General features: G+C 65.3%; 45 protein-coding genes and 1 tRNA gene. 14 read left to right on the top strand and 32 right to left on the bottom strand.

Annotated features, from left to right (window positions below):
- Positions 1-241: 241 nt before the first annotated feature.
- From Q8P38_03350 to ftsH, 17 genes are all read right to left on the bottom strand, one after another.
- On the bottom strand, positions 242-1,000 hold the full coding sequence (locus Q8P38_03350; protein ID MDP4013648.1) for a type III pantothenate kinase: 759 nt from the start codon (positions 998-1,000) through the stop codon (positions 242-244).
- On the bottom strand, positions 1,000-1,938 hold the full coding sequence (gene nadC, locus Q8P38_03345) for a carboxylating nicotinate-nucleotide diphosphorylase (GenBank protein MDP4013647.1): 939 nt from the start codon (positions 1,936-1,938) through the stop codon (positions 1,000-1,002). Before nadC ends, Q8P38_03350 begins: the two co-directional genes overlap by 1 nt.
- Positions 1,935-3,593 (bottom strand): L-aspartate oxidase, encoded by a 1,659-nt coding sequence (locus Q8P38_03340; GenBank protein ID MDP4013646.1) that lies wholly within the window; start codon positions 3,591-3,593, stop codon positions 1,935-1,937. The genes nadC and Q8P38_03340 overlap by 4 nt, the downstream gene beginning before the upstream one ends.
- Positions 3,590-4,444, bottom strand: a complete 855-nt coding sequence (gene panC, locus Q8P38_03335) for a pantoate--beta-alanine ligase (protein ID MDP4013645.1) — start codon at positions 4,442-4,444, stop codon at positions 3,590-3,592. Before panC ends, Q8P38_03340 begins: the two co-directional genes overlap by 4 nt.
- Positions 4,441-5,337, bottom strand: coding sequence for a DUF2520 domain-containing protein (locus tag Q8P38_03330; GenBank protein ID MDP4013644.1), 897 nt, complete (start codon positions 5,335-5,337; stop codon positions 4,441-4,443). The genes panC and Q8P38_03330 overlap by 4 nt, the downstream gene beginning before the upstream one ends.
- A gap of 49 nt (positions 5,338-5,386) precedes the next feature.
- Positions 5,387-6,700, bottom strand: coding sequence for a PH domain-containing protein (locus tag Q8P38_03325; GenBank protein ID MDP4013643.1), 1,314 nt, complete (start codon positions 6,698-6,700; stop codon positions 5,387-5,389).
- Positions 6,701-6,765: 65 nt separating this feature from the next.
- Complete coding sequence (locus tag Q8P38_03320; protein MDP4013642.1) at positions 6,766-7,266, bottom strand: PH domain-containing protein; 501 nt, start codon at positions 7,264-7,266, stop codon at positions 6,766-6,768.
- A gap of 405 nt (positions 7,267-7,671) precedes the next feature.
- Positions 7,672-9,195, bottom strand: a complete 1,524-nt coding sequence (locus Q8P38_03315) for an MFS transporter (protein ID MDP4013641.1) — start codon at positions 9,193-9,195, stop codon at positions 7,672-7,674.
- A gap of 804 nt (positions 9,196-9,999) precedes the next feature.
- Complete coding sequence (gene lanM / locus Q8P38_03310) at positions 10,000-13,221, bottom strand: type 2 lanthipeptide synthetase LanM (protein MDP4013640.1); 3,222 nt, start codon at positions 13,219-13,221, stop codon at positions 10,000-10,002.
- Positions 13,222-13,333: 112 nt separating this feature from the next.
- Positions 13,334-14,314: a glycine betaine ABC transporter substrate-binding protein gene (locus Q8P38_03305; protein MDP4013639.1), complete on the bottom strand. Its 981-nt coding sequence runs from the start codon at positions 14,312-14,314 to the stop codon at positions 13,334-13,336.
- On the bottom strand, positions 14,301-14,585 hold the full coding sequence (locus Q8P38_03300; GenBank protein MDP4013638.1) for a hypothetical protein: 285 nt from the start codon (positions 14,583-14,585) through the stop codon (positions 14,301-14,303). Before Q8P38_03300 ends, Q8P38_03305 begins: the two co-directional genes overlap by 14 nt.
- 22 nt (positions 14,586-14,607) lie before the next feature.
- The gene (locus Q8P38_03295; GenBank protein MDP4013637.1) at positions 14,608-15,183 is read right to left on the bottom strand and encodes a DUF3180 domain-containing protein; all 576 of its coding nucleotides are present in this window, start codon (positions 15,181-15,183) and stop codon (positions 14,608-14,610) included.
- 230 nt (positions 15,184-15,413) lie between these two features.
- Positions 15,414-15,974 (bottom strand): 2-amino-4-hydroxy-6-hydroxymethyldihydropteridine diphosphokinase, encoded by a 561-nt coding sequence (gene folK / locus Q8P38_03290; GenBank protein ID MDP4013636.1) that lies wholly within the window; start codon positions 15,972-15,974, stop codon positions 15,414-15,416.
- Complete coding sequence (gene folB / locus Q8P38_03285) at positions 15,971-16,327, bottom strand: dihydroneopterin aldolase (protein ID MDP4013635.1); 357 nt, start codon at positions 16,325-16,327, stop codon at positions 15,971-15,973. Before folB ends, folK begins: the two co-directional genes overlap by 4 nt.
- Before the next feature lie 7 nt (positions 16,328-16,334).
- Positions 16,335-17,237: a dihydropteroate synthase gene (gene folP / locus Q8P38_03280; GenBank protein ID MDP4013634.1), complete on the bottom strand. Its 903-nt coding sequence runs from the start codon at positions 17,235-17,237 to the stop codon at positions 16,335-16,337.
- Positions 17,238-17,246: 9 nt separating this feature from the next.
- Positions 17,247-17,828: a GTP cyclohydrolase I FolE gene (gene folE / locus Q8P38_03275; protein MDP4013633.1), complete on the bottom strand. Its 582-nt coding sequence runs from the start codon at positions 17,826-17,828 to the stop codon at positions 17,247-17,249.
- A 10-nt stretch (positions 17,829-17,838) separates the two neighbouring features.
- On the bottom strand, positions 17,839-19,887 hold the full coding sequence (gene ftsH, locus Q8P38_03270; protein ID MDP4013632.1) for an ATP-dependent zinc metalloprotease FtsH: 2,049 nt from the start codon (positions 19,885-19,887) through the stop codon (positions 17,839-17,841).
- Between the two features lie 236 nt (positions 19,888-20,123).
- Between ftsH and Q8P38_03265 the strand changes: the two genes are divergently transcribed.
- From Q8P38_03265 to Q8P38_03255, 3 genes are all read left to right on the top strand, one after another.
- A complete protein-coding gene (locus tag Q8P38_03265; GenBank protein ID MDP4013631.1) occupies positions 20,124-21,161 on the top strand; it encodes a zinc-binding alcohol dehydrogenase family protein in 1,038 nt (345 codons plus the stop codon).
- A gap of 68 nt (positions 21,162-21,229) precedes the next feature.
- Positions 21,230-22,174 carry an oxidoreductase gene (locus Q8P38_03260; protein MDP4013630.1) on the top strand — a complete coding sequence of 315 codons (945 nt, stop codon included), beginning with the start codon at positions 21,230-21,232 and terminating at the stop codon, positions 22,172-22,174.
- A 251-nt stretch (positions 22,175-22,425) separates the two neighbouring features.
- Positions 22,426-23,385: a hypothetical protein gene (locus tag Q8P38_03255; GenBank protein MDP4013629.1), complete on the top strand. Its 960-nt coding sequence runs from the start codon at positions 22,426-22,428 to the stop codon at positions 23,383-23,385.
- A gap of 1 nt (position 23,386) precedes the next feature.
- On the opposite strand, the gene Q8P38_03250 is transcribed toward Q8P38_03255, so the two are convergent.
- The 4 genes from Q8P38_03250 to Q8P38_03235 form a co-directional block, all read right to left on the bottom strand.
- Positions 23,387-25,279, bottom strand: a complete 1,893-nt coding sequence (locus tag Q8P38_03250) for an ABC transporter ATP-binding protein (protein ID MDP4013628.1) — start codon at positions 25,277-25,279, stop codon at positions 23,387-23,389.
- The gene (locus Q8P38_03245) at positions 25,276-27,039 is read right to left on the bottom strand and encodes an ABC transporter ATP-binding protein (GenBank protein MDP4013627.1); all 1,764 of its coding nucleotides are present in this window, start codon (positions 27,037-27,039) and stop codon (positions 25,276-25,278) included. The genes Q8P38_03250 and Q8P38_03245 overlap by 4 nt, the downstream gene beginning before the upstream one ends.
- A gap of 381 nt (positions 27,040-27,420) precedes the next feature.
- Positions 27,421-28,092 carry a hypothetical protein gene (locus Q8P38_03240; protein MDP4013626.1) on the bottom strand — a complete coding sequence of 224 codons (672 nt, stop codon included), beginning with the start codon at positions 28,090-28,092 and terminating at the stop codon, positions 27,421-27,423.
- Positions 28,093-28,162: 70 nt separating this feature from the next.
- The gene (locus Q8P38_03235; protein MDP4013625.1) at positions 28,163-28,453 is read right to left on the bottom strand and encodes a DUF4333 domain-containing protein; all 291 of its coding nucleotides are present in this window, start codon (positions 28,451-28,453) and stop codon (positions 28,163-28,165) included.
- A 378-nt stretch (positions 28,454-28,831) separates the two neighbouring features.
- Between Q8P38_03235 and Q8P38_03230 the strand changes: the two genes are divergently transcribed.
- Genes Q8P38_03230 through Q8P38_03215 form a run of 4 tightly spaced genes read left to right on the top strand, consistent with a single transcriptional unit; the run spans position 28,832 to position 34,667 of the window.
- Positions 28,832-29,593 carry a FadR/GntR family transcriptional regulator gene (locus Q8P38_03230; GenBank protein MDP4013624.1) on the top strand — a complete coding sequence of 254 codons (762 nt, stop codon included), beginning with the start codon at positions 28,832-28,834 and terminating at the stop codon, positions 29,591-29,593.
- Positions 29,583-31,136, top strand: coding sequence for an aldehyde dehydrogenase family protein (locus Q8P38_03225; GenBank protein ID MDP4013623.1), 1,554 nt, complete (start codon positions 29,583-29,585; stop codon positions 31,134-31,136). Before Q8P38_03230 ends, Q8P38_03225 begins: the two co-directional genes overlap by 11 nt.
- A gap of 15 nt (positions 31,137-31,151) precedes the next feature.
- On the top strand, positions 31,152-32,168 hold the full coding sequence (locus Q8P38_03220) for a hypothetical protein (GenBank protein MDP4013622.1): 1,017 nt from the start codon (positions 31,152-31,154) through the stop codon (positions 32,166-32,168).
- A 30-nt stretch (positions 32,169-32,198) separates the two neighbouring features.
- Positions 32,199-34,667, top strand: coding sequence for a GMC family oxidoreductase N-terminal domain-containing protein (locus tag Q8P38_03215; protein ID MDP4013621.1), 2,469 nt, complete (start codon positions 32,199-32,201; stop codon positions 34,665-34,667).
- 49 nt (positions 34,668-34,716) lie between these two features.
- Here Q8P38_03215 and Q8P38_03210 read toward each other — a convergent pair whose 3' ends face one another.
- Both Q8P38_03210 and Q8P38_03205 read right to left on the bottom strand, forming a co-directional pair.
- Positions 34,717-35,610: a diguanylate cyclase gene (locus Q8P38_03210; GenBank protein ID MDP4013620.1), complete on the bottom strand. Its 894-nt coding sequence runs from the start codon at positions 35,608-35,610 to the stop codon at positions 34,717-34,719.
- 19 nt (positions 35,611-35,629) lie between these two features.
- Positions 35,630-36,655: a class II glutamine amidotransferase gene (locus Q8P38_03205; protein MDP4013619.1), complete on the bottom strand. Its 1,026-nt coding sequence runs from the start codon at positions 36,653-36,655 to the stop codon at positions 35,630-35,632.
- Here Q8P38_03205 and Q8P38_03200 point away from each other — a divergent pair.
- Positions 36,649-38,697, top strand: coding sequence for a neutral/alkaline non-lysosomal ceramidase N-terminal domain-containing protein (locus Q8P38_03200; protein ID MDP4013618.1), 2,049 nt, complete (start codon positions 36,649-36,651; stop codon positions 38,695-38,697). The two genes, Q8P38_03205 and Q8P38_03200, sit on opposite strands and share 7 nt — an antisense overlap.
- Before the next feature lie 129 nt (positions 38,698-38,826).
- The gene (locus tag Q8P38_03195; GenBank protein ID MDP4013617.1) at positions 38,827-39,399 is read left to right on the top strand and encodes a hypothetical protein; all 573 of its coding nucleotides are present in this window, start codon (positions 38,827-38,829) and stop codon (positions 39,397-39,399) included.
- Between the two features lie 11 nt (positions 39,400-39,410).
- Here Q8P38_03195 and Q8P38_03190 read toward each other — a convergent pair whose 3' ends face one another.
- From Q8P38_03190 to Q8P38_03180, 3 genes are all read right to left on the bottom strand, one after another.
- The gene (locus tag Q8P38_03190) at positions 39,411-40,055 is read right to left on the bottom strand and encodes a M23 family metallopeptidase (GenBank protein ID MDP4013616.1); all 645 of its coding nucleotides are present in this window, start codon (positions 40,053-40,055) and stop codon (positions 39,411-39,413) included.
- Positions 40,056-40,204: 149 nt separating this feature from the next.
- Positions 40,205-41,395: a CapA family protein gene (locus Q8P38_03185; protein MDP4013615.1), complete on the bottom strand. Its 1,191-nt coding sequence runs from the start codon at positions 41,393-41,395 to the stop codon at positions 40,205-40,207.
- 70 nt (positions 41,396-41,465) lie between these two features.
- On the bottom strand, positions 41,466-42,416 hold the full coding sequence (locus tag Q8P38_03180) for an alpha/beta fold hydrolase (protein ID MDP4013614.1): 951 nt from the start codon (positions 42,414-42,416) through the stop codon (positions 41,466-41,468).
- A gap of 400 nt (positions 42,417-42,816) precedes the next feature.
- On the opposite strand from Q8P38_03180, the gene Q8P38_03175 reads away from it, so the two are divergent.
- Entirely contained in the window at positions 42,817-43,500 is a 684-nt protein-coding gene (locus tag Q8P38_03175; protein MDP4013613.1) for a hypothetical protein, read from the top strand.
- Positions 43,501-43,651: 151 nt separating this feature from the next.
- Here the strand turns inward: Q8P38_03175 and Q8P38_03170 are convergent.
- A tRNA-Lys gene (locus tag Q8P38_03170) sits at positions 43,652-43,726 on the bottom strand.
- A 53-nt stretch (positions 43,727-43,779) separates the two neighbouring features.
- A complete protein-coding gene (locus tag Q8P38_03165; protein ID MDP4013612.1) occupies positions 43,780-45,114 on the bottom strand; it encodes a glycosyl hydrolase family 8 in 1,335 nt (444 codons plus the stop codon).
- Between the two features lie 133 nt (positions 45,115-45,247).
- Here Q8P38_03165 and Q8P38_03160 point away from each other — a divergent pair, with 133 nt between their 5' ends.
- From Q8P38_03160 to Q8P38_03145, 4 genes are all read left to right on the top strand, one after another.
- On the top strand, positions 45,248-46,192 hold the full coding sequence (locus Q8P38_03160) for a DUF389 domain-containing protein (protein MDP4013611.1): 945 nt from the start codon (positions 45,248-45,250) through the stop codon (positions 46,190-46,192).
- Between the two features lie 94 nt (positions 46,193-46,286).
- Entirely contained in the window at positions 46,287-46,736 is a 450-nt protein-coding gene (locus Q8P38_03155) for a hypothetical protein (GenBank protein MDP4013610.1), read from the top strand.
- Between the two features lie 94 nt (positions 46,737-46,830).
- Entirely contained in the window at positions 46,831-48,099 is a 1,269-nt protein-coding gene (locus Q8P38_03150) for an RNA polymerase sigma factor (GenBank protein MDP4013609.1), read from the top strand.
- Positions 48,100-48,123: 24 nt separating this feature from the next.
- A complete protein-coding gene (locus Q8P38_03145; protein MDP4013608.1) occupies positions 48,124-48,759 on the top strand; it encodes a class I SAM-dependent methyltransferase in 636 nt (211 codons plus the stop codon).
- Here the strand turns inward: Q8P38_03145 and Q8P38_03140 are convergent.
- The 4 genes from Q8P38_03140 to Q8P38_03125 all read right to left on the bottom strand — a co-directional run.
- Positions 48,756-49,952, bottom strand: a complete 1,197-nt coding sequence (locus Q8P38_03140; GenBank protein ID MDP4013607.1) for a MarP family serine protease — start codon at positions 49,950-49,952, stop codon at positions 48,756-48,758. The genes Q8P38_03145 and Q8P38_03140 overlap by 4 nt on opposite strands.
- Before the next feature lie 353 nt (positions 49,953-50,305).
- The gene (locus tag Q8P38_03135; protein ID MDP4013606.1) at positions 50,306-50,470 is read right to left on the bottom strand and encodes a hypothetical protein; all 165 of its coding nucleotides are present in this window, start codon (positions 50,468-50,470) and stop codon (positions 50,306-50,308) included.
- Between the two features lie 603 nt (positions 50,471-51,073).
- Positions 51,074-51,394 carry a hypothetical protein gene (locus tag Q8P38_03130; protein MDP4013605.1) on the bottom strand — a complete coding sequence of 107 codons (321 nt, stop codon included), beginning with the start codon at positions 51,392-51,394 and terminating at the stop codon, positions 51,074-51,076.
- Positions 51,395-51,434: 40 nt separating this feature from the next.
- Positions 51,435-52,368: RHS repeat-associated core domain-containing protein (locus Q8P38_03125; protein ID MDP4013604.1), on the bottom strand; the 934-nt coding region annotated here is incomplete at its 5' end.

The following is a 52,368-nucleotide window of genomic DNA, read 5'->3' as shown; positions in this document are numbered from 1 at the left end:
GCGCCAAACACCACAACGCGACGCAACCGGCAACCACGACGATGCCCCGCACCATCCATCATGATCACCATCCTGGACGACCTAGACCAGCTCACGCCACTTCACAACGATCAATCCAGAGCCTAAACGCGGCACCCCCCCCCGCTACCTGAAAGACAAAAACCACCCAACCGGACTGAACCGCCCCGATCCGCGCGCTCTCAGCGCTGTTCATCCGGCGAAAGCTACCGGCACCCCCGAATCAGTCACAGTTCCGCTCAAACACAAGGCGCAGCCCATGAAGCGTCAGATCGGGGTCGTGGTCAGTGATGGTCGTGGATTCCTCGATCACGATCGAGGCCAAGCCTCCAGTCGCGACAACGGCCTGGACGTCACCGAGCTCGGCGATGATGCGCTGGACTAACCCGTCGACCTGTCCAGCGAACCCGAAGAGCGCACCGGATTGCAAGGCCTCGACCGTGTTCCGGCCAATCGCCGAACGCGGTCGCACGAGCTCGATCTTTCGCAACTGCGCGGCTCGTGCCGCCAATGCGTCGATGCTTATCTGGATGCCCGGAGCTAGCGCCCCCCCGAGGAAATCCCCGTCCGCTGACACTACGTCCAAGTTCGTCGAAGTACCGAAGTCCACAACGATCGCAGGTCCGCCGTAGCGCTCATACACAGCCAGCGTGTTGACTATCCGGTCCGCGCCCACCTCTTTCGGGTTGTCGGTCAGTATCGCGACCCCGGTCCGGGTGCCTGGCTCCACGATCACTGCCGGAACGGACCCGTAGTTGCTCGCCAGCATGGCCCGCATCTCGTGCAGGATCGCCGGGACGCTTGAGCACAGTGCCACTCCAGACAGGGGGCCATAACCATCCAGCAATCCTCGGAACGTCAAAGCGAGCTCGTCTGAGGTGTCCCGGGCATCCGTCTTGACCCGCCAGGACCTAGTGACATCTTCCCCGTCGAACAGGCCCATGACCGTCTGGGTGTTCCCAACGTCGATCGCTAACAGCATCAGCCACTTCCGTCCTGCGCATCTTCGGGCGGGAGTACGCGCAAGTCCGCGCCGATGTCCAGCGCGGCAGCTGAGTGCGTAATCGCCCCCACCGCTAAGTAGTCCACTCCGGTCGCCGCCACGGCGGCTGCCTGGTCCAAGGTAAGCCCGCCCGAAGCCTCCAGCATCGCCCGGCCCGCGTTGATCTCGACAGCGGTCCTCATCTGTTCCACAGTGAAGTTGTCCAACAGAACTCGATCCGCACCCGCCGCGAGCACTTCTAGCAACTGGTCCACGGAGTCAACTTCCACTTCCACTGGCACTGCCGGGAAGCGCCTGCGGACTGCCTCGAACGCCTCCGCGACCCCGCCAGCGGCAACGACGTGATTGTCCTTCACCAGCGCCGCGTCAGACAGCGACATGCGATGGTTCATACCGCCTCCGCACCTGACCGCGTACTTCTGAAGAGCCCGCAACCCAGGAGTGGTCTTGCGCGTATCCCGCACGTGCGCTCCGGTTCCAGCCACCGCCGATACCCATCGCGAGGTGGCCGTGGCCACACCACTTAGGTGGCACAACAGGTTCAGTGCCGTGCGCTCCACCAACATCAATGACCGCGTCGGCCCAGTCGCTGTCATCAGAACGTCTCCGGCCTCCACGTTGTCGCCGTCAGCCGCGACGCTCACAACGCTCACACCGGGACCGCAGGCGATCCGCACCGCGGCGGCCGCCACTGGAAGCCCGGCCACCACTCCAGGTGACCGAGCCACGAACTCCAGCACGGCCCGCTGCTCCCCCGGCACGGTTGCGATGCTGGTCACGTCCACACCACCCGCGAGGTCCTCCTGAAGAGCCGCCTCCACGACCGCTTCCACGGCACGCGGATCCAGCCCAGCCTCGCGCAGCGGCGCAGCGTCAACGAGCCCATGCCCGCTGTCTCCCTCAGCAGATCGGTTCACTGCCACGCCTCCCATCTCGGGCTACCGAGTCGCTCCTTCGTGGTTTCGAGGCGACCGGACACGACGCGGCCTGTCAGATGCGCGAGCCAATGCTCATCATCGGACGCTGGGAAATCCTCCCGCCAGTGCGAACCCCTCGTCTCGGTCCTCTGCGAAGCGCACAGGGTCAGAACGCTCGCGACGGTGAGGATGTTGCTCGTTTCCCAGGCCGCCGTACACGGCTCGCCGCAATCCTCGGCGGCCACGTCGCGCAGAGTGCCAGTCACCTCCTGAAGAGACTTCGCCGAGCGCAACAGCCCAACTCCGTGCGACATCGCTTGCTGGATCCTTGGTCTTTCCTCAGCGGACACCACGTGCACCGGCCCGGACGGCCAACAAGGATCTCGCCTTGGCAGGCCTCCCAGCTCAAGGCAGCTCGTGATCCGCTCCGCGAACACCAAGCCCTCCAACAACGAGTTCGACGCCAAACGGTTGGCGCCATGCACGCCCGTGCAAGCAGCCTCTCCGCAGGCGAAGAGCCCCGGTATGGACGAGCGCCCATCAAGATCCGTCCTGATTCCTCCGCTGGCGTAGTGCTGGGCCGGTGCGACTGGGATGCGATCCGAAACTGGATCGACTCCAAGCTCCCGGCATCTGGCGAGAATCGTGGGGAAGCGCTTGCTCCAGACCTCTTCTCCCAGTGCCCTCCCATCCAGCCACACGTGATCGGCGCCGGTAGCGATCATGCGCCGGACAACCGCCTTCGCCACGATGTCGCGTGGAGCCAGGTCAGCCATCGGATGCTCAGCGGCCATGAAGCGACGGCCTTCGACGTCCAGCAGCACCGCCCCCTCGCCCCGGACGGCCTCCGAGACAAGGGGCTGTTGACCCCAGGAGGATCTGGCACCCATCCACAGCACGGTCGGGTGAAACTGAACGAACTCCAGATCCGCCACGGCCGCACCGGCCCGGATCGCCATGGCCACACCGTCCCCTGTGGCGACTTCCGGGTTCGTTGTGCTCTGGAATACCTGACCGATTCCACCAGTCGCGATCACTACGGCGGGCGCGATCGCCGCGCCCACGCCATCTCGTTGACCCTGACCCATCACGTGGAGAGTCACGCCCTGGACCGATCCTTGGCTGTCCGTCAGCAGATCCAACGCCAGTGCCCGCTCGTAGACCGTGATTCCTGGGTTCTCGCGGACCGCCGACACAAGGGCCCGCACGATCTCAGCACCTGTGGCGTCCCCTCCGGCGTGAGCGATCCGGTCGCGAAGGTGGCCGCCCTCGCGCGTGAGCGCCAGATCGCCAGCCGCCGTGAGGTCGAAACGGGTACCCAGCTCCACCAACCGACGCACCGCGCCAGGGCCTTGCGTGACCAGAACCCTGACAGCTTCCTCGTCGCACAGACCGGCGCCAGCGTTCAACGTGTCCACCAGGTGATCCTCAGGCGAGTCATCTTCAGACATCGCGGCCGCGATCCCACCCTGAGCCCAGGCTGTGGACCCGTGCTCAACACTGGCCTTGGTGATCAGAAGAACACGCCTACCGAGAGCCTGAGCACGAAGAGCGACACTCAGGCCAGCGATCCCGGAGCCGATGACGACTACGTCCGCTTCCTCGGTCCAACCCGGCTCGGGCGCCCGCAAGTGCGTGGCGAAGGCCTCCGTCACGAGGCGCCCGCCAGCACAAGCTCCGTGCTGTCGATTAGCCGCGTTTCTCCGACGCGCGCTGCCACCAGTAGCCGTGCCCGGCCTGAGTCCTCGGCTGGCTCCAAGTGGGGACCCGTCAGGACGACGTAGTCAGGCTCGACACCATCCTGGGCATTGAGAACCTGCTCAGCCGCCCTGACTACATCAACCCCCGAAGACCCAGCCTCGGCGCTCTCACGGCCAACGAACAGGGCCGCTGGAATAGCGGCCGCGGCGGCGCGCTGTGTGGAGTCCAGGTAGACGTTTCGACTCGACATCGCCAGGCCATCCGGATCGCGGACAGTGGGCACGCTAACGACCTCGACCGGCAAGTTGAAGGCATCGACCATCCGCCGCACGAGGATGAGCTGCTGATAGTCCTTCTCACCGAAGACCGCGACATCAGGCTGTGTCAGATTCAGCAGTTTCAGAACCACGGTCAGCACTCCGCGGAAGTGCCCCGGGCGAATCGACCCCTCCAGAACACTGCCCAGCTCCCCTGGGTCCACGCTCAAGTCCGACGGCTCTTCTCCGTAGACCTCAACCGCGTCGGGGCTGAACACGGCGTCAACCCCGTGGCCAGAGCAGACTTCCAGGTCTTCCTTCATCGTCCTGGGGTAGCTCTCGAAGTCCTCTCCGGGACTGAATTGCGTCGGATTGACGAAGACCGTCGCGACCACCTGGCCTTCGCTGCCCACCACGCGGCGGGCTTCATCCATCAGCGCGGCATGACCGGGGTGCAGTGCGCCCATGGTCATCACGACGGCCCGCCTGCCCGAACGGCGCCACGCGCGCATCTGGGTCACGTTGTTCAGCACTACCAGTTCCGTCACAGGGCACTCCCTGGGTCGTCGGCGAGTACGGCCAGCAGCGCGACCGCTGCCGCTGGGTCAAGCATGCCGGACGCGACCGCCCTGTCGGCTGTCAACCGCGCCAACGCGCGGTAAGCGGATGCTGTCCTCATCGAAATCGCGGACAACTCCGTTAGGTGGCTCGCGACCGTTCCCGCGTCGCCGCGGGCCACCGGCCCGGTCAGCGCCTGGTCCCCGCTGGCCAATGCGTTGTCCAGTGCGGCACCAAGCAGCGGAGCGAGCATCCTTTCTGGTTCGTCGACGCCGCACAGGCCCAGCAGATCCATCGCCTCCGCCACCAAGCTCACCAAGTGGTTGGCGGCGTGCGCGACAGCCGCGTGATACAGGGCGCGCCGATCTTCCGCCACAAGCATCGGCTCACCACCCATCTCCACGACGAGTGCCGAAGCCGCGGTCTCAAGGCTCGCGGGGGCGGTGACGCCGAAGGGGCATCCGCTCAGCCGGTCCAGATCCAAACTCGTGCCAGTGAATGTCATCACCGGATGCAGGGCCATCGGCAGCGCACCAGCCTGGGCGGCCGGATCCAGCACGCCAACGCCGTGCCTGCCTGAGCAGTGCACGACGAACTGTCCCGGCCGGATCCATCCCTGATCGGCGACCCAAGCCACGACACTGGGCAGCACGTCGTCAGGTACAGCTATTAGGACCAGGTTCGAGTCGGCGAATACCCGATCCATCCCCACGAGCGGCACGCCGGGGAGCAACGCGTCGGCTCGAAGCCGCGACACTTCGGAGACCGCATAGGCCGCGACTACAGGGTGCCCGGCTCTGCGCAAGGCAGCCGCCAGCACTGATCCAGCTCGCCCCACTCCGATGACACCCACGGCGAGCCGGGTGGGGGTCCCCTCCCCCACTTCGCGGGGGGACCCCCAGCGAAGTGGGGGAGGGGAAGAGGCAGGCTGTTCAGCCGACATGGTCCGACCCGTCCTCTCGGGGAGCGAGCATGCTCCCGGGGTCGTCCTCGACCATCCACCTGCCTCTTCCAGCAGCCCCTAGAGCTTGGTGCGCGCGCCGATTCTGACCCTCGGCCAGTTCGCGAGCCTCCGCCGGATCCCGGTGCAGCGCGACTATGCGGACAGGCCCGGGCGGGGAGTCCACGTGCATGGAGACAAGCCCAAGCGCGCGTTCCCAGGGGCCTTGAGTGAGCCGCACAGACTGGGTTCGAGCGTGCGGGACCACGGCCATACGCCGCACGAAACGACCCCGAGTCGTGATGAACGCCTCGTCATCGTGCCCTACCCCGAGTCCCGCGAACTGTATCCAGGCTCGCGCCCTCGCCCTGCTCGGCGCTGGCACCAGGGGAACAGATCTGACGTCCACGCCTGGGATTACCCGGCCGACTACGGCCAGCGCGACGTCCATGGGTGCCACCGGCAGCAAGACCTGCTCCACGCCGCCCTGTTCCTGCCCGTCACCGGAGGACCGCAGGCCAGCTACGTTGAGGCGCACCCGCACCCAGTCACGGCGGCGCCACATCCACGACTGGACGAACTCCACAGCCTGCACGCGCCCTGGCGGGATTGTCTGGGAACGCACGTGCAGAAGTCCCGACCGGATCCGAAGTCCGTCCGCTGACTCTCCAACCGTGAAATTATAGAAAGCCGCGAACTCGGCCAGAACGACGACAACTGGCACACCGCCAAGCACCAGCGTCATCACCCCCGCCCAGCCCACCGCGATGACGGTGATCGCGAACATGCCCAGGGTTAGTCCCAACAGGACAATCGTGCTGCCCCGCAGCAGCAAGGACACGAACAGATCGCGCGTCGGCACGGAAACCAAGGGCCGGGACGGAGCCTCCCCGGACTCGGGACGCAAACCGGCCGCCCGCGCGATGACTTCGTTGCGCAAGGAGTTCGCGTCATCCAGGCTCAGGAACTCGATCTTGGCGCGCGAGTCACCAGCACCCGCCACTTCTATCGTTACCGCACCAAGGCCAACTAGGCGGGCGAGCAACGGCTGAGTGACGTCCACGCCCTGGAGCCGGGACAGCTGTAGGCGTCGGCGTCGCTGAGTGAACACACCGGAGTCAAGGCGGAAGTCGCCCTCCGCGTCGAACCAGAACGTCAAGCGTCGCCACTGCAGGAAGGTCAAGCCACCGACCAGCGCGGACGTGACCACCACGAAGGCCAGAAGCGCGAGGACCCCGCGCGCTCCGTACCGCTCAAGGAAGCTGCCGCCAATTCCAAGGCCGAGCAAGATCACTAGCGGAACCACTTGGCCAACCTGAACCAGGGGCGTGACCGGATGGACCCGTGCGGGCTGGGTTGGTCCAGACCCGCTCACAGACCGGCCGATCTGGCCTCGCCACGACTGGCGAGCCGGTCACGCACGGCCGCTGCGGCTTCTGGCGGTAGTCCAGGTATCGCCGCGTCTGTCGTAGCGGCTGCGGTGTGAAGCTGCACCTTGACCAAGCCCATCGATCGGTCGATCGGACCGGCCACGAGGTCGACTAGCTGCATCCGGCCGTACGGCACGATGACGAGCCGGCGGAACAGGATGCCCGACGTGACCAGTAAGTCGTCTTCGCGCTCGACGTATCCGAACGACCGGACCCGGCGTCCGATCAGCCACCACAGCCACACGAACACGACTATGGCCACAGCGGCCGACGTCCAAACCAGCCACAGCCAGTGAACCAGGATCGCTGTGACGACGACGGCAGCGGTTAGCGGAACAACCGTCATGACCAGAACCAGACGCCGCGCTGTCGTCAGCTTCGGGGACACCTTGACCCAAGGCTCTTCCGGGGGGGCGAAAGCATCATCAACGCCAAGTTCCATGACCTCAGGCTAGGCGCGGAACTCAGCGCTGCCGACGGCACCCGTTCGCGGGCGAATTCAGGGCCTTGGCGCGGATCGGTGTTCGCCGAAGCGGCCGTTCCCGACAAACGCACCCGTTGCGCAAAGAAACGGGCGTTCCAACGGGCGCGTCTGTACCCAAACGGGCGCGTCTGTGCGGAACGGCCGTTTCCGCGAAAGGCGGCGGCCAGGGCGCGGGAGCGCCGAACCGGGGCGGTGTGGCGTAGTCGCTGAGCAGGACCCGCTTTCCACGCGCGACTGATTGGCGTTCGGAAGCGGCGGCCCAGGTGGGGTCGTTGCCTCATTACGAAGTGCCCGCGTGGGGTCGTTGCCTCTCCCCAGTGAGGGCCCCTCGCCTGAGCCAGTTGCCCAGCTCGGCTGCGCGCCTCAGCGGTCCTCCACGACGCTTGCCACCCGGCCGCGAAGCGTTAGGAGAACCAGGATCCCAACGAGAACCAGCACGACACCGCCGGCGTAGAGCGCATCCGTGATCCCGTCCGTGTAGGCCTCGCGCGCCAACGCTGCCATCTGGGTCCCGCACTCTGATGCGATCTCGCTTATCGCGCCGCCGACGACGTTGTCAATCAGGTCCGTGCCTGGGCACGTCAAGTCACCCCGTGCCGCCCACGCCCCAAGAATCCACTTCGCCACCGCCAGGCCGACGATCGCGATTCCCAGGGCCGCTGCCAGCTGGCCGAGGAGCGATAGCGCACCCGAGAGTCCACCCATCCCACGGCTCGGCACGCTGGCCAGCACCGCTGAGCTGAGAGTCGCGGACGACAACCCGAAGCCGATCCCGAACACCGAGAAGGAGACGATCAAGCCCGCCAGCGACGCGTCGTAATCGGCGCGACTCATGCCGTACATTCCAGCCGCGAGCAGCCAGAAGCCAACGGCGATGGTCAAAGCCGGTCCGATGCGGCGCGCGATCGGGGCGGCGAGTGACGCCATGAGCAGCATCGTCAACGCGGGTGGAATGTCCATCGCTCCGGCCTCGGCAGGGGAGTATCCCAAGCCGTTCTGAAGAAGCATCGTTTGCTGGAACATGACCCCGGTCACCACCAGCACCACGATCCCTCTGGAAGCCAGGAGGACGGGGATCGGATGTCGGCCCAGCGGTCGCCAGTCCATGATCCCCGAGTCAGCCCGACGTTGCTGGAACACGAGGGCCGCGATCAGCGCGACGCCGATTCCGAGCGCGAACGCAATGGCGGGATGGAACGAATCCGCTGAGACCGCGCCGTTCAGGCCGCCCGCGATCAGCAGCGTCGCCACCGTGAGTATGCCGCTGCCCAACCAGTCGACCCGGGAAGGCTCAGCTGTCGAGCCGTCTTCGGGCAGGCGGCCGACGACGTATGCCACAGCAAGCGCTGGGATGGCCGAGAGTGTGAACATCCACCGCCAGCCCATCGTCTGCACGATGAGCCCGCTCACCGCCGGGGACAGAACGGACGCGGCTGTCGTCAACGCAGTCCACGTACCAACGACTGTCGGAATTCGCTCCTGCTTGACGCCGCCCGCGAGGATCGCCAGGGCCAAGACGCCGATAGCGGAAGCGCCGGCGCCTGCCAGCGCGCGCCCCAACACCAGCACGGTCATTGTCGGTGCAGCGGCTGTTGTCAGCGAGCCCACCAGGAAGAGCAGCAGACCCGCTACGAGGACTCGGTTCCGTCCGAGGCGATCCCCCATGGCTCCGAACGGCATCGCGAGCGCCCCGCCCGCTATCAAGTAGACGACCAGCGTCCACTGCATGACACCCATGTCGGAGTCGAACGCGTCGCGGATTGTCGGCAACGCAACCGTTATCGCCGAGCCGTCGAGCGTGATGAAGAACTCCGCAGCGACCAGGCCGGCGATCGCTGCCCGGCTCAGACCCCAGCGCCCCGCGAACTCGGTCGGCGCTGATGCCATGCGAGCGATTATGCCGACGGCGGGCGTGCGCCCGCTCGGTTGTCGGCCATTCAGGTGAAACCTCACTCAGCAGGCGTCAAGCGACGGGCGGAGCTAGCTTTGGAAATGCCATGAATCACAGCGAGGGAGAGACTATGGACGCGATTCAGTACTCCGAGGAACTGACCGAAGACGACCTGACGTTCGTCGGAGCCGACGGCTTGGCCATCACCACTATGGGACCGCCCCACTGCTGAGACTGTTCAGTCAGAGGCCGGTCAGCTAAAGCGGATCGCTCGGCGGCGAGCCATGCCATCTGGCGTTCAGCGGGCATGGCGCGCCACGACGCGCTAGCTTGATGACGCGGTGGAAGAAGAATCACAGCGAGGGAGAGACTATGGACGCGATTCAGTACTCTGAGGAACTGACCGAAGACGACCTGACGTTCACCGGGAACGACGGCTTGGCCAGCAGCGTTAGCCGCCTGTGCGCAATGTGCTGAGTCCCCGGCTGAGTAGCTGAGCGGGAATCGAATAGAGGCGAGTTACGCCATCTGGCGTTCAGCGGGCATGGCGCGCCACGACGCGCTAGCGTGAGGACGCGGGGGAAGATGAATCACAGCGAGGGAGAGACTATGGACGCGATTCTGTACTGCGAGGAACTGACCGAAGACGACCTGACGTTTGTCGGGAAAGACGGCCTAGCCTGGAGCAGTCCGCCCACCTGCTGAGACAGCTGAGTCTCGGGCCAGAGGGCTGAGAGCGGACCATCCAGGGCAAGGCTGTGCGGTTCGGTGGCGGGCGGCGTTGTGGATGGCGGCTTGGTTCAGGTCCAGGTCAGTACGTCTGGAAGCTCCGGATCCAGCCAACCCGCTAGGGCTAGCAGCACCCCGCTGATGCCTTGGAACAGGCCGAGCGGCTGAAGCGGCGATCCGTCTGGAACGCCGAGCCGCACTTCACCTCGGTGCGTCCGTGACGCCAGACCTGCGACCGCCGCGTCGTACAGGGACCTCCGGTCAGATAGGCCCGTGCGCAACATGAAGCGCAGGATCTCGGCCCGGCCCGCTGTACCGCAGCAGAGAGTATCGCGCGGTACTGTGTCGCGACCGAGTCCCGCGTCGACCCTGGCAAGGTCCAGGGCGACCGTTTCGGGACAAACTGTCGCGAAGCCGTTTCGCGCAATTGCCCGCGACAGGCCAATTCCAGGCAAGCCGTTGCACCAGCCCGGACCAGTCGGTCTTGCTCCCGCGCCGGGCCGCAGGTCCGGCCAGTCTCGCAGTTGGGGGCTGAAGCGCTCCGACTCGTTGACCATGCAGGCGCGCGCCATCTCCAGCAGGCGGTCCGGTTGGCCCCAACCGTGATCGGCAGCAGCCAGGAGAACCACGGCGTAGCCCGAATCGCCGTGGCTGAAGCCGTTGCATGCGATGTCGCTGCCGTTGGCGCAGGCGGCGAGGTAGCGCGACACCGACTCATCCACCACCCGCACGGTGCGATCCCGGATCTCTTCTGGGGCGGGCACGTCGGAGCGCTCGGCGGCGATCATCCCGGCTAGCAGTCCAAGGCTGCCCGCCAGAAGGTCGCATTCCGCGTCATCAAGAACAGCGGTGTCGGCCGCCCGCAGCAGATCCTCCATCGCCGCCGATTCATCCGCTGGACTGTTCCGCAGTCGCTGGCACACGGACCACGCGTAGAGCAGGCCACCGACGCCGCCCTGTCCGCCAATCCCCTTGCCCATCCACAGCCGTCGGGGACGGCGAAACGCGTCAGCAACCCCTGGCGCCATCGCGAGGTCGGCCGCGTCAGCCAGGTCACCGCGCTTCAGTGCGCGCCCAGCCGCCAGAAGCGCCAGCCCAATGCCGGCACCGCCGTCATACAACCCGACATCCGGAGAGTCAATCGACCACTGCTGAGGGTCGGTCGCGCTCAGGCCAACGACGCGGCCTGGGCCTCGATCAATCTGGCTCAGGAGCTGGTCCGCGAGGCGGTTCGCGGCAGCGGCAACGTCACCGCGCCGCGCCGGCTTCAGCTCATCGGCCCGGTCGGCGTACGAGTCGAGGATGGTCTTGCGGATCTCGCGAGGCGCGACGGCGAGCGAAGCCGAGATGAGGTCGGACTGGCGCCGCAGTTCCATGGCTGAGGTCGAGGGATCCGTCAGGACTCGGATCCGCCTCCGCGCGCGTTCGGCGGCGGATTCGGTGAAGGAAAGCAGCGTGTGACCGCGTCCATCCGAGAGCACGAGGTCGCTGCCGCTCACGACGAAGACGGGGACATCGCCGTTCTCCAACTGGTCCCGCTCATTTGAAACCAAGGCGAGCGACTGCGCGCGGTCTTCACGGTCAACGACTGAACGGACGAGATGCTCGATGTGGATCGACCGATCCATTCCGTTGCGGAGCAGTGAGGGCTGCATCGATGTATCAATGACCCGGAAGTAGGTGCGCGTCATTCGCACCAGAGTCCGCACCGGAAGGTCATCGAGCCTGGCCAGAGGCCCGGCGAGCAGGTCTGCCCCGTGCTTGGCAATGACACCCCAGGCGTCGCGGAAGCCAGCCTGGACTTCCACCGCGTAGTCGGCGGCTTGCTGCACGCCGTGCCCGGTCCGCACAAGCGCTGACGCACTGAGGTCGACCGCTTCGGATCGACGAACCACATGGGCGTCGGCAGTCCCGGGCTGGTCCCAGACGAGCCGGATCTGGTTCCAGCCGACCCCAGAACTCGCCGCGCCCAGCGCTGACACGTCCAGTGCTCGGTTTCCAACGGGCAGCCATCGGGGGAGCACGAGCTGATCAAGCACGGAGTCGGTCGGACTTGCGCCTACGGCGCCGACAGCGTCATTCTCCCCGCCCACGATCGGCTGCACAATTGTCTCAGTGTCGATGAGCACCGGCTGCGCTCCGCGCGCGACGAAGTTCTCCGAGTGGCAGTCGTTGCCGCCGAGGGCGAAGATAGCCGCCGCGAGCGAACCCGACCGGCGGTAGAACCTCTTGGCCTCGGCTGACGTTTCGACCGGCATGGTTCGCGCGAATTCAACCCATCCGTAGCCATCGCCAGCCAGCACCCGCAACGGCGGGCCCATATCCAGGCCATGGAGGTTCATCCAGGTCACCACGTCCGCCCACAGGATCTCGGACGCGATGTCCTTGGGCTTGTACAAGATGCGATCGGCTTCGCCATCTGTGCTCTCGACGCGCAGGACTGCGACGGAGGAGTGGCCCGCGTGTGGATCGGAAAGTCCAGTCTCGATTCCGGTGACTGACTTCAGTTCAGTGCGAGCGATCTCCCGTCCGATCTCGGACCAATCGCTTTCCAAGCGGATCAGAAGTTCCGCAGTTCGCGCCACCCACAGCCGGATCGCCGTCCCCACCAGGCGGGCTAGGACCGGGTACGACGCCCACAAGTCGAACAGGCCGGAAGTTCTGAGTTGGCCGGTCCAGGTCTCCCACGGGTTGGCATCTGGTGGCTCCGCCTTGGCAGGTCCTTCCCCGGCTTCGCCAGTGGCCATTCCGGGGAAGTCGCCCCTGAATCGCCGGTACTCAGTGTCGACGCAAGTCTGGATCAGCCCGGCCAGATGCCGCCGGAGCCCATCGATCAGATCCGCGAACGCGGCTTGGGTTACGACGGCGGGGACGCGCGCCAACTCGTTGAGTTCATCCAGGGCCTGCCGCACAAGCGGCTCGACGAACTCTGGCAGTAGCTCGGGACTCAGATCGCGGTGTCCGCTCTCACCGCTCGTCCATCCGGGGTCGTCTCCGCAGCGAGAAGCCGCCCCCCGCAGAGTCAGGAGCCAGTCAGGCAACCCGTCGACTTCGATGGTGTCAACATCGTCGAAGACGGCGTCAAGCCGAGCAGGGTCGTCCAACCCGATGGCTGCCAGCCGTTCCGCGAACAGATCGGCGTCTCCCCTTGCCGACGTCACCTTCCACCGGGTGACTCTGTCCGGATCTCCGCCGCCGTGGGCGCTGGGGTCCTGAAGTTCAAGCCGCTCAGCCAGCGAACGCGCGGCTGCGGCGATGCCGCCCAACCCGTCGTCATGATGTTTCTCGGACATTGGTCAAGGCTACGATCAGCGGCGACCCGATGGGGCAGATCCGTTCCGTAGGCGACCAACCTGGCATGCCGCGCCCTGTTCCGGCCCAGCCCTCGCCCCGCGGCACCGAGTGCTACGCGAAGCCGCTGACGGCCAGCCAAGCATCAGCCACCGTCTCCGGCGACTCACCCTGGTAGGTGACCGCATAGTCCATCTGAGCGAATGCCTCCTGGGTCAGCTTGGACTGCACCCGGTTGAGCGTGTCCCGCACAGTCGAAGCGGCTTCGCTCTCGTGAACGATCGGAACGATGTTCCCGACGATCTCCAGATTCATGTCGTCGGCCAAGACGACCAGATGCAGCGACGTCAGGGCACCGTCGGAGAGGCGAACCAGCCCGACGTCGGCAGAGCCCTCTTCGAGCGCGTCGAGTGTCGCCCGCCCATCCAGCGCCACAAATCGCCCAACCTGCAGCCCGTAACGCTCCTGAAGCCCCGGCAGGCAGTAGTCCCGCTTACGACAATTGGCCGGTGCGGCCAGAACCACGGGGCTCTGGCGGGAGTATTCGGCTAGTTCGCCAAGCGTGCCGAATCGGTTCGCTTCCGCGAACTTCTCGCTCACCGCGAAAGCCCATCCGCTCGATGCCTCCGCGGCGTCGAGCACAACAAGATCCTGGGCTCCAGCGAGTCCCCTCGCTCTGGCCATCGTTTCGTCCAGATTCGATGACGCTGCGGGCGATGGGGACGACCCGCTGGCCTGCCCGTTCAGGTAGTCGGTTAGGCGCCCGACGGGGCCACCGAACACGTGGATGCGCCCCTTTTCCACCGCTGTCACCGCAGACTTGAATCCGTCGGTTGGCACGACTTGCGCAGCCTGCCCGGATGCGGTCAAGGCGCCGGCGTAGAGATTGGCCAGGACCCGGCTCTCATTTGAAGGGTCAGCAGCCACCGACACCACCGGAGGCGCACTCTCCGACTGAGATGGCGAAGGGGACTGCGGATCCTCACTTCCCGATGCGCACGACGCGAGCAGCGCGCCAGAAACAACTGCGGCGAGCAGCAGAGCCCTGCGGCGCTGACTCACGCTCAACCCCGCGCGGGCCTCAGCCCTGGCCATGCTCGCGAAGGTAGGAGGCGAACCGGGCCCGGAACAACGGTTCCGCTTCCCCAATGTTGCCCTCCCCGAACACCTCGCGGGCCGCCTCAATCGTCTCTATGAGGCTGCCGGTGAACTCACCGAGGGAACCGCCCTCGTCGGCGGTCGCGCGGATGGCCGGCGTGTGTTGGAACAGATCGAAGAAGAAGCCCAAGTCGTGTCGATGCTCGGCCAGCGCGAAGGCGCGGTGCTTCAACTCCTCGTAGGGAAGATCCTCCAGAGATGCCGTCATGGGCGCAGCGTAGTCGTCCGGGTCACCCGACGGCGTCACCGGCTGGGCCGTGGGCCGATGGCCTGGCCGGCGCGGGACTGTTGGACCGCTCGGCCCCAAGCTCCGGCTCCCACTCCTGTTCACCTCCAGGCGACTGCCCGGCGCCGTTCGCACCGTCTTGCGGCGGAATGCGACACATTTGCTCCAGCCACAGACCCACTGCCGTGAGCGCGGCGGACCCGATCGCACAAGTCACCGCCACCGCCGCGTATTCGCGCCCCGCCAAGCTGGATAGTTCGCCAGCCAGGGCAACGGCGAATCCCGCGTACAGGCCTCCAACGGCCGCTCCGGTCCTGGAAGCGGCCAAGGCCAGGGCGGCTGTCCGGGCCGCGACCACAGGAGGCAGCGGTAGGTACCCATCCCGCCCCAGGAGACGCGGGCGCACGATCCATGCCCACATTCCGAGCCCCACCGCCAGCAGCCAGATCGCGACTGCCGCCGACCACGACAGGGGCATTAGGCGCCCGAGCATGGAGTCCGCAACCCGCGCGACGACCCAACCGATTACCGCAGCGGCCAAAGCGACTAGGAGCAGTACCTTGACGCGGGTTGGTTGCACTACCCCAGCCTAAGCCTGAATCCATGTGCGCCATGAGGCGCTGCGGAGGCCCAGATGATGCAAATTCTCTGATGATCAAGCTCGTCAGTGATCTTCACTTCCTGGGTGATCGTCGGCCTCCATGATCAACAGAGGATTTGCATCACCTGACTGCCTTGAGCCGGAGCTCGCCTACCGATCACCCGCAACAAGCCCTCTGCTGGAGACCATGAGAACGCCCACAACTCCCACTATCCCGAGGGCGGACTGAGTACCCACCAGTCACTTCCACCGCCCTCCCACTGGCGAGCCGCGCCTCGCGCCCCAGACGGCAGGGCCGCCAGCAGAGCAGCCACTGAGCCAAGGCCGACGACAACGAAGGACTCATCCACCTCGGCCCAAGGCACCAGAACGAAGGCCCGCTCACTGATCCGCGGATGCGGAATCGTCAGTCGCTCATCGGCGCTAACCAGGTCCCCGACCGCCAGCACGTCGACATCCAACGTGCGTGGACCCCATCGGATCTCGCGCGCGCGACTCAAGTCCCGTTCGGCTTGCTGCCCGGCCTCGAGCAGCCTGCTCGCCAGAGCCCGCAGAGAAGGACCGGGCGCCAACTCAACCGTGACGACGGCGTTGAGGAACGCAGGCTGAACAGGACCGCCCACCGGCTCGGTTTCGTAGAGGGAGGAGACCCGCGCCAGGCTCGTCCCGGGAACCGCAGCCAACGCCTGAACCGCCCGGCGCAGCGCTGCGACACGGTCGCCGACATTGGAGCCGACTGACAGCGCGGCCTTGGGAACAGGCTTCTTCATCGGCGGCGCGCGATCGAGACGGTGACGTCAGTGAACTCAACCCCCAGGGGCGCCTGCGGCTTGTGAACCGTGACTTTGACTTCCGACGCGAGGGGATATCCCAAACACGCTTCGGCCACGCGCGACGCGAGCGTCTCGATCAGGTGAACAGGCTCGCCCTGGATCACCGCTACGACTGAGGCGGCCACTGACCCGTAGTCAACCGTTTCGGACAGGTCGTCAGCAGCGGCCGCCGCGCGAGTGTCCAGTCCCAGCTCGACGTCAACGACGAAGCTCTGGCCCTCGCGCCGCTCGTCGGGTAGCACTCCATGGTGACCCCAGGCCCGGATGCCGCTGATGGTGATGCGATCCATGCCGCCCCTAAAGTCCGGGTCCACTGGCGGGAACGTCACGTCCCGGCGGGTCGGCCTGCCAGGCGCGAGCTACCTTCACGGCGTCCATGGTTGCCGACACCTCATGGACCCGCACTCCCCAAGCGCCGGTCGCCGCGGCCAGAGCGGAAATGGCCGCTGTCGCCGCGTCTCGGTCATCCAGCGGGCGGGGCTCACCGCCTTCGGCGAGAAGTTCCCCGATGAAACGCTTGCGCGAAGCCCCAATGAGCACAGGGAAGCCCAGCGCCACAAGCTCGCCGAAACGGCGAAGCAGCCTCCAGTTGTGTCCCGGGTCCTTCGCGAACCCGAGGCCCGGGTCAATGACGATCCGGTCGGCAGCGACGCCACGGGCCGTGGCCTGCTCGACTCGGCCCAACAACTCTGATCGCACGTCGCTCACGACGTCCTCATATGCTGCCCAGTTATCCATGGTTCGGGAGTGAGCGCGCCAGTGCATGATCACGTAGGGCGCGGTCAAATCAGCGACGGCTCCGAGCATCCGGGCGTCCGCGAGCCCGCCCGAGACGTCGTTGACGATGCTCGCACCCGCCGCCACGGCTGCCGTCGCGGTGGATGCGCGCATCGTGTCGATGCTCACGCACACTCCCTCCCGCGACAGCGCTGACACGACCGGAAGAACGCGATCCCTCTCGTGCTCGCCCGACACGCGCTGCGCACCAGGACGCGTCGACTCGCCGCCCACATCGACGATGTCGGCACCGTCCCCGGCAAGTTCCACGCCTCTGGCGATGGCCGCGTCCACCGAATCCCACCGGCCCCCATCGGAAAAGGAGTCCGGCGTCACGTTCAACACCCCCATCACCAGGCATCGGTCAAGCCGGGATAGCCCCACAGGCAATCCAGCCGGGTGGCGATGGCTAGGTCCGGACATCGCGGCGCCTCAGCGGCCAACGATGAGTGCCATGGCTTCGGCACGTGTGGCTGGTGCGCGCAACTGCCCCCGCACAGCACTGGTCATGGTTCGAGAACCAGGCTTGCGGACTCCGCGCATCGACATGCACAAGTGCTCGCAGTCCACGACCACGATCACGCCGCGCGGGCGGAGGCATTCGACCATCGCCTCAGCGATCTGCGTAGTCATACGCTCCTGAACCTGCAAGCGCCGTGCGTAGACGTCAACCAACCGCGCGATCTTGGAGATGCCGGTGATCCGCCCGTCGGCGCCTGGGATGTACCCGACGTGGGCCACGCCGTGGAACGGGACCAAGTGATGCTCGCACAGTGAGAAGACCTCAATGTCGCGCACGAGAACCATCTCGTCGTGGCCGAGGTCGAACGTAGTGGTGAGCACGTCTCCCGGCTTCTGGGTCTGACCGGACAGCATCTCCGCGAAAGACCGAGCCACGCGGTCCGGCGTGTCGACCAAGCCTTCGCGATCCGGTGACTCGCCGACTGCGAGCAGCAGCTCCCGCACGGCCGCCGCTGCCCTCGCGAGGTCGAAGGGAGGCAATGCTTGGGTCACTTCCGCACCATCAGCCGCTCAGAGGGCCCTCCCCGCCCGATGGCGGATCCCAATCCTTCTTCGAGTCACCGTGCTCGCCGGACACCGAAGCCTCCGAAGCGTCTGACTCTGGCTGCTCCCCATTGCTCTTCTGTGAACCAGCCGGCGCGCCGGCCTCAGCCGGGGTCAGGACTGGCGGCCTGTCGGATGGGACACGTCGCGCCGAACCCGTCCACGCCGGGCGGACTTCGCGATGGAACAGGGGCTCGAAGATCTCCCGCACTTCGGACTTGGAAAGAGTCTCCTTCTCCAGCAGTGCCACCACTAGGTGGTCCAGCACGTCGCGGTTAGCGACCAGCACGTCGAACGCCTCCTGATGCGCCGCCTCGACCAAGGTCCGCACTTCCTCGTCGATGGCTGCCGCTACTTCCTCGGAGTAGTCACGCATGTGGCCCATGTCGCGGCCGAGGAACACCTCGCTCTGCTCCTGGCCGTAGCGGATCGCGCCGAGCCGCTCTGTCATGCCGTACTGGGTAACCATTGCCCGGGCCAGAGTGGTTGCCTTCTCGATGTCGTTGGAAGCGCCGGTAGTGGGATCGTGGAACACGAGTTCCTCCGCGGCCCGGCCGCCCATGGTGTAGGCGAGCTCGTTGAGCATCTCCGAGCGCGTGCGCGAGTACTTCTCCTGATCTGGCAGCACCATCGTGTATCCGAGCGCGCGGCCACGGGGCAGGATCGTGATCTTGTGTACGGGGTCGTTGCCGGGGAGAGACGCGGCCGCGAGTGCGTGCCCTCCCTCGTGGTAGGCGGTCACCTTCTTCTCATGGTCGCTCATGACCCTCGTGCGCTTCTGCGGACCCGCGATCACGCGGTCGATCGCCTCGTCCAGGTTCTCGTTCGTGATCAGCTTCTCGGACAGCCGAGCCGTCAGCAGGGCGGACTCGTTGAGCACATTGGCCAGGTCCGCGCCGGTGAATCCAGGCGTGCGGCGGGCGACGCTGAGCAGATCGACATCATCGGCCAGCGGCTTGCCGGTCGCGTGGACCTTCAGAATCGCCTCGCGACCCTTGATGTCAGGCCGCTCCACCGCAATCTGCCGGTCGAAACGCCCTGGCCGCAGCAGCGCCGGGTCCAGGATGTCGGGACGGTTCGTCGCGGCGATCATGATCACACCACCGCTGACGTCGAAACCGTCCATCTCGACCAGCATCTGGTTCAGCGTCTGCTCGCGTTCATCGTGGCCACCACCCAGGCCGGCGCCACGGTGCCGCCCAACGGCGTCGATCTCGTCAACGAACACGATCGCCGGGGCGCTCGCCTTGGCCTGTTCGAACAGATCCCGAACACGCGATGCCCCCACGCCGACGAACATCTCGACGAAATCCGATCCTGCGATTGAGAAGAACGGCACTCCCGCTTCGCCGGCAACAGCCCGGGCGAGCAGCGTCTTTCCCGTCCCGGGCGGCCCATAGAGCAGGACGCCCTTGGGAATCTTCGCCCCCACGGCTTGGAACTTCGTCGGGTCAGAAAGAAACTCCCTGATCTCCTGCAGTTCCTCTACCGCCTCATCGGCCCCGGCCACATCCGCGAACGTGGTCTGGGGCATGTCTTTGGTAACGAGCTTCGCCTTGGATTTCCCAAACGACATCAGGCGCCCGCCGCCACCCTGCATCTGATTGAGGAAGAAGAAGAGCAGGAACACCACGAGCAGGATCGGGGCGAACGAGAACAGCATCGTCAGCAAGAGGTTCTCCTCGGGAACCTCGACGTTGTAGCCATCGGCGAGCTGCCCGGCGTCCAACTTGGTCTGGAGAATCGACTGCAGCTCCACGCCCTGCCCATCGATGTACTGGGCAGTTTGCTGGCTGCCGTCCTTCATCGTCAGATTGATGCGCTGCTCCCGGCCGGCGACCAACGTCGCCTTGGAAACTTGGTTCTGCTGGATGGCCTGCACCGCTTGCCCGGTGCTCACCTGTTGAGGACCGCCAAGGTCCGAAACGACCGTGGTCGCCACCATTAGCAGAACGAGGGCGAGCAAGATCCACAAGACCGGCCCGCGAGCGAATCGCTTCAAGTTCATGTGCTGAGGCTCTTCCCATCCGTGTCGTAGCCAGGGACCTCGTCGGCCCTACGCCTAGCCGTCGGTGAGGCGCATTTCAGCGCTGCGCGCGTCTTCACCTGTGAACATACGACGATACCCCGACGGGTCAGTTTCTCTGACATGTGTTCGCCTCGGGCGAGATCCATCGCGCTGCGCGGGCGCGAGCGCGGCCAACGGCCGGGAAACGCGGCCCGCCGATGAGCGACGATGGAATCATGCGAGCGATCCGACTGGTCCGGCCAACATCCGACCCTGGCGCCGCACTTGATTACGGTAGCTGCCCCGACCCTGAGCCCGGGCCTGGCGAAGTACTGATCCAGGTGACCGCGAGCGCGGTCTGCCGCACGGATCTGCAACTCGTGACAGGCGACCTGCCCGCCCATAAGCTGCCGGTCGTTCCGGGGCATCAGGTCGTGGGCCGGATCGTCGCGCTGGGCTCCGACGTGGACAGCCCTGGAGTCGGAAGTCGGGTTGGCCTGGTTTGGCAAGCCAGTGTCTGCGGAACGTGCCGGTTCTGCTTGTCAGGCAGGGAGAACCTGTGCGCGGATGCGCGGTTCACGGGCTGGGACCGGGACGGGGGGTACGCACAGCTGGTGACCGCTAGGGCTGGATTCACCCATCTGATCCCCGAGCTTGGTACGGCTTTCTCCGACGGGCTGGCCGGCGATGTGGCGATAGCGCCTCTGCTGTGCGGAGGCGTCATCGGCTACCGGTCCTTGCGAGTAGCTGGGATCGGCCCGGCGTCCAGCGGCGCCAGACTCGGGCTGTTCGGTTTCGGCGCGTCGGCGAGCTTGTCCATCCAGATAGCCCGTCACTTCGGGTGCAGGTGTTTCGTAGTGACGCGATCGGCAGCCGAGGCGGAACGCGCCCTGGCCCTTGGGGCGGAATGGGCCGGGACGTACGACGATGGAATCCCGGAGCTGCTCGACGCCGCGATCACGTTCGCCCCAGTTGGATGGATCGTCGAAACCGCACTGAAGGCGCTGGACAGGGGAGGAACCGTAGCAATCAACGCGATCCACCTTGACGGCGTACCACCGCTGGACTACGACGACCTGTGGTGGGAACGCTCGATCCGGTCCGTCGCGAACGTGACGCGCTCCGACGTGCGGGAGTTTCTTGCCCTCGTCGGGCCGGGGGGAATCAGGACGGAGACCGAGACGATGCCCCTCTCCGAGGCGGCCACTGCCCTGCGGCGTGTGGCCGCCGGTGACGTCCGCGGGGCGTTCGTGCTGTTGCCGCCCGAGGAGTAGAGCCAGGACTTCCACGCAATTGGCACGGTCAACAGGCGTGACTCACTCGCGATCGCCACGATAGACACATGGGGAATTGGACAGCTGAGAACATCGCGAGCCTAAACGGGCGCACGTTCGTAGTAACGGGGGCGACCAGCGGCCTGGGCTTGGCGTCGGCGGCCGAGTTCGCGGCGCACGCGGGACAGGTCGTCGTCACAGGACGGAATCGGGAGAAGCTGGCGCGCGCGATGGAAACGGTCAGATCCGTCGCCACCGGGCCCGAGCCAACTGAGGTCCTGCTCGACCTCGCCTCGCTCGATTCAATCCGAGATGCCGCGGCCCAGATCAGTGAGCTGTTCCCGAGGATCGACGTGCTGCTCAATAACGCAGGCGTCATGGCCACTCCCAAGGAAGCGACCGACGACGGATTCGAACTCCAGATCGGCACAAACCACCTCGGCCATTTCGCCCTGACCGGACTTCTGCTGAAGTCAATTCCGCATCGCGGAGCCGATAGCCGTGTGGTGACCGTGGCGAGCCTGGCCCACCGCACCGGCCGCCTCGACCCCGACGATCTGTCGTTCGAGCGCCGCCGCTACCAGCCGTGGATCGCCTACGGTCAGAGCAAGCTAGCCAACTTGCTGTTCACCGCCGAGCTGGACCGACGGGCCCGCGGTGCGGGATGGTCCTTGAAGTCGGTCGCCGCTCACCCCGGGTGGGCGGCGACGAACCTCGGGAGCGAAGGGACCAGCTTCACTCAGCACATCGTCGCCAAGACTGGCGCGCGCCTCGTCCAAGCTGTCATCGGGCAATCGGCTGAGAACGGCGCCCTTCCATCGCTTTACGCATCAACCGCGGAAGACGTGGTTTCGGGCGACTACTACGGTCCGTCCGGGTTCCTGGAGTCTCGGGGAGAGCCAAAGCGGGTCGGTAGGGCCTCGGCCGCTCGGGAAACCGAGGCCGCCCGTCGGCTGTGGGAAGTGTCCCAGGAATTGACTGGCGTCGACTACGGGCTCGCGCCCGCTGAGTGACTGCCATGGAACAAGACAGCACCGGCGCCACCCCGATTCCTGGCTGGTACGCGGATCCGTCCGGGCGATTCATGCATAGGTACTGGGATGGCTCAGCTTGGACTAACGAGACCGACCAACCGCTCCCCCCACCCAACACCGGGATCCCCGCCCCCGCTGCGGGCCCTGGCTGGGCGCCGGTAGGGAGCCCGCCTGCTCCGGGGCAATTCGGCGCGTACTCGGCACCCACCCGACAGACGACCCCCAGCGGGATGCGCCCAGTTGCCGCTCTGTTCTCCGACACAGGCAAGATGATCCTTCGCGGCGGATGGCAGATCCTGGGAGTCAGCGCGCTGATCTGGGCGGTCTGGACGATCATCTTCGCGCTCGCGACGGTGTTGCTCGTCAACTTCGAATCCTTGTCCCGAGCACTGCAATACTGGTCCGACGCATTGGACCGATACCCCGATGGGGTCCTGCCAGAGTCCGTCAACTCCGAGTTCGGGCGCCTGCTCACCCAAGTTCCGTCCCCCCTGCCGCTAGTCGGCTGGATCGCTGTTGGAATAGCCGCGTGCGCTGTGACGCTCCTGGCCGTGACGACTCAGGTTGTCGCAGTCAACAAACTCGCGATGGACGCCGCCGCCGATCGTCCGGTGCGCTTCGGTGAGGCCATGCGGTCCTGCCTGGGAGCTGGGACGAGGCTGGCTGGATACGCCCTGCTCCTGATCGCGGCGTCGGCCGCTGCGATCGCGCTGTTGGTCGCCGGAACCGCCGTTACCGCGTTGGTCAGCCCAGTCCTCGCAGCGGTCGTGGGCACTCTCGGGTTCCTGGCGTTCACGGTTCTTTCCTGGTGGATCTGCGGCCGACTGGTGCCGCTGGTCGCTCAGGTCGTAGTGGCGAGAGGGTCTTTGAAGTGGTCGTGGAACTCGACGCGCAACAAGTGGTTCGCGGTCGTCGGACGCTACCTTCTTTGGTACATCGTGGCGGGAGCCGTCACAAGCATCGTTGTGATGATCGTCGTCATCCCCCTTGCCATGGCGGCGGGCATCAGCGCCGCGGCGGGAGCGGGTCCCGTCGGGGGGCTGCTGCTCATGATCATCATGTACGCGGTCATGATCCCGATCGACTTCGCGCTGTCTGGCGTGCTCTCCGCCGGTGCGGTGCCGATCTGGCGAGATCTAACGGACGACCCCAGATACGCGACCATCCAACCCACGGCGCGGCCAGTTTGAGCTACGTGCTGGTGAACGCCGCGCCCGGCTCGTCGCCAGCGCCGCCTGAGTCTCTAGCAGCGGGGCCTCGACCTTTGAACTGACTCAGGTAGAGCGATGTGTACGCGCCGTGCATCGCGATTAGTTCATCGTGCGTCCCCTGCTCGACGATGCGCCCGCCATCTACAACCAAGATCCGGTCAGCGTTGCGGATCGTGGAGAGCCGGTGCGCGATGACAAAGGACGTGCGCCCACTCATCAGATTCCGCAGGCCCTGCTGGATCAGCTTCTCGGTTCGAGTGTCGACGTTGGACGTGGCCTCGTCCAGCACGAGGATCTTCGGTTCCGCGACCATCGCCCGCGCGATCGTGATCATCTGTCGCTGGCCCTGGCTGAGATTCGCTCCACGCTCGGTCATGACGGTGTCGTAGCCCTGAGGCAGGCGCTTGATGAAGTCATGCGCGTTGGCCTGTTTCGCGGCCTCGACCGCGTCCTGAGGTGTCGCGCCCTCGCGCGCGTAGAGCAGGTTGTTCATCACCGTGTCCGAGAACAGGAAAGCCTCCTGCAACACCGTTCCCACCTGCTGGCGCAACGACGCCAGCGACATGTGCCGCAGGTGTTGCCCGTCGATTAGAATCGACCCGCTCTGGGTGTCGTAGTAGCGCGTCAGGATATTGATGATCGTGCTCTTGCCCGCCCCGGTCGGTCCGCAGATTCCGATCATCTGACCGGGCTCGGCCACGAACGAGTTGTGATGCAGGATCTGGCGCCCCGGAACGTAGGAGAAGTGGACGTCGCGAAACTCCACGCGGCCGCCGGCGAACTCATACGGATTCGCGTCCGTGGCGTCTACGATCTGCGGCTTCTCATCGATGAGCGCGAAGATCCGCCTGCCGCCGGCGATTCCGTTCATCGTCGTAGTCAAGAGCTCGGCGATCTCCGACAGTGGCGCAGACAGCAGGCCCGCGTAGCCGACGAACGCGATGACTTCACCAACGTTCATGGATCCGTTGACTGTCAGGAGACCGCCAAGAACTAGCACCACGACGACCATGACCATCGACAGCGTTTGCGTGACGGGGAACTGGAGCAGGGCGGAGAAGAACGCCCGACTGCCGGTTTCGAAGACTCGGCCCGCGTGCTCTTCATCGCCTTTGGTTGCGAAGTCTTGGCGCCGGTTACTGATGATGACCTTGTGCCCAGCGATGGTCTCTTCCTGGAAGGCGCTGAGATCGCCGAGCTCGTCCTGCAGCTTGGCGAAGGCGGGTAGAGCCACCCGGCCAAGCACGCCGCCAACCATGAGCATCACGGGCACTACTAGCAGCGCGGCCAGCGTCAGGCGCCAGTCGAGGAAGAACATGACGCCGATGATGAGCACCAGGTTGAACAGGTCCCTGATCACGGCGGCGACGGCGCTTTCGAAGAACAGCGCGACGGCTTCGGTGTCGTTGGTGACCCGGCTCATGAGCTGGCCTAGCGGCTGGCGATCGAAGAAGCTCAGCGACAGAGTCTGGAGATGGTCGAACAAGCCTCGCTGAAGGTTGAATAGGCCGTTCGTCGCCAATCGCGCGAACATGCGTTCTGCGACGACGGCGGTCACCAAGTAGCAGCCGACCGCTATCAGGATCGCGATCAGCCACCCGCGCAGCGTCGAGACCGTGCCGTCGCTTGCGCTCATCGTGTTGATCGCTTGGCCGGTGAAGAACGGAATGGTCGTCAGAAGGGCGACGGACACGAAGCGGATGGCGATCCCCGTCGCGAACTTGGCGCCCCCGCCGTCTTGGGTCATGTACCCAACCAGGCGGCTGGTGATCTCGTTGGTGTCGTCCTTCGGCTTCGGTGGGCGCAGCGAGGCCTTGGGCTTGTCCGGGTGCTTCGTCTGGCTTCCTGGCTTTGACGCGGTTGCGGCGCTCACGAAATCGCCCCTCTCGTGACGTCCGAACCGAGCTGGGACTCGTAGATCTGTTGGTAGAGCCCGGATCGCTCCAGCAGTTCTTCGTGACTGCCAACATCGACGATCATCCCCGCGTCCATCAGTACGACCCGGTCGAGGTCGATTACGGCGCTGATCCGCTGGGCGACGTAAATCGTCGTGACTCCAGCGGCGAACTCCGGTATCGCTGCCTGGACACGACCTTCGGTGGCGACGTCGAGCGCCGAGGTCGAGTCATCCAGAATCAGCACTGACGGGCGTGGGACCAACGTGCGAGCCATCGACAACCTCTGTCGCTGGCCGCCCGAGAAGTTGTAGCCGCGACGCGAAACCTCACCGTCCCACTGCTCGGGCACATTCATCACGAAGCCGTACGCATCGGCCGCCTTCGCGGCCTGCTCCATGACCTCATCGCCGGAATCCGGCGCGCCGAACTTCAGGTTGGTTCTGATGTCGCCCTGGAACAGCACCGCCTCTTGCAGCGTCACGCCGACGATCGCCCGCAGCTGGTCGAGAGGGATGTCACGCACGTCGACGCCGTCGATGGTGACCTTCCCGGCGGAGACGTCATAGAAGCGGGGAATGAGATTGACGAGCGCCGACTTGCCGGACCCAGTCGCACCGAGAATGCCGACGCGCTCGCCCGGTTCGAGGACCAGGTTGATGTCGTGAAGCACTGCGGGGTTGGGTTCGCCGTCGGCCCGGTCGAACGCGAATGTCACGTTCTCGAAGCAGATGCGGCCAGCGATCGTGCCGGGTTTGAGCTTCCCGTCGTCCGACAGAGTCGAGCGGGCATCGATGATCTCGTAGATCCGCCTGGCCGACGCATCACCGCGCAGGATGAACGGAATCACTATCGCCATCAACGCCAGCGGGACAACAACCAGGGTCAGGTACTGCATGAACGCCGACACTTGGCCAACGGTCAGGCCGTGGTCCTCGAGCACACTCTGGCCACCGACCCACAGCGCGACGGCGATACCCACCTGGGAGAACACGTTCAACAGCGGGGTCAGCAGCGCGACGTTGAATGCGGCACGGAACGCCGGTGTGCGCAACGCGTCGGCTCGCTCGGCGAACTGCTCCGATTCCAGGTCCTCCCGAACGAAGGACTTGACCACACGCACCCCGGACAAGTTCTCCTGCAACGCGTTGTTGACGGCGTCCAGGCGTTCCTGTCGTTCTATGTAGGCGCGGTCGATCCGTGGCGCTATGACGGCCATGACCGCCAGCACCATCACCGCCGCCGCCACCAGGATCCACACTAGGCCCGGGGTTGTCAGCAGAGCCAGGACGAACGCGATTATCACCATGAACGGCGCGTACAGGATCAGCAAGATCGCGTACAGCACCGCGTTCTGCACGTTCAGGACATCGGAGCTGAGTCTGACGAGCAGATTGCCCGTGCGGAACCTGTCGAAGTTGCCGAACGAGAACGTCTGGATCTGGTCGTAGGCCATCGTCCGCATCGCATAGCCAGTGCCGTGAGCGAACACGACCGCCAGCGCCGCTGTGATCGCCATGAAGACGCCCGACAGTACGGCCAGAACGCCCATCCAGATCCCGGTGTCGGTGATGACTGAGGTGTCCTTCGCCAGCAGCCCTTCGTTGATCATCGTGCTGGTCAACCCAGCCACGCTGATCGCGCAGAGCGCCGAAAGCAGCAGGGACACCTGGGACAGGATGAGTCGGCCCAGATACGGTCTGTACAGAACCAGAATCCGGCGCAGCGAACGAACCACGGGCAACCTCCGGCCTGAGATCAGGCCCGAGTCAACCAGTCAACTGGCGCCCCTGTCCGGCAGTCGCCGTTTCTGACTCCCGTTAGCCACCCGCGCTGACCCCGCGGGCGTCACTCGCCTCTGCGGAGGCCCCGATGATGCAAATGCTCTGATGATCAAGCTCCTCAGCGATCATCTCTTCCTGGGTGATCGTCGACGTCCATGATCATCAGAGGATTTGCATCACCTGACTGCCTTGAGACTGAGCTCGGCGGACGTCGCTGTCGCCGTGGAGGCCGACGTTCTGCTGGGGGCACCCTCCCCCTCCCCCAGCCCGGCGAAGCCGGGGAGGGGGAGGGGTTTACCGCAATAACGTCGGCCATCCTCCAAGACGTCCGCCGCCTAGGTCGTCGGGCTTGGCGACGGAGTCGCCGACACTCCCAGCGCCGACAGCAACTCATCGGCCTGCGCTTGGCTCAGTTGGCCGCTGGCGACGGAAGCGGCTAGGCCCCTCCTCAGATGGCTGGCCATGACACCGCTCATTCCGTCGGACCCTTGGGATGCCAGGAAGTCCTTGTGGGCGGCTACGGCCTCCTTGTTAAGCGAGCCGTCCTCGTTGAAGAACCGCTGAAGCATGCCTTGGCCCTGGCTGCCCCTCATCCCGCCAGGACCGCGCACCTTCCCCTCTGGTCCGCCGATCATGCCTCCGGGGCCGCGCCCGATCATGCCTCCAGGGCCATCTGGACCATTCAGCGTCATGCCAACTGGACCCATCACGGGTAACGACGACGCTCTGCCAATCCCCCACGCAGCTGCGCCGAAGAACAGAACGGCCGCGACGATCGTGGTCACCAGGAGGGCTCGGGTCTTCCGCTGCTCTTGCGTGTACATGTCGTGCCACGTGACGCCCGGCGAGGGCTGAACAGGGGGAGCCGCGTAGGTCGCCCCAGGAGCGCCAGTGGGCGGCGCAGCTTCGTCCGGCGGCGCAATCTCGGCTGTTTGAGTCAATCCGAACGGATCGAACTTCGTCTCGTCTTCGGGGCTCGAGCCCACAGGTTCATTTGTTTCGCTCATGCCCCGAGCTTGCACCCGCGGGAACAGGGCAACGTCAGCGAAGTGTTCAGGTTTGGTAAGCGAAGCCTGACTACTTGGGCGCTACGACCTCCCAGGCGACGTTGCCCTCGTCGTCCTCTTGGGTCACCTTGATCGTGATCTTCTCACCGTCCTCGGCTGTGCCTACGCACTCGAATACCTCACCGGCTTTAGCGATGATTCCCTCAGGACAGTCCACGGCCACGGCAACCCCAGCCTGCTGAAGTATCCCCTTCTCGATCTCGCCTTCCGCCTTACCGGTGTCCAGGATCGGCGTGACACCGCAGGAGGCGATTCCAATCGCCGCAGCGGCCACAATTCCGCTAACCACAACACGGTTCATCGGTCCTCCATCCAATTACCCAGTTCACCAATCCGGGCTGTCAGCAACCCGGCGAACGCCTGGGCCGGAGCCTAGCAGCCACCCGCCAACGCCGCAGATCAGCGACAACCCCTCCGCCGGAGGGAACGGCCGCTAACGAAAGAAACACCTGTTCCTGAAGGACGCGACCGTTGCAACGGGCGCGTCTGTACCTTAACTGTCGCGTTTGTCGGGAACGGCCGTTTCCGCGAGGGGACGAGGGGACGAGGCGACGCGGGGCGGGGGCAATCGTGTCGGGCCAACGAGGCGAGTCGCCGAAGTTCCTTGACATGAGGCCCCATCCGAGGCAAAGTGGTCGGACCACTGGATCACCCGGCCCGGTGGCACGAGAGGGGCCTCGTGAACACCTTCCAGCCTGTTAGCAGGACCCGAGTCGCGGACCAGATCGCGGTCGCGATTCGCGGGGCCGTCCTGGCTGGCAAGTACACACCCGGCGAACGCCTCCCATCCGAGCGTGACCTAGCTAGCCAGTTCGATGTGAATCGATCCAGCGTCAGAGAAGCCATCCACAGCCTGGAGGCATGGGGTCTAGTCGAAGTACGACATGGAGGCGGTGTCACCGTCCGCGACTTCCTGGCCGGGGCCGGTCTACACCTGTTGCCGTGGCTGCTGGCTCCGAACGGCCGCGTGGATCCAGCGATGATGCATGACCTGCTGACGCTGCGCACCGAGCTGCTCGGGTTCACCGGGGCGCAGGCAGCCAGCCGGGCGACCGCACAGGACATCGCCGCGCTTCAGCGGGCGCTTGACGCCCTGGACCTGGCGCGAGGCGTGGACGCGATCCAGGAAGCTGACTACGCGTTCTTCGAAACCCTCATCGTGGCCTCCGGCAACCAGGTGCTCCGACTGATGCTCAGCGCCATCGGCGCCGCCTACCAACAGAACCGCGTCCAGTTCGCAGCGCTGTATCCCCAGGACCGGATGGTCACTCTCGCTCACCACGCAGCCGTGGCCGCGATCCAGCGCTCAGACTCCGAAGCGGCGGGCGAAGCGATGCGCTTGTATGGCGCCGCGGCTCTGGTGGCGTGGTCGGATCAAGCCGAGCGACGCGTCATGGACACAAGCAGCGACGAAACCGAAAGGGTTGGCCATGGCCGTTGACACACTCGCGAACGGCATCCCCGGCAGTCAGAGCCAGTCCGCGACCCCAATCGTGGTCGATTCGGCCGAGGCCGACAGCGCCGAGATCATGGCGCTGGCGCGAGAGGCTCAGCGAATCTGGGGGGCGATGAGCTTGCCCACCCGCGCCAGGCGGCTATCGCGTTTGGCGGCGAACATCGCAGCGAGCATCGACCCGATCGCGGACACCATCCATGAGGAGAACGGCAAGCCCAGAGCCGAAGCCGTAGCCCACGAAGCAGTGACCGCGATCCAATTCGCGCGACACACCTGCCACGTCGCGAGCGCTGTGCTCAGCGCCCAGGCGGTCCCCCTCGAGAGCCACCCGAGCCGCTCCGCTGAGTTGGTCCGGCAACCATTCGGTGTCGTCCTGGCGATCTCGCCGTGGAACCTACCGTTCTTCATCCCGCTCAGCCAGGTACTTCCAGCGCTTCTGGCGGGAAACGCCGTTGTCCTCAAGCCGAGCGAGCTGACCCCTGACTCGGCCCGGCTGATCGAGAAGCTCCTTGGCGAGTGCGGCCTGCCCGAGGGACTCTTCCAGGTCGCCTACGGTGATGGCTCGCTGGGCCAGCGACTCATCGAAGCGCAACCGGACAAGGTGCTGTTCACGGGCTCGGTGGCCACTGGCCGCAAGGTCATGGCAGCGTGCGCCAGGCTCCCGATCCCGGTCAGCCTCGAGCTTGGCGGAGTCGACGCGATGATCGTGCGAGCCGACGCGGACCTGGAGTTCACGGCCTCCGCGGCGGCGTGGGGCGCGACATTCAACGCCGGACAGGCCTGCGCCTCGGTCGAGCGGCTGCTTGTCCACCGATCGATCCACGATGCCCTCGTAGTCAGGATCGCGGACAAGATGAACCGCATCGATCGATCCCGTGAGCTCGGGCCCGCCGTCGACGACAAGCAGCTCCATGTGTGGCAGGAGCACATGCTCAACGCCCGGAACGCAGGAGCCACGCAGGCCGCTGGGGGCACCTTCCTGCCCGGACGCAAGCTCGAACCCACGTTGCTGACGGGCTCACAGGTCGCCGAAACCGAGGCATGGCGCTCGGAAACCTTCGGACCCGTCCTGGCGGTGCTGCCGTTTGACGACGACGACGAAGCGATCTCGATGCACAACGCCACCGAATACGGACTCACCGCCAGCATCTTCACAGCCGACCTTGACGCCGCGAAGGCGATGGCCGCCAAGCTGCGAGCTGGAGTCGTCTGCGTCAATGACGTCGCCGCGACGTGCTACGGCTCCCCCGAGATTCCCTGGGGTGGCGTGGGCTTGTCAGGATTCGGTCGCAGCCATGGGGATGAAGGCTTGCTCGACGCGACTTGGACCAAAGTGATCGAAGTGCCGAAGTTCGCGGGCCCGAACGCCAAGCGCCCCTGGTGGTACCCATATGGACCCGATCTCGAAGCCACAATGTCGAAGCTCGGCCGGGCCCTGGCCGTCGAGAACCCGGTCAGGCGAGCCGTGAAGGTCGCCAAGGCCGGAGTTTCCATCGTTCCCCTGTTGACACGCAATCCGAGGCTCTAGCAGAAGGAGACCCAAATGAGCATCGCACTAGCCGACAACGCACCCCGCTACAAAGTCGGCAGCAAATGCGTCGAGAGTTGGTTCCTGAGGGCGAACGATCCCAAGAGCCCCCGCTCAGTTTGGATCAAGTCCACCGTGCTGTGCCGCGCTGACGGCTCGGCCGTGGCCGAGACCTGGGTGAGCGTCTTCGACGGCGACCGGACTTCCGCTGCCCGCGAGACGGTGCCCATCGGGGACGCCACGATCACCGGCGGCGAAACTCCGCTCGTCACCGAAATAGCCGGAACGACGATGCGGCTGGACTCGGACGGTGGAACAGCAGTAGGAAGCATCGACACCGAGTCGGGCAAGCTCTCCTGGGACCTGACGCTCGCGCGGGTGCCCGGATTCCTGGGCGAACCCCTGTCGCTTCTGCCGACCAGGAAGCTCATCGATGCCCCCGTGCCGAAGAACAAGCTGTTGACACCGTTCCCGGTAGCCAGCTACTCAGGATCCGTCACCTGGGATGGCGCCGAATGGCTGATCGACGACTGGTTCGGGATGCAGGGCCACAACTGGGGTGAGGCTCACTCCCCCGAATACGCCTGGGGTCAGTGCGTTTTCACCGACTCCCAATCCCGCCCATTCGCGATGATGGAGGGTGCCAGCGGCCGGGTTCAGCTCGGCCCGGTCACCACTCCGCTGCTGTCCATGCTGACCGTGCGCCGCAACGGCAAGGAGTTCCGCTTCGACCGGCTCGTGGATCTGTGGCGGCAGACTCCCAAGCTCGCCTTCCCCAAATGGCAGTTGAGAATGCGCGGACGGGACGGACAAGCCCTTCTGACAATGATCGCCAACCCCGCGCGCATGGTCTGCCTGGGCTACGACAACCCGAACGGGCAGCGCAGCTACTGCCTGAACAGCAAGACGTCGGAGGTGACGCTGAACGTCAAGCCCGCCAACGACGACGAGTTCGAGTGCCGCAGCCAGTTCGGGGGGGCACTTGAGTTCCTGCAGCAGACCGAGAACCCACAGGTCCAACCGGTCATCTAGCCCGGATCCGACCAGCGAAAGGGAGCGACGATGGGTGCCTTCTTCTTCGAGCGCATGAGCGGCGAGCTACATGACAATGAGGGCAACACAGGCCACGTATCGATCGACATCCGCTGCGACGCCAAGAAAGCGGGCCGGTTCCTGGTGAACGGCCAGGCGAAGGTCACCGGAACGATACTGGCCCAGCCTTGGGCAGGAGAAACATCGTGCACTGGCACGGTGCTAGTCAGGCCTCTGATCGGTCGCCGCCTGGTGTATGACATCGACTTCACAGACGATGAAGGCAATCCGTGCCGCCTGTGGGGCCAGAAGGACGTCAGACTCCGTCATCCCTACAGCTCGATGACAACCATGTCGACCCGCCTGGAACGCAACGGCGTCACGGTGGCTACAGGCACGATGAACTTCCACGGCGATGACCTACTGTCATTCGCCCGCTCGTTCTCACTGGCGTCGACGGCCCTGCCTGGGGGTCCCCCCGCCCGGCGCACAGCGCCGGGGAGGGGGAGGGGTACCCCCACCCGGCGCACAGCGCCGGGGAGGGGGAGGGGCATGAACGGTTCCGACGTGTCGGCTCACTGCGAAGACTGGTCCAAGAGCGATCACGAGAGCCTGCTGGCGCTGGCCGAGGCGGTCCTGACCGAGGGCGAAATCGTTCCCGCCCCCGACGAAGTCACCGTCGCTGGAGCCCAGGCGGTTGTGGACAGCCTTCCTCCCGTTACCGCCTCGCTCTACCGCGCGGGGCTTCGGGCTCTAGATGCCGTCGCCGTGTCCAACTTCGGCCACAAGTTCGCCAAGCTGTCGCTGGATCGCCGTCGCAAGCTGCTGGACCGGATCGAAGGCCTGGGTGGCACCTTGGGGCGCACGACACTGTTGGCGCTCACCGCCCCCCTCAAGATGGCGCATTTCAGCAGACCCGACTACCTCCAGCGATTGGGAATCGAGGCCTACGCGAAGCCAGTCGACGCTCCTTTGCCCCAGTGGATGGCCGAGGTGATCTCGCCGGAGAGCTTGGAGCCGACGACCCGGATCGACTGCGACGTCGTCGTAATCGGGTCGGGAGCTGGCGGAGGATCTTCGGCTGCAAGCCTTGCCGAGCAGGGCCTGGGCGTGGTGATCATCGAGGAGGGCCGGTACGAACGCAGGCCACAGTTCTCCGGACCGCCTCAGGACAGGCTGCTGCGATTCTTGCGCGAGGGCAGCCTAAACGTGAACCTGACCCTGGGCAACACCTCCCTCATCACGCCTATCGGCCGGATGGTTGGCGGCACGACCGCGATCAACAGCGGTACGTGCTTCCGGACTCCCGACGCCGTGTTGGGCGAATGGCGGGCCAGCGGGTTCCCGAGCGACTTCGAGCCTGGCGTCTTCGGATCGTGGCTGGACCAGGTTGAGGCCGAGCTTCAGGTCGCCGAGGGCGAGCCTGAGTACCTGGGCCGCATCGCTGAAGTGATCGCCAAGGGTGCCTCAGAGATGGGCGGGCACCACGGCCCGCTGCGGCGCAACGCGCCGGGATGTGACGCTCAGGGCGTGTGCTTCGCCGGTTGTCCGACCGACGCCAAGCGCGGTTCCAACGTCAGCTGGGTCCCACGCGCCTTGAAGGCCGGGGCCCGCCTCTACACGGGGCTGCCAGTCACGCGGATCCTGATGACCGGCCGCAAAGTGGTCGGCGTCCTGGTCGAGGGGCAAGACTCCGGCGGGGCACCCAAGAGCGTGGAAGTGCACGCTCGGGCGGTCATCGTAGCCGCCGGCTCACTCCTGACCCCACTGTTGCTGCGGCGCAACGGCGTGAACCTACCGTGGCTGGGACGCAACCTGTCCATCCACCCAGCTCTAGGCGCCCTCGCGCTCTTCGCCGAGGATCAGGACCAGCCCTGGCGAGCGATCCCACAGGGTTACTTCGTGGACGGACTAGCCGATGACAGGATTCGCTTCGAAGGCTTCTACGTCCCGCCGCAATTGGCGGCTCCATCACTCATGCAGCGGGGCGAGGAGCTGACCAGATGGCTGGACGCGTGGGGGAAGGTCGGGCAGTTCGGATTCATGGTCCGGGACACCGGCGTTGGGTCGGTGTCGATCGGACCAAACGGCAGACCCTTGATCAGGTACTCGCTGACGCCCAGGGTCATGGAATCATTCCGCAAAGGATCGGCGGCACTGGCCGAGATGCTCCTGCGCGGCGGCGCGGACGAGGTAATGCCGTTCATCAACGGCGTCGACTCGGTGATGAACGTGCATGATGCCCGGGCGCTTCGAAGGCTGAGGCTGCCGGCGCGCAAGTACCGTGGGATGGCGTTCCATCCGCTCGGAACGGCTCGCATGGGCGGTTCTCCGGACAACGCGGTTGTCGACTTCGAGCACAAGGTATTCGGCTTCGACAACCTGTTCGTCGCCGACGGGTCGTGTGTCCCCACTTCGCTGGGAGTCAATCCGCAGATGACGATCATGTCCATGGGATTGCGAGCGGCCAGCGTCGTTGGAGAAGCACTCGGTTCCTGACCACTCGCCACGCCGGAGGGCCGACAAACCGGGGCCGTGCTCATCCGGATCAGTCGGGAGCCACCGTGACCGAGTTTCGGCCCGCACGCTTCGCCTCGGACACGGCCCACTCAGCGCGCTTGATCGTCTCCTTCACGTCCTCGCTACCATCCCAGCTGGCCAGTCCCACTGACACAGACACAGTCACGTCGACGCCCTGCCCCATGCGCAGGTTGCGGCCCGAAATCGTGCGGCGGATCCTGTCGAGCGCGTCGAAGGCCTGATCCACCGTCCTGTGCGGGAAGCACACCAGGAACTGGTCGCCCCGGTACCGGACAACCAGATCGGATGACCGCAATCGCTGGGACATGTGCGAACCGAGTGTCCTTAGAACCTCGTCGCCGACGCTGGTTCCATGCCGATCATTCACCCGCTTCAAACGGTCCACGTTCACGATCGCGATCTGACACCCATCGTCGAAGTTCGCGCACTCGCAGATCATGTCTCCCAGCAAGCTGTCCAAGCTTCGCCGATTCAGGAGGCCGGTTAGCGGGTCCGTGTTGAACAGCTGCTTCAGCAACCCACGCTGCCACGTCTTGACCCGGGTGTGGAACACACCTCGCAGATTCAACAGGTCGTCGTACTCCGCGGGGTCCACCTGCCCAGATTGGCGCGCCGACCGCAGCATCTCACGCGCCCTGTCGTGCATCCGACGATGAATTCGCTCAACGGACTGTATCCGGTCGTCACTTTCGAGCAGGTCCGCACCGTCCCCGTAGAGCCACTGCCCGAAACCGCACAGATTGTGCGCGTCAGGCTCTTCCAAACCGCGCTCCAGCGGCACACCGCACATGATCGCCCTGTGCCAGTCCATCAGCCAGGCGACATGGTCCCATCCGGCCTTGTCCAGCCCGGTGCTCCAGCGCAACAGATCCTGGTACGGTCTTTCGCTAGTCGTCGCCATGCCGCGTATCTCCCTACGATCAATCGCTGTCATCGTTCGGATCCGAGTTACCCGCTGGCTGCGGAAACTCGGGGGGGCCTTCTACCGCCTTATGCGACTCCACCCGCAGATCCTCGTCAATGTAGAGCAGTTCCCCGGGATCCAGCTGCCGCCAGTCGTCACGCCCGTCAATCCTCTCGCTGGCAACGAGCGCGACTCGCGTTGACTCGCCGTCGGGATCGCCCATGATGCGATGCTCCGCGAGTCGCGACCGGCCGCTCCAGCCCGGTTCGCGCGAGCCGTCACACACAGACCTGGTCGCGACGTGCAGCGAACGGCAGTCAGGGTAGCGAAGGGCCCACATCCTGCCGGGAGAGACGACCACGCAGTTCAATGATGAGACTGGGACGTTGCGGGCCAGCCATTTGGCGGCATGGACCATGCCGGACGCCACGTCGCCATCGTGGACGTCTGTCTGCTGGCAGATCAGCGCCGCGAATCTCTCCGAGTCGGTCTGCCCAAGTACGAGGTCTCTGTACGGGCCGAGTTGCTGGTCGACGCGGTCCAGGTCACCGAAGCCGCCGTTGTGAGCCATCAACCGGCCCCTCATGCGGAACGGGTGAGTGTTCGCGACCGTGTGCGCCCCAACCGTGGCGAAACGCACGTGGGTAACGAGCGTGGTGGCTGTGACTCGGCTCGCTGTCCGCTCGAACTCCGGATCGGCGTACGCGGCGGCTGACTGCTTATCCACGCGTGGCTTCCCGTCCGCTTCGTACCACCCGATCCCGGAACCGTCGGGGTTGCGGCGGCTCTGCTCGAGCATGCTGTCAGGGGCGTCGGCCAGCCAATACTCGGCGCGCACTGTCCGGCGACCAGCGTTCATCCCGAACAAGCGGCACACGCTCGACTTCCTCTCTCGATTCTCCAAGGCCATTGTCACGCAACGCGCGGCAGTGCCCCAGGTATTACGCGCCAACTGAATCACGTGTCCAGCGCCCGTGGCGAACGCTGGCCACGTCCGGTTGTGCAACGAAACCCGGCGACGCGTAGCTTCCACATATGACATGGGACATCCGGAATCACAGCCCACTGTTACCGTTCGTCGCTGCCGACAGGGGGGAGGCGCGCTTCACGATCGACATTCCGACGAGCGGCTCGCTTCCGAAGATCGCCGAGACATTGGCGGGTGTGGCTGAAGTCGACATCACTCCTCCACCCGGAATGCCCAAGGCTGGCTACTCATCACTCGCCCACGACGGCTCCGGCTTCCGGACCCGTCTACGCGCCAGGGTTCTGCACCTTCGCGAGGGCACATCATCGGTCGCGATCATCTTCGCCGACCTGCTGAGCGGATCGCGGGTAGTGCAGCATCTGGTAGCCAGGGGCGTCGCCGAGGTCACGGACATTCCCGCGGACGGCATATTCATGGGTGCCACGCATACCCACGCAGGTCCGGGCCAGTACTTCGGCTCTGACTTCTACAACCGCTTCGCCGCGAACCATCCCGGATTCGATCCAGCGTGGACCCAGTTCCTTGTGGAGCAAATCACTTCAGCAGTCATCGAGGCGTACCAGAACCGGCGCCCGGCCACCGTCGCGATTGGCACCACCCAAGTCTGGGGGAGCACGCGCAACCGCTCGCTGAAGGCCCACATCCGAGCCGGTGAGTCGACCGTCAGCGACTCAGCGGACCAGCGCAGGTTCCAGGCGATCAACCCAGACCTGCACGTCATCCGCGTCGATGCCGCTCCCGAACCACCCACGGCCAAGTCAGGCGCCGGGAAGCGTCCCAGAAGGAAGAAGGCGAAGCCGTTGGGGGCCTTCGTCATCTTCTCTATCCACGGCACAGGCGTTTCAGAGCATGAGTCCGATTACAACGCGGACGTGTGGGCCTACGTGTGTGGCGAACTGGCGAACCGAGCCGAGAGCCAGACCAAGACTCGACCGATCGTCGGGGCCATGCAGTGCACGCACGGGGACATCGCCCCCGCGGTGAGACCGAAGCTGGCCGTTTACGACGAGGCCGAGCGTGTCGGCCGCGAGATCGGCGCCAAGGCGGCCGAGCTTTGGCAGAGTCTGGAAACTGCGGCGTCTACCGACATCGGCTTGGCGATCGGGTTGCGCGAGATCGACCTGGACACCAACCCATCAATCGGGGGCGTGACACTGCCAGCGCCAGCGGCTGGCGCCGCCCTGGTGGCCGGCGCGGACGAGAACACTACGCCACTGATCCACCGCATCCCCCCGTTCAGGGCAGGGTCGCCCAAGCCTCACCGCGAGAGCGATCCGCATGGCTCGAAGTGGATCCTCGCCTCGCGCGCCCTGCAGCCTTTGATCGCTCCGGGAGCGTCCTTCCCCCGGATTCTTTCCGTTCATGTCCTGCGCATCGACGGTACGACGCTCGTCGGTATGCCCTTCGAGATCACTTGCGCAGCCGGAAGGCGAATCGCGCAGACCGTCGAGAAGGCCCTCCCGAACGCCGAGCACGGCCAGCGCGTGATTGTTTCCTCCGTAGCGAACGGGTATGTCGGCTACTGCACAACCCCCGAGGAGTACGAGCGGCAGTTCTACGAGGGCGGGCACACCATCTACGGTCCGAATACCGTCGGCTTCCTGGCACAGCACGCCTCGGAAGTCGCGGCTGGCCTGTCTTCGGAAGGCGGTAACCACCCGCCCGAGAGCATGTCCGAGGCGTCGTTCTCCTTGAAGGCACACCGCTACTTAGCCCGTCCTGATGGCGTCAAGGTCGAGCGGAAATTCCTGAACCCACCGACGTTCCACATGCCGACGACGCGACAGTCGGCCTACTGGGAGACCAGATGGCGGGACGTGTCCCCAGGAGACCTGCATTGGCACGAGCCCCTGGTAACGATCCAGAGCCGTGATGGCGACGACGAGCCTTGGAGGACGGCTGCGTGCGGTGACGGCACCCCGGCCAGTGACTCCGGTTGGCATCTGGAAATCCGACACGATGGCCGGGCCAACTCAGACGGACACCGGTACATGCTGCGGTGGTACAACCCAGAGCACCGTGGGGGGCGCCACTACCGTGTGGTCCTTCACCAGAACGCTGGTCAGCCTGAGCTGATCAGCCCGCCATTCGACTAGGCATTCCTTCAACGCCGGGCCGCTGAGTTCATCTCCAGCGGCGTGGCTCGGCGATCGGGAACCGCCTCGCCTTGACCCGGTAGCACGAAACGGCCAATTCGGGCGGCGGACGCGTCGTATGGTTGCCACGTGCCAAGCTCAACAAGCGACGAGGGCGAGCAGCAGCCCAGCAAGCCATCCAGGCGAAATGTCATAGCGATAGTGATCGCCGCGTGCACTCTGGCCGTTGCCGGTTTCTGGGCGACGGTCCAGCGCCCCGCTGGCGGCGACGATTCACTCGCGACAACCGAATCCGCTGCGGCCAATGCCGCGCCGGACCAGGAACCGGCTACGGATGGGGGGCGCGCCAAGAAGCCCAAGCCGCCCAAGCTCGAGCTCGTCTGGAACGAGGTAACCACCCGGAAGTGCCCGAATCTGTTTAGCGGCGACATCCGAGTGATCGTTGTCAAAGGCACAGTGGAGCGAGCCACGGTGTCATGGCGAGCCCATGGCAGTGAGCTGTCCGCTCGGCGGATACTCACGAAGATCGGAGATGAGTGGACGCTCTTCCTGACAGCCATTCCGGCCAACATCAACGTCACGCTGACGGTCAAGGCACGCGGCCCCGGCGGGCAGGCCATCGCCAGCGAAGACATCTCCCACTGGTGTCAGTCGAGCTCTAAGTCAGACAGCGAATCCGCCTACTTGGACTACTTCGGCTGACCGGGCAGCGTCTATCCGCGGCCGATTTGCCTGAGTTCGCGGGACGTCAAGTCCAACCACTTCAGCGGATCCATCATTGACCCGTTCGGACGAGTCACGCCAAGATGCAGGTGAGGGCCTGTGGAGTTGCCGGTCGATCCGACCCGTCCGATCAGGTCGCCGGCCTGGACCTTCTGGCCACGCTTGGCTATCAGCTTGCTCATGTGCGCGTACAAGATGAGCTTCCGGTCGGAAGTACGGATGGTGACCGCCTGGCCCGCAGCGCCCTGCCAATCGGATACGACAACCTTGCCGTCAGAGATGGCGTAGATCGGGGTCCCCTGCCGGGCGCCTATGTCCAGTCCACTGTGAACACCGCCGGTGTGAGGGCCGCCAACGGCACCATAGAGCGGACCGACGCGGAAGCGCTTCAGGGGTGCCCGCCTGTCTTCCGGCAGCGCTGCGGTCTTGAAGCTCGCGCTCCAGGGCGCGAAGGCGCCCCAGCCGCCCCCTGGCGTCAGACCGCCCGAGGAATGCCAGTGCCACGGCGCTGCCCCTGGGTAGGCTGCGACACCGCGATCCGTCGCGGAATCCGTCGCGGAGGCCGGCACGGCCTGAGCCGACAGTACGATCCCGCCGCTAATCGCGGCAGCGATCGCCAATCGTGAAAACTTCATCTGTCCCTCACTGATTTGGAAACGTGACATCACAGATTCGGAGCACGTGATCGATGGAGTGCCCGCTCAGCCGCCGCGTACACCGCGACTCCGCGTGACATGCGCCACAGGCCCACGCGCGATTCTCGAAGCTGACCGCCCGGGCGATGCTATCCAGCCTTGGCCGGCTGCGGCCGGACGCGAGCGGTCTTGCCGATGACCGAGACCGTGCGGCCGTACGACGCCCTCAGCGTTGAGGAGTTCATCAAGCCCTTCCGCAGTCCCTTGCCAATCGGGATCACGGCGTAGTCCGGTCTCCGGACGGTGACGGGCACGTACTTAACGCGCTCGACGCTGACGTCATCCCCATCGACGACGAAGTAGAGCTGGGCCAGGATCCCGTCCATCGACGCTGCTGGGCAGCATGCCCCAGTCTGGTTCGAGATCAGGTTGCCCTCGCCGTAGACGATTGGCTTGCCGTGCTTCCACTTGATGGGCTGGACGACGTGCACGTGCTGACCGATGATCGCGTCGATGTCGGGGGAAGCCGTCAGGATGCGCGCCACCTGGCGCTGGCGGGCGGAGGGCGCGTGCTGGTACTCCGTGCCCGCGTGCATGTTGACTATGACGACCTTCGCTCCAGCGGCCTTGGCCCTTGCCGCGTCGGACTTGATCCTTGTCGTGTCCAGCAGATTGACGCTCCAAGAGTGCGGCAGGGGGATGCCGTTGGTCGACTCGGTGTAGGACAGCAGAGCGACCTTGACGCCCTGCACCTCCACCATGGGTATGTCGTAGCGACTGCTCTTCCTCGCGGAACCATGCGACACGATACCGGCGGACCGGATGGCCTTGAGGGTCGAGTTGACGCCTCTTTGTCCCTTGTCGACCGTGTGATTCGAAGCGGTGTCGCACATGTCCCAGCCGATAGCCCGAGCGTCCTTGGCTAGCTTCTTCGGTGTGTTGAATACCGGGTACCCAGCTGGCGCGCCGGGAGCCATCGGGGTTTCGAAATGGCAGATCGCCAAGTCAGCACGGCGGATGTATGACCGGATGTACCGGAACATCGGGCGGAAGTTGTAGGTGCGGCCGCCGCCGTTGCGCAGCGCCCTGGCGTACACCGGGCCGTGGATCAGGAAGTCCCCGGTGGCTGCAACCGAGAACCGGATCGGCTCCGTGCTCGCCGCGGTAGGGGCGAATTCCTGGGTAGAGACCGTCGGCGGGTCAGTGACGGTCGGGCTCGCCTCGGGGACCACCGCAGCCGAGCTGGCCGCGGGAGAAGCTGGAGCTTGGACACACGCCGCTACGACCAGCGACATCGCCGCCAAGCCGCCGGTCAATGTCAGAATCTTGGACTGTCGCATCACTCGATCGCTCCCCGAATCTCATCCGCTGACCGTCATTCGCCAGCGGCCACGCCTGCCCTTCAGCTCCTCACAGTAACCCGTCGTACCGCATTCCATCGATACTCGTCGACAAGGCCGCGTCCAAGCCCCACCCACGGAAGTGGTTCACCACCAGAGCCGCGAGGTCAGCGGGGCGATCCCGATGCGGTTCGTGGCGAACTGAATCGAACACGACGAGCTTCGCGTGGGGCAAGCGCGCGATGGCGTTCTGAGCGTGGCTCATCGGGATGGTCGGATCGTCGGCGCCCCACACGAGCAGCACAGGCAGGTCGCCGACAACGGTCAGCTTGCCGAGCGCCGAGACGCTCTGCCCGGATCGATCGACCACGCTGCGCAGGGTCGCTAGGAACGCCATCCGGGTGGGGCGATGACCGAAAGAGGCGAGCTTGGCTAACGAGTCGGGGTCGAGCACCCGGGGTGCGATACCGCGTCTCCGCAGCCGCCGCCCAAGCCAATCGCCTGAGCGAACTGTGGCCCGGCTGCCGATCGCGGCCAGCACAAGCCCTGAACCCGGCAAGGTCGCGGCCCGCAGCCATCCAGTTGCTTCGCCGCCCAGCCCGCCGCTCGACACGAGAACGAGCCCACAAATACGCTCCCGGAACTGGTAAGTGAATTGCAGGGCGATCCCGCCGCCCAGAGAATGCCCAGCCAGAATCGCCCGATCGATCCCCAAGTGGTCCATTAGGTCCCGCACGATGCTCGCGGTGGCGCCCAGGCTGTAGTCTTCGCGTCCCCTGGCGGAGTTGCCGTGACCCGGCAGATCTATCGCCACGACGCCATGCCCAGCGGCCCGAAGATGCGGAATTACCAGATCCCACTCGTCTCCCGATGAGCCCAAGCCGTGGATGAGCAGAACGGTTGGCCCATTGCCCGGCCAGTACCTGAAAGCGATGTCTCGATCGTGCAGGGAGACATACCGTGGGCCCGGTTCGGCGGCCAGAGCGACGGTGGTTCCGGCCAGGTCCATGGCGAGGGGCATGCCATCAAGGCTACGCACACATTTGGGGTCCCCGAGCCACCTCTGCCCGCCGCCCGGCGTGCGCCACCCGCCGCAAGGAACGGCCGTTCCCGACAAACGCGCATGTTTGGGTACAGACGCGCCCGTTACAACGGGTGTTTCTTCGCGTAACGGTCGCGTCTGTGCGAAGCGGCCGTTTCCGCCGAATGGCCAGGAGCGGCGCCGATTGGCCCGGCCTGATGATCTTGTCGCGAATTTGGCCAAATGTGGCCGCTTTGCGTATCTGAAGTGGCCGGAAGCGCTACAGGATCACGACACGGCCGACTCCGTCGCGCTAACCCGTTCTGATCCGTCAGGCTTCGCGGCCCAGCAGGCAGTAATTTGGGACTGTGCCCTTGTTTCGCGTGCCAGGTGGCGTTTGGTGAGTGACGAGGTGGTCAAGGTGTCATGGAGACGTACGGTGGGAGCGGCAGCCGCGTCCCTTGCGCTGGTCAGCGCAAATGCTACGGGTGTTGGCTCAACCGCCCAGGCTGAACACCCGGCCCCACTGGTCGGCTCGCTCGCAGCCGCTCAGGATGTTGGGTCAAACAGCCACTCGGTCTTTGGCTCGCGCAAGGCCCGATACCCCAGGATCACCCCCCGCCTCGTCAAGAGGTGCATGCGCAGGATCCGGTGGGCAACAGACTATGGCGCCGAGCAGACCTACCACACCGTCAGCGACCTTGAGCTGCAGGCGTACTTCCTTCCTCCAGAGCGTCAAGCCCTATGGGAAGCAGTCCAGAAGTCCTCGATCACCGCGTGGAAGATCGACAAGCGCATCTACCCACGGATATCGCGCGGGCTCCACAAGGGAATGACCCAGTGGAAGCAAGGCGACAAGCGAGAAGCCCGCAAGATCTGGAAGGCCGTCAGGGATGAAGTCCTCGGTGACGTGCGGGCCAGAGTGACCGAGCTTGACGCCCGGGTGAGTCGGCAGGCTGAACTAGTAAGGGCATACCTGGTCTCCCACCCCTACCCCTCGGACCTGGACGGGAAGCTCGCGAAGTCATTCAAGAAGATCGAGGACCCCCTGGATGACCTGGAGATCCTCCTGACGCGCCGCTAGGACGAACATCGCCACTCCCGACCGGCCTATACGGGGGCCAGTCGGCCCGCTCAGTGATCTTGTCGCGAATTTGGCCAAATGTGGCCGCTTCGCGTATCTGAAGTGGCCGGAAGCGCTACAACATCACTACGCAGCCAGCTCGGTGGGCAGATGGTGGGCCCCGCGGGACTCGAACCCGCAACCTACGGATTAAAAGTCCGCAGCTCTGCCATTGAGCTAGAGGCCCATGCATGACCGGTCGGTCATCCAACCGTCAGATACCAGGACCGAGGATACCGGTCACGGCTGCCACCAGTTGCGGCTGAGGATCAGCAGCGCCATGAGGCGCAGCGAATCACTGTAGTAGTTGGACGTAGACGGCCCCCGCGTGATCGCACGCCACAGTCGGTTCAGCCAGCGTTGGCCTCCATCACCGCCCAGCATGGCGTTGACTGCCGCAGGGGCGGTGAAAGCCAGATCCGGGTAGTTCCTGTACGGCTGCCCGTTCGGGCCGTTCCGAACGTAGTAGCCCGCTCGGATCTGTGCGGGGTCACCGTTCGTCTCAGTCCGAAGCCAGACAGTGTGCTTCAGAAGCAGGGGCCTCAGGCGCCGCTGACCCATCAGCAGGTAGGGCAGCGACAAACGCCAGGGATCACGGCAGGCGTTGTAGCCGAAATCGCCGTCGTGCTTCGACTCCAGGTAGACGCCGCGAACGGGCCGCCATTCACCGCGCCAATAGGCCATGAAGTCGGGCAGAAGACCAGTGCGACGGCTGCCGTTTCGGAACTGCGCAAGAGCGATGGCGGAAGTGGACCGCTTGACCCGGCGCCATTGCCAGGCCGAATCCGGGTCCACCCGCGCGAAGGCGTCGAAATGCGCGGGCATGAAGTCGCTCGTGCGCGTCCGACGAGTGTCTTTGCCAGCCGCCCAGTCGCCAGGAGTCGTGTTGCCCAGCCTCGGATTGACATCGTGGGCCAGAGCGGCTCGCGAAACCAGCAACGACTGCGCCCGGTAGTCGATCGGACCACGTGATCGCCACTGACGATGGGCGAGCAGCAGTGCGTAGGCGATGTCAAGGTCACCGTCCGTCGCGGAGTCTCTGCCCGCCACATCCACCATGCGACCGTCGATGAGCTTCTGCTTCCAGGCCATCAGATCCGGGGAGTACCTGCTCGGATGGGCGCGGAAGTGGCGGTACAGGCCGTCGAAAGTCCGCCGGTCGCCGAAATAGGCCGAGAGGACCATGCCGTATCCGGTGCCCTCTGACACGTTCGTTCCGGGTCTGTGCTGAACCCAGAGTCCCGGGCTGCCCCTGGCGCGCAGATACCGGCTCTTCCACGCCCGCCAGAACCGCAAGGTCACCGAGTCGCGCGTGGCGCCTGGCACCTGTGGCACCAGGACGCTCTTGGCGTACTTGACATGCTGCGGGAACGGACGCCGGGCGGCCGTGGCGGCCGCGTCGGCCCCGGCGCGCGTGGCGGCCCCGGCGACCGTGGCGACGCTTGCAAGACCGACTCCTGCATCTGACCCACTTATGAGCCCAGCCAGAAGCGCCAGCGCCAACGAGAGCTGCGCGATGCCGCAGGCATGAGCAGGCCTCTGAGACGCTGGGCTCGGGACCGGATGGACGCTCACACACCCAGTGTGCATTCCCAATGCCGACGGCACGAGCGACTACTGCACGCGAGATAGCTGAAGGCGCGCGCGTCCGCGACGAATCCCGGCCCAGGTCCCGGACCTGACCGCCAAGTTGGTGCACCATTCACATGTGTTGCATGTCCGCGTCTACTCGCCAGCGGATCTGACCGACGCCGTCGTCGGCTACCTCAAGGGCGATGCCGCCGTCAGCCAGATGGCCGTGTTGCGATCCGTCGCGACTGACCCCGCGCCGGACCTGATCTTGGCGGAGGTAGTGCGGGAAGCCGCCAACGATGTGGTCAACCGCCTGCGCGATCTGGGAGTGCCACGTCAGGGAGCGATCCAGATCACCCCGGTCCAGACGTGGATCTCGCAACGGGAACTTGACGCGGAGCTGACAGCCCCCGGAGCTAGCGCGGACGCCGTGGTCTGGGCAGACGTGATCCACCGGGCGTACGAAGACACCGAGATCAACAAGACCTACGTCGCATTCATGACCATGGCGCTCATGATCGCCGCGATTGGCATCGTGATCGACTCCCAGATTCTGCTGATCGGAGCCATGGTTCTGGGTCCCGAATTCGGCGCCGTAGCCGCCCTGGGACTTTCTCTCGTGCGTCGGCGCCGCGAACTGCTGTTCCGGGCACTGCGCACTCTCGCCATGGGCTACGTGATCGCGATCGCTGTGACTTCCGTCGCTGCGGCCATGGGCAGGTGGGCTGGCTGGATCAGCGAGGCCGAAGCGACCGGACCCCGACCACTTACCGGGTTCATCTACTCGCCGGACCATTGGTCGGTGCTCGTGGCATTGATCGCGGGAGCTGCGGGCGTGCTCGCACTGACGTCTAGCAAGTCAGGCGAGCTGACCGGGGTGCTCATCTCGGTTGCCACCGTGCCAGCGGCGGGCAACGTGGCCGTCGGCTTGGCCTTCGCCGCCTGGTCTCAGGTCTGGGGCAGCACTCTGCAACTCTTCGTGAACATCACGGCTATGGCCTTCTCCGGCTGGCTGACGTTGATGATCAAGCAGCACGCGTGGGGTTCGGCCAATAACCGGGGAGAAGTGCGCCAGACCTAGCGCGTGGAACTTCCGCGGAAAACGTTGCGCCTGATAGCCCGTCCGCATCTGTCCTTCGTAGGTGCCGCACCCCGCGGCCAACGAAGGAGGACAAATGACTACAACTGCTGACGAACGCCGACTGCGCAAGGCAATCGCCGTCATGGCCGCGATCATGATGCTCGCCGGAGCGGCGATGCTTACGGCCGCGGCGACCATGCGTGGCCAGAACGCGGCGGACTCGGCCACCGTGCCGTCCTATGCAGGTCCAGACCTCGTCGACCAGCTCTCCCCGGCCAACACCTCGACCTCGCGAGCTGGCAAAGGGACCAACCAGTCGGACGACACAGCCGAACCGGGCAATCAGGGAGACCCTGGCGCCCCTCAGCCCGAGCCTGACCCCGAACCCGGAGACCCCGAGCCCGGTGACCCCGAGCCCGGCGACCCCGAGCCCGACCCGTTCCCATTCCCGTCATTCGACCCGCAGCTCAACCTCGACGACATCCAAATGCCGCCCGTGCCGCCAGCGGATGAGTGCCCCCTGCCGTGGCCGTGGGCCTGCTGACCTCAGCGACCGGTGCTCCCGACCCTGAGCTAGAGAACCGTGGGACCATCGGGTCGTTGGCGAGGACGCCAGAGCATGATCCCGGGAGCCAGTGATGACCGAGCAGGCGGACGACACCAGCATCGTCGCCGCACTCGTGGCGGATCCGATGCGCGGCTTCGACGCCCTCTACCGGGCGTACGCGGACCGCTTGTTCGCCTACTCGGTCACCCTGGTCGGCGATCGCGACACCGCCGCGGACACAACTCATGACGCTCTCCTAGCGGCCGTGGCCAACATCTCGTCCCTGCGAGCGCCGGACAAGTTGCGGCCGTGGCTGTTCGCGATCACCCGCAACGAGTGCCTGAAGGCGCTTCGCCAAGGCCGACGTTTCACACGTGATGAGGAGGCGATCGAGATGCTGCCAGCGGACGCGGCACTCGACGCCGACCTGCATTCAGCCGAGAGCACCCAGCTCGTCCGGGACGCGCTACAAACGCTCGCTCCCGCGGACAAGGACGCGATGTCCCTGGCATTGCGCCACGATCTCGAAGCGACCGAAGTGGCCCGGATCATGGGAGTGCCCCCGAACCTGGCACGAGCCAGGATCTCGCGGGCTCGCGCTTCGCTGACGTCGGCTGTGATGGCACTGCTCCTGGCCCGCAGCGGCAGTCGGGATTGCCCCGGCCTGGCGGCAACGCTGCGGGGATCCGACAGCGACCTGACGCCACTGATCCGCAAGCGGGTGGCTCGCCACATGGATTCCTGTCCTCAGTGCCAGGACGACGGGCGGACGAGGGCAGTCAGCTACGTCTCTGGATTCGCTCTGCCGGTGGCGCTGCTGCTGCCCAGCGGGTTCCGGGCCCGAGCGGCCGAGTCGCTCCAAACGACGCTGACGAGCGGAACGGCACCGGACCTGGGTCCAGTCGACTCCGAAGGGTTTCCGCAGGCCATCCAGCTCGAGGGGCAGCCCGTCGACACAGACGGCCGTCCGGATGGGCCGGGGACTGCTAGCGGCACTCGGACGAAACTGATCGTGGGAGCAGGGATTGCGCTCATCGTCGCGGCTCTAGCGGTCATCGGGGCTTCGAAGCTGGCCGCCTCGTCGACACCGGTCGCGCCGAGCCTGCCGCCTGCGCCATCCGTGGAGACTACGTGGCCCAGTCCCGCTACCCCGACCTACACGCCGCCCCCGCCACGGCCGACCCCGACACCAACGCCAACTCCAACTCCGACCCCCACGCCGACACCGACGCCAACGCCAACACCAACGCCGACGCCCACACCGACCAAGACGAGCGGATCACCGACCGCCACCCGGCTCCCGACGTCGCCGACGTCCGAGGAGTTCGCTCCCCCTAACCCAAGCCCGAGTTTCCCCTGACCCCCCGACTGATAGGAATAGCCAATGGCCACTCATGAGCATCCGATCTTCACCCGCGTGTATGGGCTCATCTCACGGATGGAGGAAGGCGGATCGGTCGGACGGGCACGCTCCCAAGCGGCGGAGGGGCTTTCCGGACGTGTTCTCATCGTGGGACTCGGTCCGGGCCTCGACCTGGAACACATGCCCAATGCGGTGCGCGAAGTCGTGGCCCTGGAGCCGAGTTCTTCAATGCGCGCGTCAGCGGCTGGACGGATCGCCGAGGCCCGCGAACGCGGCATCGAAGTAGAGGTCATCGACGGCGTCGCCGAAGACCTTCCGCTGCCAGACGCGAGCGTCGACGGCGTGCTGTTCGCCTACGTCTTGTGCACCATCCAGGATCCGGATCTCGCCGTTCAGGAAGCCGTGCGCGTACTCAGGCCCGGCGGGCATGTCGCTGTCATGGAACACGTTCGCGCGGCCGACGGGACCTTCACTCGCCTTGTGCAACGCGGCTTGTCCAGGATTTGGCCGCTCATGGGTGGCGGCTGCCACTGCGATCGCGACACCCGGGCCGTGCTCGAACGGGCGGGGCTGGACACTCGGGGAGTCGAAGACATCAACTTGGTGGGGATCCCGCCGGTCAACTCGACGATCCTGGGCGACGCCTTCCCGCGCTAGGGGACTTGGCGGGTCGTGTCGCTAACGCAACGTCCGGTGGCGACCCACGAGGTTTGGCCTATCGCAGGACTCACAGCGCGCGAAACCGAAGTGGGCGTCAGCGCATAACCAATCGACGAATCCGTCAGCGACTTGGCGAAGATGACCCCGGCGACCTGGCCCTTCTTCAGCACTAGCGGACCGCCGCTGTCTCCTGGGTTGATATCCGCGTGCAGTTCAAGGACATCGCGTGTGACCTGCTTCTTGCCGTACATGTCCATTCCGATCGCGCGGATCCGCTGGTTCACCGAGGCCCGCACCGCGACCAATGGGCCACCCCCTGGGTAACCCATCGCGACGCCCTTGGCTCCCCGCCCAGCGTCCACACCGGCCAACGGCATAGCGGGAGCCTCGAGCGATGGTGCGTAGACCAGAGCCAGGTCGAGATCGGGGTCGAAGCTGACCGGAGTCGCGTCCACGGAGCGTCCGCCCACTTCGAGTCGCACGGAGTTAGCCCCGGCGATGACGTGGGCGTTCGTCACCGCGTAATGGTCCGCTATCACAGCGCCGCTCCCAGATCGCGACTGCTCGCAGCCTGAACTAACGACTTTCACTGTCGACGGCTCCGCTGCTGTGGCGAGCGCCCTTGCCTTCTTGCCCGACGGCAGCTCGGCTGGCTCCGCAGGATCGGGCACGAGACCGCTGAACAGCTCGGGGATCCCAGTGGCGCCGAGCGAGTTCTCAAGCTCGCGGGCAACTACGTCGGACGGCGGGACAATCCGCGATATGCCCCGCAAGATGGCCGAGCCGTTGGCAAGCGCCTCGCCCTGCGGACCCGACGAAACCGCCAGCACGCTCCCGAGTAGCCAAATCACAACGAGCGCCTCTAGGGCTCCAACAAAGACGCCCGAGACGCGGTTGGCCGCACCCAGTGCTCCTGGCTCCTTGCCAGTGGCGACACGGGATCCGAGAGCTGCCCCCAGCCCCTGGCCGATCCCAAAACCGAGGATCAGCACGCCCGCCGTGATAACCAAATGCACGGTCGGGTCGAGCTCGGCCAGCGGCTCGCTCACGAGGAGCAGCAGTGCGATCCCTAGAGCCAAGCCCACAACGGCTCCGACCAGGCCACCGATCTGAACCACCGCCCCCGACCGGTAGCCCGCGAACGCGATGCCGATGATGAGCAGCACCGCGACCAGATCAACGACATTCACGGATGAAGTATGGCGGCTTCAGCCCCGGGACACCGGGCAAAGCCCTCGCGCTGGTCCATGGTCAGGGCGTAACTCCCCTCATCCGGACCGAGTCAATGGACCAGATCACTTGGAAGGTGCCCGTCACAGCGGCAATAAGCTCCGTGACTCGACTCAGTGGCCATCACGAGAAACCCCTTCCCCAGTGCAGGTCTTCTCCTCTTCAAAGGGTGGGGCCACTTCAAGCGAGCATTCCCATCTGGGTCGCCACGGACGTCACCAAGGCCCTTGATGACTTCGCGGACCGTGCGTGGCAGCATCTGCGGTGATTGAAGTGCGTTACGACACGACCAGGCTCAACCGCGAGGAGTCGGCTACCCAGGGGCCGTGGGAGTTGCTCCCACAAGCGCAGCCGCGAAATCCTCGGCCTCCTGAAGGCTGTCAAACCCGTGCATTTCCAGCGCGCCACCGCTGACGGGCTCGCGGAATGGGAAGCTCGCTCTGACACGGCCGCTGGTCACAATGGATGCTTCGTTCATCGGCGACCGTAGATTCACCTGCCGGCGACTCGCTTCGCGCAAAGCGGCTGCCCCCCGGCTATCGAGACGAACCTCCACGACCGGTACCCCGTCCGCACTAGTAGCTGCGGAAGCTGAGGCGACGTCAGCTTCCGTCACAAACGCGGGGCCCAGCCAAACCACCACGCGCCCGCTCTCGTCGCATCCGGCGATTCGCCGATCCGGCGGCTGAGGTGTCAGGGTAACAACGCAGCCCAGTCGGGCTGCCTTTCTCAGGACCGGACGAACCTGGAAGTCAGCCCGAGGCGGCGCAGGACTTGGCTCCGGGGGCGTGACCGCTGAACATCCCGTGACTACCACCAAGAACACCGCAATCAACGTCTTGGTCAACATGTCTTCTAAGTGCCACCCTTCCCCGCCCCTGATCAGTGAAAAGAGACTAGCCGGGAACCTGGCTCAGGGAAGGTTGACACGAAGGGCTGGACACTCAACAACCTGAGTATCCGGACACGCCGCAGGGGTTCAACTTGAGCAGTTGCGAACACTACTGCAGAATACGCGGCAAAGTAACCACGGTCGCGTCGCCAGAGGCGATTGACGGCTCTTCGGGTTCTCGCGCCGCGCTCAGAAGCCGTCCATGTCAGGCAAGGTCAGGAACATGTACAGGAAGCCCACCGGGATGCTCAAGCCGACCACCACGAATCCGGCAAGGCACAACCATCGTGACCCCCTACCCCTATAGAGCATGCTCACGAGTTCAATTGCCAACCCAAGAACGGGCATTCCTCCGAACAAGTAGTCTCGCAATCCGTGCCCATTGGGATCCGGCCAAAGCCACCAGTACAGGGGCAGAAGGGCCAGCATGCCGGAACCGATAAACATGGCCACTTTCAAAGACAGATCTCCAGGTGCAGGCTGCGGAGCTAGGCGCCCTGAAGTGTTCATTCAGCACCCTCCTCCCATCTCGGTTGCGACATGACGGATCTCACCTGCCCCTGCTAGAGCAGTTGGAAACCCTGCTTAGGAAACCCAGGCGATAGGTGCAAGCAAAGAAGTTGCGATGCCCCCGCCAGAGGCCATTGAAGAGCTTCCGTGCCCTACGGAAGAGTCCCGGATCGGACATCCCCCTCTTTGGAGCGGCCCACTCATGGAAGTTAGTCTGAGCCCTTTGGTTGTTGATGGTATCTCGATTCGTATCCGCGCCAGATTCCCCAAACTCGTGCGCTTCCGTCATTAGTCGTGCGGTACGAGAACTTGTTTTCGCGAGCAGGAAGATGTTCCATATGAAATGCCTTCGCGCATTCGCCTTGTTTTGCCAGTAGGTGCTCGTCCAGTGGCTACCCGGATGACCGCGTGCGACATGCCGTGCCTTCATGCGAGTATCCCAAATACTGGAGCGGTCATTCACGTACATCGTTACGTCGCGCACGCTGCCACAGTCCCAGGGCGCCGTCACCTCGCAGATAGCCAGCATCTGCTTGAAGCCACCCGACGTCAGCCCATCCATCCCCCCAACGTCGTCCTGGTTGACCGGGTCCACAGGATAGGTGTACGGGTTTTGGTTTCCGCCTCGGATGGGGTCGGTGGATAGGAATTGGCCGGTGTTGGGGTTGTAAGGCCGGGCTCCCATTTGGATCAGCCCCGTGGCTTGGGAGGTGGGCCGCTGGTAGGCGCCTAGCCATCCGTAGCGGTCCCCGCCGGACGCGGTCACCGAAGCCGCACTGCCGGTGGCCTGGAGCGTGTTCGCTACCCCGCTGGTGCCAACGGTGTTGTTGATGGGGTGACCGTAGGCGTCATACAGCTCCCAGACGTCCAGGTCCAGGCCGTCGATGGTCCCGTCCCCCGCGCCGACCCTGGTACTGGTCTGATTGTCGGTCAGGGGCAGGGTGTTGGTGTTGTCGCCATGGGGACTCACCACG

The organism is Candidatus Nanopelagicales bacterium (assembly GCA_030700225.1).
In the GTDB taxonomy this organism is placed as follows: Bacteria; Actinomycetota; Actinomycetes; order S36-B12.
The sequence above is the reverse complement of the archived record's forward strand: the minus strand, read 5'-3'. Positions and strand labels throughout refer to the sequence as shown.

Coding starts and splice junctions, on each gene's coding strand:
- Q8P38_03350 (MDP4013648.1), bottom strand. CDS start 1,000: ATGCTGTTAGCGATCGACGTTGGGAACACCCAGACGGTCATGGGCCTG.
- Q8P38_03320 (MDP4013642.1), bottom strand. CDS start 7,266: ATGGAACTTGGCGTTGATGATGCTTTCGCCCCCCCGGAAGAGCCTTGG.
- Q8P38_03315 (MDP4013641.1), bottom strand. CDS start 9,195: ATGGCATCAGCGCCGACCGAGTTCGCGGGGCGCTGGGGTCTGAGCCGG.
- lanM (MDP4013640.1), bottom strand. CDS start 13,221: ATGTCCGAGAAACATCATGACGACGGGTTGGGCGGCATCGCCGCAGCC.
- Q8P38_03305 (MDP4013639.1), bottom strand. CDS start 14,314: ATGGCCAGGGCTGAGGCCCGCGCGGGGTTGAGCGTGAGTCAGCGCCGC.
- Q8P38_03300 (MDP4013638.1), bottom strand. CDS start 14,585: ATGACGGCATCTCTGGAGGATCTTCCCTACGAGGAGTTGAAGCACCGC.
- folK (MDP4013636.1), bottom strand. CDS start 15,974: ATGAAGAAGCCTGTTCCCAAGGCCGCGCTGTCAGTCGGCTCCAATGTC.
- folB (MDP4013635.1), bottom strand. CDS start 16,327: ATGGATCGCATCACCATCAGCGGCATCCGGGCCTGGGGTCACCATGGA.
- folP (MDP4013634.1), bottom strand. CDS start 17,237: ATGTCCGGACCTAGCCATCGCCACCCGGCTGGATTGCCTGTGGGGCTA.
- ftsH (MDP4013632.1), bottom strand. CDS start 19,887: ATGAACTTGAAGCGATTCGCTCGCGGGCCGGTCTTGTGGATCTTGCTC.
- Q8P38_03265 (MDP4013631.1), top strand. CDS start 20,124: ATGCGAGCGATCCGACTGGTCCGGCCAACATCCGACCCTGGCGCCGCA.
- Q8P38_03260 (MDP4013630.1), top strand. CDS start 21,230: ATGGGGAATTGGACAGCTGAGAACATCGCGAGCCTAAACGGGCGCACG.
- Q8P38_03255 (MDP4013629.1), top strand. CDS start 22,426: ATGCGCCCAGTTGCCGCTCTGTTCTCCGACACAGGCAAGATGATCCTT.
- Q8P38_03240 (MDP4013626.1), bottom strand. CDS start 28,092: ATGAGCGAAACAAATGAACCTGTGGGCTCGAGCCCCGAAGACGAGACG.
- Q8P38_03235 (MDP4013625.1), bottom strand. CDS start 28,453: ATGAACCGTGTTGTGGTTAGCGGAATTGTGGCCGCTGCGGCGATTGGA.
- Q8P38_03225 (MDP4013623.1), top strand. CDS start 29,583: ATGGCCGTTGACACACTCGCGAACGGCATCCCCGGCAGTCAGAGCCAG.
- Q8P38_03220 (MDP4013622.1), top strand. CDS start 31,152: ATGAGCATCGCACTAGCCGACAACGCACCCCGCTACAAAGTCGGCAGC.
- Q8P38_03215 (MDP4013621.1), top strand. CDS start 32,199: ATGGGTGCCTTCTTCTTCGAGCGCATGAGCGGCGAGCTACATGACAAT.
- Q8P38_03210 (MDP4013620.1), bottom strand. CDS start 35,610: ATGGCGACGACTAGCGAAAGACCGTACCAGGATCTGTTGCGCTGGAGC.
- Q8P38_03200 (MDP4013618.1), top strand. CDS start 36,649: ATGACATGGGACATCCGGAATCACAGCCCACTGTTACCGTTCGTCGCT.
- Q8P38_03205 (MDP4013619.1), bottom strand. CDS start 36,655: ATGTCATATGTGGAAGCTACGCGTCGCCGGGTTTCGTTGCACAACCGG.
- Q8P38_03190 (MDP4013616.1), bottom strand. CDS start 40,055: ATGAAGTTTTCACGATTGGCGATCGCTGCCGCGATTAGCGGCGGGATC.
- Q8P38_03185 (MDP4013615.1), bottom strand. CDS start 41,395: ATGCGACAGTCCAAGATTCTGACATTGACCGGCGGCTTGGCGGCGATG.
- Q8P38_03180 (MDP4013614.1), bottom strand. CDS start 42,416: ATGCCCCTCGCCATGGACCTGGCCGGAACCACCGTCGCTCTGGCCGCC.
- Q8P38_03155 (MDP4013610.1), top strand. CDS start 46,287: ATGACTACAACTGCTGACGAACGCCGACTGCGCAAGGCAATCGCCGTC.
- Q8P38_03150 (MDP4013609.1), top strand. CDS start 46,831: ATGACCGAGCAGGCGGACGACACCAGCATCGTCGCCGCACTCGTGGCG.
- Q8P38_03145 (MDP4013608.1), top strand. CDS start 48,124: ATGGCCACTCATGAGCATCCGATCTTCACCCGCGTGTATGGGCTCATC.
- Q8P38_03135 (MDP4013606.1), bottom strand. CDS start 50,470: ATGAACGAAGCATCCATTGTGACCAGCGGCCGTGTCAGAGCGAGCTTC.
- Q8P38_03130 (MDP4013605.1), bottom strand. CDS start 51,394: ATGAACACTTCAGGGCGCCTAGCTCCGCAGCCTGCACCTGGAGATCTG.